The sequence below is a fragment of the Streptomyces sp. NPDC058373 genome (genome assembly GCF_042723275.1).
Lineage (GTDB): Bacteria > Actinomycetota > Actinomycetes > Streptomycetales > Streptomycetaceae > Streptomyces.
The window spans coordinates 1-57671 of the sequence record NZ_JBHXJE010000011.1; the positions used below are offsets into that span (position 1 = coordinate 1).

The 57671-nt window shown below is 72.6% G+C and carries 42 protein-coding genes and 3 tRNA genes (1 of these 45 running past the window's edge); 25 read left to right on the top strand and 20 right to left on the bottom strand.

Features of this window, described 5'->3' with window-relative positions; translation table 11 throughout:
- The first annotated feature begins 162 nt into the window (after positions 1–162).
- Complete coding sequence (locus ACFWMZ_RS09680; RefSeq protein WP_383200600.1) at positions 163–1194, top strand: glycoside hydrolase family 6 protein; 1032 nt, start codon at positions 163–165, stop codon at positions 1192–1194.
- Positions 1195–1306: 112 nt separating this feature from the next.
- Here ACFWMZ_RS09680 and ACFWMZ_RS09685 read toward each other — a convergent pair whose 3' ends face one another.
- From ACFWMZ_RS09685 to ACFWMZ_RS09695, 3 genes are all read right to left on the bottom strand, one after another.
- Entirely contained in the window at positions 1307–3250 is a 1944-nt protein-coding gene (locus tag ACFWMZ_RS09685; protein ID WP_383200603.1) for a galactose oxidase-like domain-containing protein, read from the bottom strand.
- Entirely contained in the window at positions 3247–5226 is a 1980-nt protein-coding gene (locus tag ACFWMZ_RS09690) for a glycosyltransferase family 2 protein (protein ID WP_383178522.1), read from the bottom strand. The genes ACFWMZ_RS09685 and ACFWMZ_RS09690 overlap by 4 nt, the downstream gene beginning before the upstream one ends.
- Positions 5227–5754: 528 nt before the next feature.
- Positions 5755–5828, bottom strand: a tRNA-Lys gene (locus tag ACFWMZ_RS09695).
- A gap of 507 nt (positions 5829–6335) precedes the next feature.
- On the opposite strand from ACFWMZ_RS09695, the gene ACFWMZ_RS09700 reads away from it, so the two are divergent.
- From ACFWMZ_RS09700 to ACFWMZ_RS09710, 3 genes are all read left to right on the top strand, one after another.
- Complete coding sequence (locus ACFWMZ_RS09700; RefSeq protein ID WP_383178525.1) at positions 6336–7649, top strand: peptidoglycan-binding protein; 1314 nt, start codon at positions 6336–6338, stop codon at positions 7647–7649.
- Between the two features lie 11 nt (positions 7650–7660).
- Entirely contained in the window at positions 7661–9073 is a 1413-nt protein-coding gene (locus ACFWMZ_RS09705; protein WP_383200606.1) for an SPFH domain-containing protein, read from the top strand.
- 353 nt (positions 9074–9426) lie between these two features.
- Positions 9427–10029 (top strand): lytic polysaccharide monooxygenase, encoded by a 603-nt coding sequence (locus ACFWMZ_RS09710; RefSeq protein ID WP_383178531.1) that lies wholly within the window; start codon positions 9427–9429, stop codon positions 10027–10029.
- A gap of 236 nt (positions 10030–10265) precedes the next feature.
- Here the strand turns inward: ACFWMZ_RS09710 and ACFWMZ_RS09715 are convergent.
- Positions 10266–10339: transfer RNA gene (locus ACFWMZ_RS09715), tRNA-Lys, on the bottom strand.
- Between the two features lie 196 nt (positions 10340–10535).
- Here ACFWMZ_RS09715 and ACFWMZ_RS09720 point away from each other — a divergent pair.
- On the top strand, positions 10536–10988 hold the full coding sequence (locus ACFWMZ_RS09720) for a pyridoxamine 5'-phosphate oxidase family protein (protein WP_383178534.1): 453 nt from the start codon (positions 10536–10538) through the stop codon (positions 10986–10988).
- Positions 10989–11023: 35 nt separating this feature from the next.
- Here ACFWMZ_RS09720 and ACFWMZ_RS09725 read toward each other — a convergent pair whose 3' ends face one another.
- The 5 genes from ACFWMZ_RS09725 to ehuB all read right to left on the bottom strand — a co-directional run bounded on the left by ACFWMZ_RS09725 (position 11024) and on the right by ehuB (position 15054).
- Positions 11024–11764 (bottom strand): IclR family transcriptional regulator C-terminal domain-containing protein, encoded by a 741-nt coding sequence (locus ACFWMZ_RS09725; RefSeq protein WP_383178537.1) that lies wholly within the window; start codon positions 11762–11764, stop codon positions 11024–11026.
- Between the two features lie 222 nt (positions 11765–11986).
- The gene (gene ehuA / locus ACFWMZ_RS09730; RefSeq protein ID WP_383178540.1) at positions 11987–12802 is read right to left on the bottom strand and encodes an ectoine/hydroxyectoine ABC transporter ATP-binding protein EhuA; all 816 of its coding nucleotides are present in this window, start codon (positions 12800–12802) and stop codon (positions 11987–11989) included.
- A complete protein-coding gene (ehuD, locus tag ACFWMZ_RS09735; protein ID WP_383178543.1) occupies positions 12792–13442 on the bottom strand; it encodes an ectoine/hydroxyectoine ABC transporter permease subunit EhuD in 651 nt (216 codons plus the stop codon). The genes ehuA and ehuD overlap by 11 nt, the downstream gene beginning before the upstream one ends.
- A complete protein-coding gene (gene ehuC / locus ACFWMZ_RS09740) occupies positions 13439–14176 on the bottom strand; it encodes an ectoine/hydroxyectoine ABC transporter permease subunit EhuC (RefSeq protein ID WP_383178546.1) in 738 nt (245 codons plus the stop codon). Before ehuC ends, ehuD begins: the two co-directional genes overlap by 4 nt.
- Complete coding sequence (ehuB, locus tag ACFWMZ_RS09745; RefSeq protein WP_383178549.1) at positions 14173–15054, bottom strand: ectoine/hydroxyectoine ABC transporter substrate-binding protein EhuB; 882 nt, start codon at positions 15052–15054, stop codon at positions 14173–14175. The genes ehuC and ehuB overlap by 4 nt, the downstream gene beginning before the upstream one ends.
- 96 nt (positions 15055–15150) lie before the next feature.
- Here ehuB and ACFWMZ_RS09750 point away from each other — a divergent pair, with 96 nt between their 5' ends.
- Positions 15151–15654: a DUF3830 family protein gene (locus tag ACFWMZ_RS09750; RefSeq protein WP_383178552.1), complete on the top strand. Its 504-nt coding sequence runs from the start codon at positions 15151–15153 to the stop codon at positions 15652–15654.
- Between the two features lie 120 nt (positions 15655–15774).
- Here ACFWMZ_RS09750 and ACFWMZ_RS09755 read toward each other — a convergent pair whose 3' ends face one another.
- Positions 15775–17274, bottom strand: coding sequence for an amidase (locus ACFWMZ_RS09755; RefSeq protein ID WP_383200609.1), 1500 nt, complete (start codon positions 17272–17274; stop codon positions 15775–15777).
- A gap of 146 nt (positions 17275–17420) precedes the next feature.
- Positions 17421–18425, bottom strand: a complete 1005-nt coding sequence (locus tag ACFWMZ_RS09760; protein WP_383200612.1) for a D-2-hydroxyacid dehydrogenase — start codon at positions 18423–18425, stop codon at positions 17421–17423.
- Between the two features lie 256 nt (positions 18426–18681).
- On the opposite strand from ACFWMZ_RS09760, the gene ACFWMZ_RS09765 reads away from it, so the two are divergent.
- From ACFWMZ_RS09765 to ACFWMZ_RS09775, 3 genes are all read left to right on the top strand, one after another.
- Positions 18682–19521 (top strand): aspartate/glutamate racemase family protein, encoded by an 840-nt coding sequence (locus ACFWMZ_RS09765; protein WP_383178561.1) that lies wholly within the window; start codon positions 18682–18684, stop codon positions 19519–19521.
- A 159-nt stretch (positions 19522–19680) separates the two neighbouring features.
- Positions 19681–20412 carry a decarboxylase gene (locus ACFWMZ_RS09770; protein WP_383178564.1) on the top strand — a complete coding sequence of 244 codons (732 nt, stop codon included), beginning with the start codon at positions 19681–19683 and terminating at the stop codon, positions 20410–20412.
- 131 nt (positions 20413–20543) lie between these two features.
- On the top strand, positions 20544–21629 hold the full coding sequence (locus tag ACFWMZ_RS09775) for an LLM class flavin-dependent oxidoreductase (protein ID WP_383178567.1): 1086 nt from the start codon (positions 20544–20546) through the stop codon (positions 21627–21629).
- 604 nt (positions 21630–22233) lie between these two features.
- Here the strand turns inward: ACFWMZ_RS09775 and ACFWMZ_RS09780 are convergent.
- Positions 22234–24189: a putative bifunctional diguanylate cyclase/phosphodiesterase gene (locus ACFWMZ_RS09780; protein ID WP_383200615.1), complete on the bottom strand. Its 1956-nt coding sequence runs from the start codon at positions 24187–24189 to the stop codon at positions 22234–22236.
- 364 nt (positions 24190–24553) lie between these two features.
- Here ACFWMZ_RS09780 and ACFWMZ_RS09785 point away from each other — a divergent pair, with 364 nt between their 5' ends.
- Positions 24554–25873, top strand: a complete 1320-nt coding sequence (locus ACFWMZ_RS09785) for a M6 family metalloprotease domain-containing protein (protein ID WP_383200708.1) — start codon at positions 24554–24556, stop codon at positions 25871–25873.
- Between the two features lie 81 nt (positions 25874–25954).
- Here the strand turns inward: ACFWMZ_RS09785 and ACFWMZ_RS09790 are convergent.
- The 7 genes from ACFWMZ_RS09790 to ACFWMZ_RS09820 all read right to left on the bottom strand — a co-directional run bounded on the left by ACFWMZ_RS09790 (position 25955) and on the right by ACFWMZ_RS09820 (position 34773).
- Positions 25955–26028 (bottom strand) — tRNA-Lys (locus ACFWMZ_RS09790).
- A complete protein-coding gene (locus ACFWMZ_RS09795; RefSeq protein ID WP_383200618.1) occupies positions 26019–26681 on the bottom strand; it encodes a hypothetical protein in 663 nt (220 codons plus the stop codon). The genes ACFWMZ_RS09790 and ACFWMZ_RS09795 overlap by 10 nt, the downstream gene beginning before the upstream one ends.
- A gap of 184 nt (positions 26682–26865) precedes the next feature.
- On the bottom strand, positions 26866–27210 hold the full coding sequence (locus ACFWMZ_RS09800; protein ID WP_383178578.1) for a hypothetical protein: 345 nt from the start codon (positions 27208–27210) through the stop codon (positions 26866–26868).
- A gap of 373 nt (positions 27211–27583) precedes the next feature.
- Complete coding sequence (locus tag ACFWMZ_RS09805; RefSeq protein WP_383200620.1) at positions 27584–28963, bottom strand: AAA domain-containing protein; 1380 nt, start codon at positions 28961–28963, stop codon at positions 27584–27586.
- 67 nt (positions 28964–29030) lie between these two features.
- Positions 29031–30713, bottom strand: coding sequence for a hypothetical protein (locus tag ACFWMZ_RS09810; protein WP_383200623.1), 1683 nt, complete (start codon positions 30711–30713; stop codon positions 29031–29033).
- Positions 30704–31897: a hypothetical protein gene (locus ACFWMZ_RS09815; protein WP_383200626.1), complete on the bottom strand. Its 1194-nt coding sequence runs from the start codon at positions 31895–31897 to the stop codon at positions 30704–30706. The genes ACFWMZ_RS09810 and ACFWMZ_RS09815 overlap by 10 nt, the downstream gene beginning before the upstream one ends.
- Positions 31898–32001: 104 nt before the next feature.
- Positions 32002–34773 (bottom strand): glycosyl hydrolase family 65 protein, encoded by a 2772-nt coding sequence (locus ACFWMZ_RS09820; protein WP_383200629.1) that lies wholly within the window; start codon positions 34771–34773, stop codon positions 32002–32004.
- Between the two features lie 348 nt (positions 34774–35121).
- On the opposite strand from ACFWMZ_RS09820, the gene ACFWMZ_RS09825 reads away from it, so the two are divergent.
- The 7 genes from ACFWMZ_RS09825 to ACFWMZ_RS09855 all read left to right on the top strand — a co-directional run bounded on the left by ACFWMZ_RS09825 (position 35122) and on the right by ACFWMZ_RS09855 (position 43480).
- Positions 35122–36705 (top strand): S8 family peptidase, encoded by a 1584-nt coding sequence (locus ACFWMZ_RS09825; RefSeq protein ID WP_383178593.1) that lies wholly within the window; start codon positions 35122–35124, stop codon positions 36703–36705.
- Between the two features lie 292 nt (positions 36706–36997).
- Positions 36998–37954, top strand: a complete 957-nt coding sequence (locus ACFWMZ_RS09830; protein WP_383200632.1) for a DUF4190 domain-containing protein — start codon at positions 36998–37000, stop codon at positions 37952–37954.
- Between the two features lie 132 nt (positions 37955–38086).
- Positions 38087–38839 carry a GntR family transcriptional regulator gene (locus ACFWMZ_RS09835; RefSeq protein WP_383200635.1) on the top strand — a complete coding sequence of 251 codons (753 nt, stop codon included), beginning with the start codon at positions 38087–38089 and terminating at the stop codon, positions 38837–38839.
- A gap of 303 nt (positions 38840–39142) precedes the next feature.
- Positions 39143–39313 (top strand): SPOR domain-containing protein, encoded by a 171-nt coding sequence (locus ACFWMZ_RS09840; protein ID WP_383178615.1) that lies wholly within the window; start codon positions 39143–39145, stop codon positions 39311–39313.
- A gap of 38 nt (positions 39314–39351) precedes the next feature.
- Positions 39352–39789 carry a (deoxy)nucleoside triphosphate pyrophosphohydrolase gene (locus ACFWMZ_RS09845; protein ID WP_383178602.1) on the top strand — a complete coding sequence of 146 codons (438 nt, stop codon included), beginning with the start codon at positions 39352–39354 and terminating at the stop codon, positions 39787–39789.
- A gap of 258 nt (positions 39790–40047) precedes the next feature.
- Positions 40048–40455, top strand: coding sequence for an ATP-binding protein (locus ACFWMZ_RS09850; RefSeq protein ID WP_383178605.1), 408 nt, complete (start codon positions 40048–40050; stop codon positions 40453–40455).
- Between the two features lie 352 nt (positions 40456–40807).
- Positions 40808–43480: a SpoIIE family protein phosphatase gene (locus tag ACFWMZ_RS09855; RefSeq protein ID WP_383178607.1), complete on the top strand. Its 2673-nt coding sequence runs from the start codon at positions 40808–40810 to the stop codon at positions 43478–43480.
- 2 nt (positions 43481–43482) lie between these two features.
- On the opposite strand, the gene ACFWMZ_RS09860 is transcribed toward ACFWMZ_RS09855, so the two are convergent.
- Positions 43483–43902 carry a hypothetical protein gene (locus ACFWMZ_RS09860; protein WP_383178610.1) on the bottom strand — a complete coding sequence of 140 codons (420 nt, stop codon included), beginning with the start codon at positions 43900–43902 and terminating at the stop codon, positions 43483–43485.
- A gap of 1544 nt (positions 43903–45446) precedes the next feature.
- Here ACFWMZ_RS09860 and ACFWMZ_RS09865 point away from each other — a divergent pair.
- The 8 genes from ACFWMZ_RS09865 to ACFWMZ_RS09900 all read left to right on the top strand — a co-directional run.
- Positions 45447–47726, top strand: a complete 2280-nt coding sequence (locus tag ACFWMZ_RS09865; RefSeq protein ID WP_383200638.1) for an ABC transporter family substrate-binding protein — start codon at positions 45447–45449, stop codon at positions 47724–47726.
- Positions 47727–48617: 891 nt separating this feature from the next.
- Positions 48618–50525: a translational GTPase TypA gene (gene typA / locus ACFWMZ_RS09870; RefSeq protein WP_383182921.1), complete on the top strand. Its 1908-nt coding sequence runs from the start codon at positions 48618–48620 to the stop codon at positions 50523–50525.
- 585 nt (positions 50526–51110) lie between these two features.
- Complete coding sequence (locus tag ACFWMZ_RS09875) at positions 51111–52733, top strand: ABC transporter substrate-binding protein (protein ID WP_383182919.1); 1623 nt, start codon at positions 51111–51113, stop codon at positions 52731–52733.
- A gap of 139 nt (positions 52734–52872) precedes the next feature.
- Positions 52873–53802 carry an ABC transporter permease gene (locus ACFWMZ_RS09880; RefSeq protein WP_383182917.1) on the top strand — a complete coding sequence of 310 codons (930 nt, stop codon included), beginning with the start codon at positions 52873–52875 and terminating at the stop codon, positions 53800–53802.
- Entirely contained in the window at positions 53795–54763 is a 969-nt protein-coding gene (locus ACFWMZ_RS09885; RefSeq protein WP_383182915.1) for an ABC transporter permease, read from the top strand. The genes ACFWMZ_RS09880 and ACFWMZ_RS09885 overlap by 8 nt, the downstream gene beginning before the upstream one ends.
- 11 nt (positions 54764–54774) lie before the next feature.
- The gene (locus ACFWMZ_RS09890) at positions 54775–55833 is read left to right on the top strand and encodes an ABC transporter ATP-binding protein (protein WP_383182913.1); all 1059 of its coding nucleotides are present in this window, start codon (positions 54775–54777) and stop codon (positions 55831–55833) included.
- Positions 55826–56974, top strand: coding sequence for an ABC transporter ATP-binding protein (locus tag ACFWMZ_RS09895; protein WP_383182911.1), 1149 nt, complete (start codon positions 55826–55828; stop codon positions 56972–56974). Before ACFWMZ_RS09890 ends, ACFWMZ_RS09895 begins: the two co-directional genes overlap by 8 nt.
- Positions 56975–57167: 193 nt before the next feature.
- Positions 57168–57671, top strand: partial view of an ABC transporter substrate-binding protein gene (locus ACFWMZ_RS09900; RefSeq protein WP_383182909.1) — the beginning only. It continues 1128 nt past the right edge of the window; 504 of the gene's 1632 nt are visible here — the first part of the coding sequence; it begins with the start codon at positions 57168–57170; its stop codon lies off the right edge, out of view.

The following is a 57671-nucleotide window of genomic DNA, read 5'->3' on the forward strand; positions in this document are numbered from 1 at the left end:
GCCGCCTCCCCTTCGACGGGAGGCGGCCACCGGTGCGGGCGGCGGCGGGCCGACGCGTCGGGCATCGGGCGTAACGGCTGTCCGACGAAGCGGGAGCGGCCTCGGACGGACCGCCCGGCTATGTCAGGATTGCCGCACGACGGTGCACCCGAGGGGGAGTGGATGTACGGCAAAGACACCGGCCACGGCCGAGGTTTCCGGCGCCGGGGGGTGGGGGCGGCGGTCGTGGGGGCGGCGCTGCTGCTGTCCGGCTGTTCCGGTTCCGGCGAGGAGCCGGGCGCGAGCGCCAGGCCGGGCGTGAGCCAGCAGCCCAAGGCCGAGGACCCGTACTGGGTCAACCCGGACGGCAACGCGGCCCGCCAGGTCGCCGCCTACGAGGACGAGGGCAAGAAGGACGAGGCCGCGCTGGTCCGCCGGATCGCGGAGCAGCCGGTGGCCGACTGGCTCGGCACCGAGAAGCCCGAGGAGGAGGCGCGCGGCTTCACCGAGGCGGCGCAGCAGGCCGACCGGGAAGCGCTGCTGGTCCTCTACAACATCCCGCACCGCGACTGCGGCAACTACTCGGGCGGCGGCGCCGCCGACGGCGACGCCTACCGCGCCTTCGTCGACTCCGTCGCCAAGGGCATCGGCGACCGCCCGGCCACCGTCATCCTGGAACCGGACGCCGTCCTCCACCTGGTCGACGGCTGCACGCCCGAGCAGTTCCACGAGGAGCGGTACGACCTGCTGAAGGGCGCGATCAAGACTCTGAAGGGTCTGTCCGGCACCAAGGTCTACCTCGACGCGGGCAACGCAGGCTGGGGCAAGCCCGACCAGATCTTCGAGCCGCTGACCTGGGCGGGCGTCGCCGAGGCCGACGGCTTCGCGGTCAACGTCTCCAACTTCTACTCCACCGAGGACTCCGTCGCCTACGGCAAGGAGCTCTCCGCCAAGGTCGGCGGCAAGCCCTTCGTCGTCGACACCAGCCGCAACGGCAACGGTCCCTTCACCGGCGGCGACCCGGCCGAACGCTGGTGCAACCCGCCCGGCCGCGCCCTCGGCGAGGTCCCCACCACCAGGACCGGCGACGACCTGGTCGACGCCTACCTGTGGATCAAGCGCCCCGGCGAGTCCGACGGCGAGTGCAAGGGCGGCCCGAAGGCGGGGGAGTGGTGGCCCGAGTACGCGCTGGGGCTGGCGAAGGCCGCGAAGTAGCGGGCGGCCTCGGCGCCGTGACGTAGCGCCGGCTTCCGCGGGACCTGCGCGAAGGGCGCCTCCACCGCCAGGGTGGAGGCGCCCTTCCTGTGCGCCCGGCGCCGACGGGGCGTCAGCTGTCGATGTGCACCCACACCGCCTTCGACGGGGTCCCCGCGTCGTCCACGGCGAAGAGCATGTACCAGCCGTCCTGGACCAGGTTGCGGTTCTCCGGGATCGTCACCTCGATGCCGTCGTCGGTCTTCTCCATGTCCAGCGCGATGGAGCGCTGGTCGACGTCGGTGACGTGGGTGGAGGCGCTCGGCCGGATCAGCCGGGCCTCCTTGATGGAGCCGGCGTGCAGCGAGTCGAAGACGGCGCTCTCGCCGCGGGCCATCTTCTTCGGGCCGCCGCTCAGCGTCGGCCGGGCGTCCTTGTAGAGGTAGGGCGGCGTGTAGATCTCGATGCGCTGGTCGAAGGTGCCCGGCTTGGTGTTGCCCTCGTCCGCGTAGAGCGGGTCGGAGCCGAAGACGACGACGCGGCCGTCGGGGAGCAGGATCGACCCCGAGTGGTAGTTGCGGCCCACCGCCGGGTCGGCCACTTGGCGCAGGGTGTTGGCCTTGGCGTCGTACAGCCGCGCCTCCAGGATGTCGGAGTCGCCGCGCCCCCGGTAGTCCTCGGAGCCGCCGGTGATCAGCACGCTGTCGTCCGGGAGGACCGAGGTCTGCGGATAGCGGGTGCCCTTGCCGAGGGACGGGCCGTCGGTGAAGCGCGGCGCGTCGTCCTTCAGGTCGATGATCCGGGTCTTCTTGCTGGACCGCTCGGACTCACCGACGCCGCCGCCGCCGACCACCATGAACTTCTCGTCCTGCGCGGGCGGCAGCAGCACCGTCGCGGAGGTCTCCATCAGCTTGGGGTCGCTCAGCCCCGGCACCTTGCGGAACTTGTTGGTCTCGAAGTTCCAGATGCCCGGGTCGCGGCCGACGTCCGCCGGGCCGTACCCCGCGTTGGAACCGGAGTAGAAGAGCTTGCCGTCGGGGAGCAGGAAGACCGCCGGGTAGGTCGGCAGCTGCCGGATGCCCTGGGCGTACGTCCACTTCTTGGTCTCGGGGTCGTACACCTCGTTCTTGCCGGGGACGAGCTGGCCTATCTCGTCCAGACCGGAGAGGCTGAGGACCTTGCCGTCGGAGAGCGTGGTGAGGGTGGGGTACCAGCGGGCCTCGTTCATCGGGTCGACGGGTATGTACTTCTCCGCGACCGGGTCGAACTCGTAGGTGTCCTTGATCCCCTGGAAGTCCTTCTTGTCCAGGGCGAGCTTCTGCGCGATGCCGTAGAGGTTGCGGGTGTCGGAGCCCTTGAGGCCATGGATGCGGTAGTTGTCCTCGGTGCCGGTCTCGTGCTTGCGGCCGCTGCGCTCCGCCTCGACGTAGACCCGGCCGAGGCCCGCCTCGGTCCGCAGGAAGGCGCCGGTCTGCTTGTCGAAGACCTTCTCGGCGCGCTCGACGGTGATGTTGTCCTTGGCGACGAAGGTCTTGCCGTTCTCCTTGCCGGTGAACTTGGTCCCGGCCTTGATGGTCTTCGGCGCGTCCGGGTCCTCGTTGTGCACCACCATCAGGCCGCCGGCCTTGGTGACGTCGCCCTTCAGCTTCTCGTACCGCTTGGTGCCGCCCGCCACCAGCAACTTGCCGTCGCCGAGCTGGGTGTGGCCGGTGCAGAAGAGGTCGTTGGGGGTGTGGATGTTCTTGAAGGTGTTCTCGACCGGGTCCCACAGGACGGTGTCGAACTTCTTCGCGTCGAAGTTGGCCTGGTTGTTGCCGGACCCGGCGACCAGCAGCACCTTCCCGGTCCGCAGCAGCGCCGCGTGGATGGTGTTGAGCCGGTACTTCGCCGGGATGTCGACGAACTCCCAGTGCCCGTTCTCCGCCTTGTACTCCGGCCGGTTGATCTTGTACTCGTGGTACTGGGCGGAGCCGAAACGGTACAGCGCGGGCCCGTTCATGCCCGCCAGGGCGAGGACCACGGCCCCGCCGATCGCGAGACGGCGGGCCCGGCGGCGGCTGGTGGAGCGGTCGTTCATTTCTTACGTCCCCCGAGGGCGATCTGCATCGTCTGGTCGTTCGCGGCCCAGCTCGGCCCGGCCTGGCCGTGCTCCGGCACCTGGCCGTCGCGCGGCCCGGGCGGCGCCGCGGCCTCGCCCGGCGGGGGTGGCCCGGCGTCCGGCTCGGGGGCGGCGGGCTGGGGGCGGCCCGCCGCGTGCGCCGCCTTGCTCCGGCGCTCCTGCCGCATCGACAGGCGCCAGACGGCGATCGGCGCGGCCGTGATCATCAGCGCCAGCGTGGCCCAGACGATCATGGCGGGGTGGTTGTTGCCGAAGAAGAACGACACCACGACCGAGGCGCCGAAGACGAAGATGAAGAAGAGGTGGATCCGGAAGGTCCCGAAGAGCGTGTCCGGGCTGGACGAGTCGCCCTTCGGCGTCACCACGAACTTGCTCTTGCGGCGCAGCACCGAGTCCATCAGCGAGCGCGCGTACAGCGGCGCCGACATCGCCGACATCGCCATGCCCGCCACACCGCCGGAGCCCTCGGGCTCGTGCGGGGAGACGTTGTGGCGGCGGTTCCAGATGTACAGGCCGATCTGGAGCGCCGAGGCGTTGCCGTAGAGCATCAGCCAGATCGTCGGGTCGATGTTGACGCCGGAGGCGCCGAGGCCGAGGAAGAGCGCGCAGGAGAGCGCGGCCAGGATCCAGTTCAGCGCCGACATCGGGTAGAAGATGATCATCATCGTGTAGTTGAAGAGCTTCGTCGGCGGCAGCGAGTAGAAGCCCTTCCAGTACTGCTTGAGGATCGTCTCGTAGGTCCCGCGCGACCAGCGCAGCTGCTGGGTGAAGAAGTCGGTCCAGGCGGTCGGGCCCTCGCCGACGGCGAGCACGTCCGGTGTGTAGACGGAGCGCCACTTCTTGCCGGTGGCCGGGTTCTTGGCGCGGTGCATCTCGAACCCGGTCGCCATGTCCTCGGTGATCGAGTCGTACAGGCCGCCGATCTGCTTCAGCGCCTTGATGCGGACCGCGTTGGAGGTGCCGACGAACATCGGGGCGCCGTAGCGGTTGCCCGCGCGCTGGATCAGCGCGTGGAAGAGGAACTGCTGCGACTCGGCGGCCTTGGTGACGAAGGTGTCGTAGTTGCCGTAGACCTGCGGGCCGATGACGAAGCCGACGTCCGGGTCGCGGAAGAAGCCGAGCATCCGCTCCAGGTAGTTGGGGAGCGGCACGTGGTCGGTGTCGACGGAGGCGAAGAAGTCGTACTCGTCGCCGTGCGCGTCGAGCCAGGCGTTGTAGTTGCCGTGCTTGGTCTTGGCGCGGTGCGGGCCCTTCGCCTGGTTCCAGCGGGCCACGCCCTTGCGGGAGAAGTGGTGCACGCCGAGGCGCTCGCAGACCTCGCGGACCTCGGGGTCGTTGCCCTCGTCGAGCAGCCAGATGTGGAGCAGTCCCCGGTGGCGGAGTTTGACCGCCGCCTCCAGGGTCTTCGTCACCATCTCGATCGGCTCCTTGCCGGGCACGAACGAGGTGAGGAAGGCGACCTTGGTGCCCGTCTCGGGCACCACGGGTATCGGGTCCCTGGCGACGAGCGTGGCGTGCGCGTTCGAAATGACGTTCATGCAGCGGAAGAACTCGATCAGTCCGATCGAGACGAGCATGACCGTGTCCAGCGCGGGCAGGAAGGCGTACGCCGGGTAGTCCCGCTCGGTCCAGTGCTCGGGCTGCATCAGCCAGACGAAGAGGGTGAGCGAGAGCAGCGGGGCCGCGCAGAGCAGGGCGGCCGCGCGGATGCGGTGCGGCTCCTGCGAGAGGAGCGAGCGGTAGCGGACCTTGTACGGCTTGGCCGGATCCGGCTGCGTGAGGGGGCCGGCGAGTCTGCTGTAGTGCTCGTAGTCGTAGCGCGGCAGCGTCTTCTTGATGCGCCGCGCTCCGCCCGTCCGGTGCGACACCGCCCGCAACTGGGTGGTCTGGGACGGGTCGGATTCGCTCCGCCCACCCGTCGGGCTCGACGTCATGTGTCATTCCCCCCGCACGCGGGCAGGCCCGCGTGGTCGTTGGTTCTTTCGCCCGGCGAGGGTCTCCCCTGGACCTCGCGGACGCGTCAGTGGGAGGCGCGCTCTTCCGTGTGCGGCGCGGCGTCCCTCACCTCAGACACGGCGGGCGGCCTTCCGGTTGCATGATGCCCGGCCCGGCGTCCGTTTTCGAACGGGGCCCCCTCCCCGTCTCCCCCCGCGCGGCCGTCCGGTCCCCCTGTGTCCCGTGACGCCCGTCTCGTCCGAGCCCGCGGCTCCACGTCAGGGTTCTATGCGTGGCCGCATGATCGCAAGGGGGTGCCCCGGCGGGGGGCTTGCCAGGGTGGGCTGGGGGCGCGTTCGCCGGGGGTCGCGCCTCTGGCGGTGGGGCGCCCGTGCGGCGGGGCTGCCCTCAGGTGCCGGACGGGCTGGAAATGTGTCCTCAAACGCCGGACGGGCTATAGGGGGGCGCTTGAGGGCAGGGGCAGCGGAAGAGGCCCCCCGCTTTCGCGAGGGGCCTCTCCGTGTCTGTGCGCCGCCAGGGACTCGAACCCCGGACCCGCTGATTAAGAGTCAGCTGCTCTAACCAACTGAGCTAGCGGCGCGCGCTGACCTGCAGAACTTTACCCGATGTCGAGGGGTGGTGCGCGCACGCGCGCGAGGAGGCTGTGGAGTGGCCCGGGTCACACGGGATGGGTGGGCGGAGATTCCAGGGTCGCCCCGCCCTGGGCGCAGCCGTGCGCGCGGCGCGCCTCCCGCCCCGGCGGACGGCGGCCCTGCCCGGCGCGCCGGCCCGCAGGGCCCCTCGTTTCCGGCAGGCGGCCCGTCCTGCCATGAGTGCCCCAGCCCCGGCAGGTGGACGGCCCCGCCGAGCGCGCCCCATTTCCCCAGGCGGCGGCCCCGCCAAGCGTGCCCCATTCCCGGCAGGTGGGAGTCCAGCCAAGAGTCCCCGCATTCTCGTCAGGCGGCCCGCCCCGCCAGGTGCCCCCATTCTGCGGGGCGCCGGCCCGCTGACCCTTCATGGCGTCAACATGCGCCCCCGCTCCGCAGTTGAGAAACTGACGCCTGTGCAGATGCGCGTCGAATTCACCACGGTTCGCGAGGGGAATCGCATGCAGGCTCCGGTATTCGAGGAATTCCGCCCCGCGGCCGATTGCGGCTGTGCCGGATGTGTCCGGCTCCGGCGCCACGGCGAGGCGTTCCTGGCGGCACGTCAGGAAGGGCGGTACGGAAAGCGCGGGGCGCGCCGAGCCCTGGTGCTGGCGACCGCCGCGGCCACCGTCGCCTGCGGGCACCTGGCCCCCGCCCTCGCCGACGAGCCGACCCCGCCGCAGGGGGCGCCGCCGCAGCTCACGGAGGCGGCGCTGGGCAGCCCGCAGGGTGCGGCGGCCCCGCTGTACGGCCCGTCGGGGGAGCCCGCGCCGTCGCTCGGGGGCCCGATCGCGATCAGGGCGACCACCCGCGACGAGATCATCGAGCGGGCGGAGAAATGGGCCCGTGCGAAGGTCCCGTACGCCATGGACGCGTACTGGTCCGACGGCTACCGGCAGGACTGCTCGGGATTCGTCTCGATGGCCTGGAATCTGGGTCGCAGCGAATGGACGGGAAGCCTCGGGAGCGTCGCCGAACGCATCACCAAGGACGAGCTGAAACCCGGCGACATTCTCCTCTTCCACAACGCGAAGAACCCGGAAAAGGGCTCGCACGTCACCCTTTTCGGCGGCTGGACCGACAGCTCCCGCACCCAGTACACGGCGTATGAGCAGACCCGCCCCGCCACCCGCAAACAGGCGACCCCGTACACCTACTGGACCAACGCCTCGCAATTTCTTCCGTACCGCTACCTGGGTCTCTCCGACGGCGGCGCACCGACCGGGTCGGACCGCTCGTACCCGGGCGTCGCGAAGTTCGGATCCGGCGCGGACAACGCCTACGTGACCCGGCTCGGCCAGATGCTGGTGGCCCGCGGCGGCGGCCGGTTCTACCAGGAGGGGCCCGGGCCGCGCTGGTCCGAGGCCGACCGGAAGGCGACCGAGGCGTTCCAGCGCGCGCAGGGGTGGAGCGGGAAGGACGCTGACGGGCTGCCCGGGCCGGTGACCTGGTCGTACCTGGTCGGGGGGAAGGGCAAGGAGATTCCGGCGGCGAAGAAGGCGGCCACCCCGCCGGAGCCGGGGGAGCCCGGTGCCGTGCCGGCCTATCCGGGGACGGCGGTGTTCCGGCCGGGCCAGAGCCATCCCGCGATCGAGCGGCTCGGACGGCGACTGGTCCACGCGGGGTTCGGCCGCCACTACCGGCAGGGGCCGGGACCGCGTTGGAGCGAGGCCGACCGGCGCAACGTCGCCGACTTCCAGCGGGCGCAGGGCTGGCGCGGCAAGGACGCCGACGGATACCCGGGCCGCGAGACGTGGCGGCGACTCTTCTCTTGACGGAGGCACGGATGGGCACCACCAGCAGCGGTACCGGCCGCGAGCGCGGCGGCCTCGCGGAACCGGTCGCGCGCACCGGGCTCCCCGATCCGGCCGACCCGGCCAACGGGACGGCTCCGGGGCCGGCCGCTCCTGGCCCGGCACCGGCGGAGCGCCTGCCGCCCCCCGAGCCCGGGCCGGAGCCCCCCGCCGGGGCGCCGGCGCCCGAGCCCGGACCGGAAACGGGACCGGCAACCGGGGCCACCTCCGCCACCGGCCTCCCGTCGACCGCCCCGCCTGAGGATCCGCCCCCGCAGCGCGCCGTCCGCCTCATCCGGAACGCGGACACCATGGAGATCCCGGTCCACCTGCTCTTCCGCGAGGAGCCGGAGGGGGCGGCGGGGCCGGGCGCGGCGGCCGGGCAGCCCCCGGACCCGTTCGCGCTCCGGCCCGGTCTCGACGCGGGCCTCGCCACCGTGGTCGGCCGCCGCCCGGGCACGGGCGAGCGGCCGCGGGACGAGGGCCACCGCCGGCCGCTGCTCTGCCCGCCCGCCCTGGACGAGTCCGTCCCCGCCGAACAGGTCGCGCCCTCGCTGCCCGGCGCGGTCGCGGTGGCCGCCGCGGCGGGCGGGACCGCCGGCTGCGGGGCCGCGCTGTGGTGGGGCGGGCTGCTCCCGGCGGTGGCGGCACTGCCCCCGGCCGGGGGTGAGCCGGGTGGGGCGGTGGCCTGGGCGCTGGCCGCCGGTGCCGGGGCCGTGGCGGCGGTCTCCCTCGGCGGGCTGGCCCGGGGCAGGACGGGGTGGGTCTGGGTGCAGGAGAGGTACGGCCGGTACCGGGGAACGGTGCGCCGGACCGGCCTGGTCTGGCTGAATCCGCTGTTCGCCCGCCGGCGGATCGACGTACGGCTGCGGCACTGGCGCAGTGAGCCGCTGCCCGCCGTGGACGCCGACGGGGTGGCGGTCCGGGTCGTCCTGCACGTGGTGTGGCGGGTGACCGACACCGCGCGGGCCGCGCACGCCGTGGACGACGTGCCCCGCTACCTCGGCGAGTGCGCGGAGGTGGCGCTCGCCCGGGTGGTGTCGCGGCGGCCGGTGGACGCCTTCCGCCCGGGCGTGCCCACCCTGCGGCACACCGAGGCGGTGGCCGAGGAGCTGACCGGGCTGGTGGCGGGGGCGGCGGCGGTGGCGGGGCTGGAGGTGTTCGCGGTGCAGCCGGTGCGGATCGCGTACGCGCCCGAGGTGGCGGCCGCGATGGGGCGCCGCCGCCTGGCCGCGCTCGACGCGCTCCACCGGGACGCCGTCCTCGCCGAGGCGATCGACGCCGTGGAGGAGACGGTGCGGCGGCTGACCGCGCGCGGCCTGGTCGAGCTGGACGCGTACGAGCACAAGGCGCTGGTGCGCGACCTGACTGTGGCGTTCTGCACCGGGCGGGCCGACGCGGAGTGAGGCCGCCCGGCCGCCGTCGCGGGAGAAGTTGGCGTGCGGTTCGCGTCAAGGGGCCGGATCGGGCGAAAGCGCCCGATACCGGCCCCTGTACCACTGCGCTGACGGGTCGTCGGGCGGCCTCTGAGAAACCCCGGTTGACCTGCGAGTACTTCTGAGGCCGGTGAGGCTGGGCGGTAGAGACCACTGGTGGGAGGGGCGGTGGCCGGAAGGTAATACCACGTCAGGGGTGCCGCTGTCCCAGTTCCGCGATTGGTATGGACATGGTGATGCGGCCGCTCTAATCTCGGCGTTGGTCTAGACCGCAGTGCGCACGCCTCACCGGAGTTCCCCCACGTCCCCCAGGGAGCGGCACCATGCGAAACAAGAAGACATACGCGGCTGTCGTCGGCGCTGCCACGCTCGGCGCGCTCGCCTTCTCCACCGGCGGCGCCAGCAGCCACGGCTACACCGACCAGCCCCTCAGCCGCCAGAAGCTGTGTGCCAACGGCACCGTCGGCAACTGCGGCGCGATCCAGTGGGAGCCGCAGAGCGTCGAGGGCCCGAAGGGCTTCCCGGCGGCCGGTCCCGCCGACGGCGCGATCTGCTCCGCCGGCAACACCGGCTTCAAGCAGCTCGACGCCGCCAAGACGCCGGGCGGGGCCGACTGGCCCACCACCCAGCTCTCCGGCGGCCAGGGCTACACCTTCCAGTGGCAGATCACCGCCCGCCACGCCACCACGGACTTCCGCTACTACATCACCAAGGACGGCTGGGACTCCAGCAAGCCGCTGACCAGGGACGCCCTGGAGCCGCAGCCCTTCCTGACGCTGCCCTACGGCGGTCAGCAGCCCCCGGCCACCCTGTCCCACCAGGGCACCATCCCCACCCAGAAGTCCGGGAAGCACGTGATCCTGGGCGTCTGGAACGTCCACGACACCGGTAACGCCTTCTACTCCTGCGCCGACGTCAAGTTCTGATCCGACGCCTCGCAGTCGGCACCGCCGCGCCCCCGCGGTGACCCCCCACCTTCGCGGCACCTCGCCGCCACCGGCCCCGCCGCCCGGCCGCGCCCCGTGAGCAGGCCGGTCCGCGGATCGGGTGTGGCCCCGGAGACGGTCCTCTCCGGGGCCACGCTGTGCGCTGCCACACCCTTCTGACCTGCGCGGACATGAAGGAAGCCCCCCGCTTTCGCGAGGGGCTTCCTTCATGTCTGTGCGCCGCCAGGGACTCGAACCCCGGACCCGCTGATTAAGAGTCAGCTGCTCTAACCAACTGAGCTAGCGGCGCCTGCTGACGAGAAAATAATACCCGGTCCGAGGGGTGCTCCCGACCACGTGGCCGTGGTCCGCCTCACACGGGTGCGCACCGCGCTGGGCGCGTCCGATCGGTGGAGAGGCGCCGCCGGGGCGCGAGAGGCCGCCTCCCGCCTGGCATCAACCCTGGGAGGCGCCTCATCGGGCGGCGCGGCGAAAGGACCTGGTCCATGGCACTCGGTGAACGAGAGCGCGAGGAGTTCCTCGCCGGCAATCATGTGGCGTCGCTCGCCGTCGAGCGGGGGGCGGGGCGGGGGCCGCTCACGGTGCCGATCTGGTACTGGTACGAGCCCGGGGGCGAGGTCCGGGTGATCACGGGGGCCGACTCGGTCAAGGCGCGGCTCATCTCCGCGGCGGGGCGCTTCAGCCTGCTCGTCCAGCGGACGGCTCCCACGTATCTCTACGTGAGCGTCGACGGGCCCCTCGTCTCCACCGCCCCGACCACGGTCGCCGACATGGTCACCGAGGCGTCCCGGTACCTCGATGCGGAGGGGGTGGACGACTACGTCTCCGGGAGTGGGGTCACCGACACCGACCCCGCCGGGCTCCTCACCCTCACCATGCACCCCGAACACTGGCTCTCCGCGGACCTCGGCTGGGGCCCCCACGAGCCGTCCTCCTGATCCCCTCCCCGGCCGGCGTTGGAGGCCGCGGGGGTTCAGAGGGCCAGGGAGAGCAGGACGGGGGCCGCGTTGCGGTTCAGCGCGAGAGCGGCGTCGTGGAGGCGGTGGGCGTGCTCGACCGGGAGGGAGAGGGCGAGGCAGTTGACGGAGGACCCGGCGGTGATGGGGACGGCCGCACAGACGGTCCCCACCGCGTACTCCTGGAGATCGAGCACGGGCACACTCGGCACGTGCGCCTCGAGGCGCGTGAAGAGCGCCCGCTCGCTGGTGATCGTCCGCGAGGTGAGCCGCGCGGGCCGGTGCCGGGCCAGATGATCCCGCCGCCCGTTCACATCGAGCTGGCTCAGCAGACTCTTCCCGACGGCACTCGCGTGCGCGGCCGAACGGAAGTCGACCCACTCGTTGACCCGCGGCGCCCCGGGCCCGTCCGCGACATCGGTGACGCGGATCTCCCCGTCCACGTACCGGCTGACGTAGACCGCCGCCCCGATGCTGTCCCGCAGCTTCTCCAGCCGCCGCTGGAGCCGCCCGCGCACCACCGCCCGCGAGGGCTCGCCGAACGCCCCGGCGACGTACCCGCCGTCGGGCAGCAGCCGTACGTACTCCTCCGCACGGAGCATCCGCAGGAGCGCGATCACCTCGGCGCGCGGCACGCGGGTCTCGGCGGTGATACGCGGCTCGGTGACGCCCGAAGAGTGGCGGGCGACCGTCTCCAGGATGCGCAGCGCCTTGCGTACGGAGCGGTACGGGGCGGCGGACTCGTACGTCAGTGCCACGGTTTCCCCCTGCATGGACCGGACGCGGATTGCTGGGCTCGCCGCCACGATAGCCGCCAAGCTCCGCCGTGCGCCGGGGTGTTGTGACGATTGGCGCCCCGCTGGTCAGGAACGCGCCACCCTGGCACATGCCAGCGGCATACCCGTACGGGCACGGGGGCGCACATGGCGCAGGGCCGGTGCGCCGTGTCGGCGTACCGGCCCTGCGGGGGCGCGGAGGGGTCAGAGGACCGCGCTGAGGAACTCGCGGGTCCGGGCGTTGTCCGGGTCGCCGAAGATCTTCTCGGCGGTGCCCGTCTCGATGACGTGGCCCTCGTCGAACATCATCACCTGGTCCGAGATGTCCCGCGCGAAGTTCATCTCGTGGGTGACGCAGAGCATCGTGATGTCGGTGCTGCGCGCGATGTCGCGCAGCACGTCCAGGACGCCCGCGACGAGCTCGGGGTCGAGCGCCGAGGTGACCTCGTCCAGCAGCAGCACCTGCGGCCGCATCGCCAGCGCGCGGGCGATCGCGACGCGCTGCTGCTGGCCGCCGGAGAGCTGCGAGGGGTACTTGTCGAGGTGCTCGGTGAGCCCGACCAGCTCCAGCAGGTCGCGGGCGCGGGCCTCCGCCTCGTCCTTGGAGAGGCCGAGCACGGTGACGGGCGCCTCGGTGATGTTCCGCAGCACCTTCATGTTGGGGAAGAGGTTGAACTGCTGGAACACCATGCCGATGTTCTTGCGCACCTCGCGGATGTGCTTCTCCCCGGCCGGGACGAGCTTGCCGCCCCGCTCCTCGTGGGTGAGGTAGTCGCCGTTGACCTTGATCGTGCCCTCCTCGGGCTTGAGCAAGGTCATGAGCAGTCTGAGGATCGTGGTCTTGCCCGATCCTGACGGGCCGATCAGCGTGACGTGCTTTCCGGAGTCGACGCTGAAGCTCAGATCGTCGAGGACGGTGTTGCTGCCGAACCGCTTGGTGACCTTGTCGAAGCGGATCAGCTCCTTCCCGTCCACCGGGGGGTTGGCTTCCTGGTTGCTGGGGGTGGTGTCAGCGGACAAGACGACGCTCCAGGGCTCGCAGAAGAAGAGACGCCGGGTAGGCGATGAGGATGAAGGCGATACCGACGACGGTCAGCGGTTCCGTGTACTGGAACGTCGCGGCGCCCTCCAGGCGGGACTGCTGGAGGATCTCCAGCACACCGATACCGGCCAGCAGCGGCGTGTCCTTCAGCATCGAGACGACGTAGTTGCCGAGCGCCGGAATGACGCGGCGGATCGCCTGCGGCAGGATCACCGCGGTCCAGGTGCGGCGGGCGGGCAGGCTCAGCGCGGTGGCCGCCTCCCACTGGCCGACCGGGACGGCGTCGATGCCCGCCCGGTAGACCTGAGCGGTGTACGTCGAGTAGTGCAGGCCGATGGCGACGATGCCGGTGGTGAGGGCGGAGAACTGGATGCCCCACTCGGGCAGCACGAAGAAGAGGAAGAACAGCTGCACCAGCAGCGGCGTGTTCCGGATGAACTCGGTGACGATCGCGACGGGCCAGCGGATGAACCGCGTCGGCGCCCGGAAGGCGATGGCCCAGACGAGCCCGAGGCTGAAGGAGATGAGCGAGCCGATCACCGTGGCCTGGAGGGTGACGAGCACCCCGTCCCAGAAGCGCGGCATGAAGTCGGCGACAGCGGACCAGTCCCAGTTCATATGCCGGCACCCCCGGGCTTGTTGGACAGCTCGGTCTCCTGCCGCAGGCCCAGCTTGGCGATGAGCCCGGGACCCTTCTCCGGCTTCTGCCCGATGCCCGCCTTGGCCTTGGCCTCCAGGGCGCGCATGCCCCGGGTCAGGACGAAGGCGATGACGAAGTAGATGAGCAGCGAGATCGTGTAGATCTGCGCGCTCTCCTGGGTGGCCAGCCGCACCAGGTAGGCGGCGAAGGACACGTCACCCACGCCGAGCAGCGACACCAGGGCGGTGCCCTTGAGCAGCTCGATCAGCAGGTTGTTGAAGGGCGGGATCATCTCGGGCACGGCCTGCGGCAGCAGGATGAGGCGCATCCGCTGCCAGGGCGTGAAGCTGAGCGCGACCCCCGCCTCGCGCTGAGCCGGGGTGACCGAGTTGAGCGCGCCCCGCACCACCTCGGCGCCGTACGCGCCGTAGGAGAGACCGAGGGCCAGCACGGCGGCCCACATGGGCACGAACTGCCAGCCGAAGAGCGGCGGCACCACGAAGAACAGCCAGAACATCAGCACCAGCGCCGACGTGCCCCGGAAGACCTCCGTGTAGAAGCCGGCGAGGAACCGCACGAGCTTCGAGCGGTGCGTGCGCGCCATGCCGATCCCGAAGGCCACCACGGTGGCGAGGGCGGCGCTGTAGACCGTCAGCTGGATGGTGACCCAGATACCGGGCAGGACCCAGTTTTCCCACAGACCTGTCGTCATGCGGCGCAGAGCTCCTTCGCCGTCATGGTGGTCATCTCGTTCTTCGTGAACCCGAAGGGGCGCAGGATGCGGAGGAGCTCACCGCTCTTCTTCATCTTGTGCAGCTCCTTGTTGACCGCGTCCCGCAGCTCGGCGTCGTTGAGGCGGAAGGCGAAGCCTCCGCCGTCGATCCGCTCCTTGCCGCCGACCAGCGGTGCGAAGGGCTCGGTGACCTCGGCCGTGCGGCTCTTGGCGACCACCGTGCGGGTGGTCAGCGCGGTCCCGGCGAAGACGTCGACGCGGCCGGACTCGACGGCGTTGAGGCCGGCGACCTGGTCCTGGAGGATCACGATGTCCTTCTCGGCGATCCCCGCCTCCATGGCGTACGCGATCTCGGCGTACCCGGCGCCGGTGGCGAACTTGGCCTTGGAGTCGACCACGTCCTTGTAGTTCTTGAGGTTCTTGGGGTTGCCCTTGCGGACGATGAAGGCGTCCAGCATCTGGTACTCCGGGTCCGCGAAGAGGACCTGGCCGCACCGCTCCTTGTTGATGTACATACCGGCCGACACCACGTCGAACTGCTGGGAGCCCAGCCCCGGTATGAGCGAGCCGAACTCGGTCGCCACCGGCTGGACATTGGCTATTCCCAGCCTTTTGAAGATCACTTTGGCGAGTTCCGGGGCCTCCCCGGTGAACTCGCCGCTCTCGTCGATGTACCCGAAGGGCACCTCGCCCGCGATACCCAGGCGCACCATGCCGGCGGAGCGGAGCCGCTCCAGCGTGCTGCCCTCCGGCACCCGTGAGCAGCCCGTCGCACCCACCGCCCCGGCCGTGCCCAGCACGGCCGCGCCGGCGAGGAGCGACCTTCGTCGTATGCCTCGTCGTCTACTCGGAACCATGGGCGCGCGGCTACCCGAACTTAGCCAAGGTATGCGGATCAATTTGCGCCCATGTCGCGGGAGATACCTGGCGGGGCCAGTGGGCACCATGGGTGCATGACCGAACGCTTCATCGACATCTCCCTGCCCAAGCGGGGAGTTCAGTGCACCGCACGGCTCCTCGACGACAAGGCCCCGGTCACCTGCGCGGCGGTGTGGGAGGCGCTGCCCCTGAGCGGCGACGTCTACCACGCGAAGTACGCCCGCAACGAGGTCTACGCCCTCTTCGAACCCTTCGCCGCCCAGGAACCGCCGCTGGAGAACCCGACGGTCACCCCCATCCCCGGGGACCTCTGCTACTTCACCTTCAACGGCACCCAGCTCGGCAACCGCGCCTACGGCTACGACACCACCGAGGCCGATGTGCAGGCCGGCGCCACCCTGGTCGACCTGGCCCTCTTCTACGAGCGGAACAACCTGCTCATCAACGGCGACATGGGCTGGATCCCCGGCATCGTCTGGGGCACGGTCGTCGAGGGCCTGGACGAGATGGCCGCCGCCTGCAACGACCTCTGGCGCGCGGGGGCGCTCGGCGAGTCCCTGAGCTTCCGCCGCGCCTGAGCACGCCCCCGCGAGCGCCCCTGGAGCCGGGCCCCGTTCCGGCCCAGGGGCGTTACGGGCCGCCGCCCGAGCAGGCCCGCGCTCAAGGCGTACGCCGGGCTCAGCGGGCGTACGCCCGGCTCAGAGCACCGGGGGCGCGATCCCGGCGGCGCCCGCCGCGTACAGGGCCTGCGCCGCGCGGAGGACCAGGGCGTCGGCGTGGCGCGGGCCGACGATCTGGAGGCCGACCGGCCGCCCGCGCCGGTCGGTGCCGACCGGCACGGAGGCGGCGGGCTGCTGGGTGAGGTTGAACGGGTAGGTGAACGGCGTCCACCCCGTCCACCGGCGGTGGCCCGAGCCCTTCGGCGCCTCCAGCCCCGCGTCGAACGCCGTGACCGGCAGGGTCGGCGTCACCAGCAGGTCGTACCGCTCGTGGAAGCGGCCCATCCGGCGGCCCAGCTCCATCCGCGCGTCGACCGCCGCCAGGTAGTCCAGCGCGCTGTACCGCGCCCCCTGCCCGCAGATCTCCCGCAGCCCCGGGTCGAGCCGCGCCCGCGCCTCGGGCCCCAGCGGCTGCACCACCCGCGCGGCGCCGCTGAACCACAGGGTGTGGAAGGCCTCCACCGGATCGGTGAAGTCCGGGTCGTCCTCGCTCACCCACGCGCCCAGCGCCGCCAGCCGCTCCACCCCGGCCCGCACCGCCGCCGCCACCGCCGGGTCGACGGCGACCTGCCCGCCGAAGGTGGGGGAGTAGGCGACCCGCAGCCCGCGCACCCCCTCGTGCAGGCCGACGCGGAAACTCTCCGCCGCCGGGCCCAGCTGCGACCAGTCGCGCGCGTCCGGGCCGCTGATCACGTCCATCATCAGCGCCGCGTCCGCCGCGTCGAGCGTCATCGGCCCGACGTGCGCCAGCGTTCCGAAGGCGCTCGCCGGGTAGAGCGGCACCCGCCCGTACGTCGGCTTCAGCGCGAAGATCCCGCAGAAGGCGGCCGGGATGCGCACCGACCCGCCGCCGTCCGTACCGAGCGAGAGCGGGCCCGCGCCGAGCGCCACCGCCGCCGCGCTGCCGCCGCTGGAGCCGCCGGCGGTCAGGGCCGGGTCGTACGGGTTGCGGGTCGCGCCGCTCAGCGGGGAGTCGGTCACGCCCTTCCACCCGAACTCCGGCGTCGTCGTCTTCCCCAGGAAGACCGCGCCGTGCTCCCGCAGCCGCGCCACCGACGGCGCGTCCTCCTCCCACGGCCCCTCCGCCCGGGTGGTCCGCGACCCCTTCAGCGTCGGTCCGCCGCGCTGGAGCAGGATGTCCTTCACCGTCACCGGCACCCCGTCCAGCAGCCCGGCCGGCTCCCCGCGCTCCCAGCGCCGCGCCGACTCCTCGGCTAGGGCCAGCGCCGCCTCCTCGTCCACCCGGACGAAGGCGTTGACGGACGGCTCGGTCGCCGCGATCCGGGCCAGCGCGTCCCGGGTGGCGTCGACGGGGCTGAGGGTGCCCGCGCGGTAGGCGGCGAGCAGCTCGGTGGCGGTGGGCGGGGCGGGGCGGGCCGCCGCTCCGGGCGCGGGGATCTGGGCCGCGGGGGCCGCGGGGGACGGGGGCGGTGACGGGGTGCGGCTCTCGGTGTCGGTCGGTGCGATGCGGTCGGTCATCCGCCCCTCCTTGGGGGTTCGCCGGTCCGCGGGGACCGGGTGCAGCCGATCAGTTCCGTACAGCGGGTGGGGTGGTTTCCGCACGCCGGGCGCGTACGGGGCGGCCCGCCGCGGCGGGCGGCGGGCCTTTCCGGGAGCTCTCCCCGTCAGTGCCCCGGGACATACCCGCGTTCCTTGTCGACCACGTTCCGCAACGGCCGGCCCGCCTCCCACAGGGCGTACAGCTCCAGGAACTGCTCGCCCAGCTCGTCGCGCCAGCCGATGGTGTCGCCGCTCATGTGCGGGGAGACCACCAGCCCCGGCGCCCCCCAGAGCGGGCTGGCCGCGGGGAGCGGTTCCTCGGCGAAGACGTCGAGCGCCGCTCCCGCGATCCGCCCCTCCGCGAGCGCCTGCGCCAGCTCCTCCTCCACGACGTGCGCGCCCCGCCCGATGTTCACGAAGTACGCCGATTCCCTCATCCGGGCGAACCGGCCCGCGTCGAAGAGGCCGCGCGTCTCGTCGGTGAGCGGGGCCGCGCAGACCACCCAGTCCGAGGCGGCGAGCAGGGTGTCCATCTCCTCGGGGCCGTGGATTCCGTTCCGGGCCGCCCGGCCGACCACGGAGACGTGGACCCCGAGCGCGGTCAGCACGCCGGAGATGGCCCGGCCGATCGGCCCCGACCCGACGACGCAGGCGCGAGTTCCAGCCACCCGCCGCGTCTCCCGGTGGTGCCATGTGCGGGCCGCCCCCAGCTCCAGCGTGCGGGGCAGATCCTTGGCGAAAGCCAGCACCAGCGCGGCCACGTACTCGGCGATGGGCTGGTCGAAGACGCCCCGCGCGTTGGTGACCACGGTGTCCGAGGCGACCAGCTCCGGGCAGATCAGACGGTCGGCCCCGGCACTGGCGGTGTGCACCCAGCCGGGCCGGGCGCCCGGCCCGGGCCAGGCCTCGCGGACCGCGTCGGAGAGGAAGTCCCAGACGAGCAGGACGTCCGCCTCGGGGAGCAGCGAGGCCAGCGAGGAGGCGTCCGCGTGGAGGATCCGTGCACGTGAGGCCAGGGATTCCAGCCGCGGCGGCGGGTCCGCGTCGAGCACCAGAAGGGTCGGGCCGTCGGGCCGGCCGGTCGTCGGGGGAGGCAGAAATGCCTCTTCGGATACGTGCGGGAAACCCATGGGCAACGTGATTCCGCTTCCGTGGTAGGTACCGGTCCGAAGCTGTCCGAGACGTGCGGATTGACCACGCTGGCACCCGAACCTACCGTCGTCAACAGAAGCCCTTCGCCACGGGGAATCCCCGCGTCACGGGGACTCCCGGTCGATCCCGTGCTTCACGCACTGTCCCGACGTCCCGGCGCACGTGCCGGTGTTCCGCACCCCCTCCGGCTTCTGCCGGCCTCCGCAAGCACCACCGAAAAAATGGGGCCTGCTCATGGACGTCTCCTTTCTGGGCGGACCGCACCCGCAGCACGGTGTCGGTGTGGTCGCACCCTTCGATTTCGCACTCGACCGGGAACTCTGGCGATGGGTACCCGACGAGGTCTCGCTCCATCTCACCCGGACGCCCTACGTCCCGGTGGAGGTCAGCCTCGACCTCGCCCGGCTGGTCAGCGAACGCGCCACGCTCCACGAGGCGGTCCGCGCCCTCAGCGCCGCCGAGCCCCAGGTCCTCGCCTACGCCTGCACCTCGGGCAGTTTCGTCGGCGGCCACGTCGGCGAGCGCGCCATGTGCGCGGCGATGACCCAGGCCGGCGGCGTCCCCGCCGTCACCACCTCCGGCGCCCTGCTCGAAGCCCTCGCGGAGATCGACGCCCGCCGGATCGCCCTGGTCACGCCCTACACGCGGTCGGTCACCCGTTCGCTGGAGCGCTACCTGGCCCGGGGCGGCATCGAGGTCACCGCCCGCGCCAACCTCAACCTGACCCACCACATCTGGCAGGTCCCCTACCGGGACGTCTCCGCGATGGCGCACCGCGCCGTCCGCCGCAAGCCGGTCGACGCCCTCTTCATCAGCTGCACCAACCTCCCCACCTACGACGTCATCCCCCAGCTGGAGGCGGAGCTGCGCATCCCGGTGCTCTCCGCCAACCAGGTCACCATCTGGTCCGCCTTGCGCCACCTCGGCATCGGGGCCGTCGGCCCGTACCAGGCGCTGCTCAACCCGGCCGCCCGCCCCGGCGCGGACGAGTTCGGCTCGACGGCACCGGGTCCGGCCGCGCCCCGGAGGGGCGGCAGCGAACACCCCGTCCTGCCGGACAGCCCGCTGCTGTAGCGGGGCCTTCGGCCGGAGCGCCGCCCGGGTGCGCACAGGAAATCGCGGCGCGTCCGGGCGGGCCTCGCGGGACATGGCGGTCGGATGTGCGGGAATCGGTCCCAATGAGGAGCAGGGGGTCTCCGCCGGCCCCTGGCCGCCAACGTCGAAAGGGCACACATGACAGCGCTCGGCTTTCTCTACCCGGGGCACTCGGCCGAGGACGACTATCCGCGCATCGAGGTCCTGATGGGCGGCAGCGTCCGGCTGCACGTCATCCACACCGACATCGGCGAGGACGCGCACCGCGTCGACGCCCTGCTGGAGATGGGCTCCCCGGCCCGGCTCGGCGCGGGCGTCGAGGAGCTGCGCCTCTCCGGCGCCGAGGCGGTCGTCTGGGCCTGCACCAGCGGCAGCTTCGTCTACGGCTGGGAGGGCGCCCACGAACAGGTCCGCGCCCTCGCCGAGGCCGCCGGCCTCCCCGCCTCCAGCACCTCCTTCGCCTTCGCCCACGCCGTGAAGGAGATCGGCGCCACCCGGGTGGCCGTCGCCGCCACCTACCCCGACGACGTCGCGGGCCGCTTCTCCGACTTCCTCAAGGCCTCCGGGACCGAGGTGGTCCAGGAGAAGGCGAGCGGCATCATCACCGCCGCCGAGGTCGGCACCTGGGGCTGGGACGAGGTACGCGAACTGGCCCGCTCCGGCGACCACCCCGCCGCCGAGGCCGTCCTCCTCCCCGACACCGCCCTGCACACCGCCGCCCACATCCCGGCCCTGGAGAAGGAACTCGGCAAGCCGGTCCTCACCGCCAACCAGGTCACGGTCTGGGAAGCGCTGCGCCTGGCCGGCCGCCGGGTCCGCGAGCCCGCCCTCGGCACCCTCTTCCTCCAGAAGCCCCAGGTCGTCTCCTGAGGGCGAGGAGAAGGAGGGCGGGGAGAGCAGGAGAGAGCGGGGAAGGAGGCAAGGAGGCCAGGAGGGAATAAACCGGAGTCACCCTCCCGTTAAACAGGGGTTCGCACCCCCAGCAACAGGAGGCACCCGCGGTGGACGACATCCGAGGAAAGGCTCTGGGCGCAGCCCCGACCCCCCTCTCCGTACTGGACCTGGCCACAGTGGGCGCGGGCCAGACGTCCACGGACGCCCTGAACGCGGCGGTCCGGATCGCCCGGGTCGCCGACCGGCGCGGCTTCACCCGCCACTGGGTGGCGGAACACCACTCGATGCCCGGCGTGGCCTCCTCCTCCCCGGCGGTGATCCTCGCCCACCTCGCCGCCCACACCGAGCGGGTACGCCTCGGCTCCGGCGGCGTCATGCTGCCCAACCACGCCCCGCTGGTCATCGCCGAGCAGTTCGGCACCCTGGAGGCGCTGGCGCCGGGCCGCGTCGACCTGGGGCTGGGCCGCGCCCCCGGCACCGACGGCGCCACCGCCGCCGCACTGCGCCGCACCGACCGCCTGCACGAGGGCGCCGACGACTTCCCCGAGCAGCTGGCCGAGCTGATCCGGTTCCTCGACGACGACTTCCCCGACGGCCACCCGTACCGACGCATCCACGCCGTGCCCGGTCCCGTGCAGAGCACCGCGGCGGGGGGCGTGCAGTCGCCGCACCGGCCGCAGGTCTGGCTGCTCGGGTCGTCCGGGTTCAGCGCCCGGCTGGCCGGGATGATGGGGCTGCCGTTCTCCTTCGCCCACCACTTCTCGGCGCGCAACACCATCCCCGCGCTCGACCTGTACCGCGACTCCTTCCGGCCCTCGGAGGTGCTGGACGCGCCGTACGCCATGATCGGGGTCTCGGCGTTCGCCGCCGAGGACGCCAAGGAGGCCCGTCGCCAGGTCCTCACCGGGGCCCTCAACATGGTCCGGCTGCGCCGGGGCGCCCCCGGGCTGGTGCCGACGCCCGAGGAGGCCGAGGCACACACCTTCTCCTCCATGGAGCAGGAGTTCATCGACGACTGGCTCTCCAACGTCGTCCACGGCACCCCCGACGAGGTACGCGCCGGGCTCGACGCCCTCCAGAAGCGCACCGGGGCGGACGAGCTCATGCTCACCGCCAACGCCCACACCCAGGACGCCCGCGTCCACTCCTACGAACTCATCGCGGACGCCTACGACTTGCCCACCCTGAGTTGACCCTCCGGGGGTCGCCCCGTTTTGGCCTCAAGCGCCGGCCGGGCTGATCTTGGACTGCTCCCCGGTCTTTCGGTACGGGGCACGGATGGCCTCAAGCGCCGGCCGGGCTTGGATCGGGGTGCCCTCTGACCTAGGGCTTCGGTCACCGATGGCCTCAGGCGCCGGCCGGGCTGATTTTGGGCTGCTCTTCGATCTCGGCTGCAGAGCACATGTGGCCTCAAACGCCGGCCGGGCTGGGTTTGGGTTGCTCCGGGACCTCGGGCTCCGGCCACTGATGGCCTCAAGCGCCGGCCAGCCTAGGGGAGAGCGGAGCCAGGGGCCTTTGGAGCGAGCCGCGCCCACGAAATCCAGCCCGGCCGGCGTTTGAGGCCATCGGTGACAGGTGCTGATGGTCCGGGACCAGCAATCCCCAGCCCGGTCGGCGTTTGAGGCCATCCGTGGCGGGCGTTGAAGGTCCGGAGAGCGAGCCAAGACCAGCCCGGCCGGCGCTTGAGGCCACCCGTGACGGGCCCCGAAGGCCCGGGGCGCAAGCCAGGACCAGCCCGGCCGGCGCCTGAGGCCAAGCCACCGACGGGCAGCCCGGCGCCGGGCCGGGCGCAAGGGGTCAGCCCTGTTGCCGCAACAGGGCGGAGATCCGCTCCGGCCCCACCGGCCGCGACCACAGCCACCCCTGCCCGGTGTCACACCCGATCCCCCGCAACCTCCGAGCCTGCTGCGCCGTCTCCACGCACTCCGCCGTCACGGTCAGCCCCAGCCGGTGGGCGAGCGAGACCATCGCCTCGACCACCACCTCGTCCGCCGCCCGGGGCGGCACCGCCCCGGGCCCCCCGTCGTCCCGGAAGCTGCGGACGAACGACCCGTCGAGCTTGAGCACGGACACGGGGAGCCGACTGAGGTAGGAGAGGTTCGAGTACCCCGTACCGAAGTCGTCGATGGCGATCCGCACCCCCATGGCGCTCAGTGCCTGAAGCACCCGCAGCGGCCGCCCCGCCGACCCCATCAGCGCCGACTCGGTCAGCTCCAGCTGCAACAGCTCGGGCGGCAGCCCGGTCGCCTCCAGCGCCGCCGCCACGTCCGCGACCAGGTCGGAGTCCCACACCTGGCGCACGGCCACGTTGACGCTGACGAAGAGCGCGCGGCGCCCGGGCCGCGCCACCTGCCAGGCCCGCGCCTGCGCGCACGCCGTCCGCAGCACCCACCGGCCCAGCTGGACGACCGACCCGTCCTCCTCGGCCTGCCCGATGAACCGGCTCGGCGGCAGCGTCCCGAACTGCGGATGCCGCCAGCGCACCAGCGCCTCCACCCCGCTGGTCGTCCCGTCGGCCAGATCCACCAGCGGCTGGTAGTCGAGGACGAACTCGCCGCGCCCGATCGCGGGCCGCAGCTCGGCCGCGAGCACCTGCCGCGTCATCCGGTGGGCGTTGCGCTCGGGGTCGAAGAGGGTCCACCGTCCGCCGCCGTCGGCCTTGGCCCAGTACAGCGTCGTATCGGCGTCCTGCATCAGCTCCGTCGCCGAGGTCCCGGCCGCGGGCCGCTCCACCACGCCGACCGAGGCCGACACGGCAAGCCGCTCCCCGCCGGCGTCGAACGGCTCCTCCAGCGCCACCAGCGCCGCCGCCGCCAGCGAGGTGAGCTGCTCGGTGCCCGCCGAGTCCGGCACCAGCAGGGCGAACTCGTCCCCGCCGAGCCGCGCCACCAGCGGCGTACGCCCGCCGCGCGCCCCCTCCACCGCCACCCGGCTCAGCCGCTCGGCGACCGCGGTCAGCAGCAGGTCGCCGGTGCGGTGGCCGAAGGTGTCGTTGACCGCCTTGAAGCCGTCCAGGTCCAGGTAGCAGACGCCGATCCGCCCGGTCTCGGCCTGCCCGGCCTCCGGCGGCCAGCGGTCCTCGGGGTGCTCCCCGTGCTCGGCGGCTCCCTCGGGGCCGGGCTGCCCGGTCACCGAGGCGAGCCGTTCGAAGAAGAGCGCCCGGTTGGGCAGCCGGGTCACCGGATCGTGCATCCGCAGGTCGCGGACGCGCGCCTCCAGCTCCCGCCGGGCGCTGACGTCGGTCACCGACAGCAGCGCGCCGCCCGGCCCGTCCGCCCGGGGCGGCTCCACCGCCACCAGTAGCCACCGCGCGCGCCCCTCGGCGTCCCGCACCCGCCGGGTGCGCCGCAGCCCGGCCCGGCGCCCTTCCAGCGCCGCCCGTACGGTCTCGTCCCCGGGTCGTCCCAGCAGCTCTGCCGCGCCCCGGCTCAGCGCTCCCGGGCCGGAACCGGTGCCGAGCAGCGCCGCGAACGCGTCGTTGGCCTCCACCACCCGCCCCGCCCGGTCCAGCACCGCCAGCGCCAGCGGGGCGCGCCGGAAGGCGTCCGCGCGGACGTCGGCGGGGGAGTGGGCGCGGGCCCCCGGCACGGGGGGCCGTGCCTCGCACCCGGCGGGCGGCGGGACCGGTGGGTCGAACGACGGAGCGTCGTGCGGCGGCCGCTCCTGTGGCCTGGTCTCGTGGAGCCGGTGTTCCTGGGGCGCAGCCGGTGCCTGCCCGGTCGCGGCTGACGGGCCTTCGGTCGTTCCGCTCACCACTCGCTCCCGTTCCGTGAGGGGGACGCGTCCGGCCGGGCGCGTGGCCCGTGAGCCCGGCCGCGCTGGCGTCGGCGTTCCGGCGTCCTCGTAGGGGAAGTGTGCCGATCATAGAGGCCGTGTGGAGAGGGCATCCAGCACGGCGCGTGGGGGCGCGCGCCCGGCGCTCAGGCGCATCACGCCTGCGCCGGGAGGGTACGGAACGACCGCCGCGCGGCCCTCCGCCGCCCCGCCGTCGCACCCACCGGGCACCGCCTCCGCCCGAACGAGTCCGGCGAGGGGTTGCCCAGTTCGAGCGGTGATCACTCCTCCGGGCGAGACAAACGAGGCGTTGCGGCAGAAAAGCGACCAGGCTGGCCGGGATGTGCCGTCCCCGCCCGACCCGGAGGTCGACTTGTCGCGTCAGGAGGAGCCACGGGAGTACGCGCCGACCGGACCGGCAGAGCCGGCAGGGGCACTGGAGCGCGTCACGCCTCGCGCGCTCGGCGCGGGCACGGTCGCCCTCCTCGCCCTCGTGGCGACCTCGCTGGTGGCCGGCCCCGCCTCGGCAGCGCCCCCGGGCGGCCCCTGCGCGCTGCCCCGCACCCCGGCCCACCACTCCGAGGGCCTCGACAGCTGGGACGGCGCCTACCCGCGCCCGCTCGGCACCCTCGATGCCGTCCTCGTCTTCCTCTCGTTCCCCGACGCCACCCCCCGCACCACCCCCGCCGAACTGACCGCCGACTACTTCCCCGACGCCGCCAACTTCTTCGACCGCTCCTCCTACGGCCGCTTCACCCTGCGCCCGCACCCCCAGAAGGAGTGGCTGACCATGCCCCAGCCCTCCACCGCCTACGAGATACGGCGCGACTGGAACGCCGCCAGCCGCTCCGCCTATCTCCGCGACGCCCTCGCCGCCGCCGACCCGGTCGTCGATTTCTCCCGCTACGACATCGTCTACTTCGTCGCCGACCCGGACGCCCCCGGCGTCGACTCCGACGCCACCAAGGTGGTCAACTTCAGCCGCCCCCTGGAGGCCGACGGCACCCCGATCCGCCGCGTCGTCACCCTCTTCGAACGCCACCCGCCCGACCGCAACGTCCTCGCCCACGAGACCGGCCACATCTTCGACCTGCCCGACCTCTACCACCGGCCGACCGACAACAAGGGCGACTGGGACACCCACGTCGGCGACTGGGACCTCATGGGCAGCCAGTTCGGACTCGGCCCGGACCTCTTCGGCTGGCACAAGTGGAAGCTCGGCTGGCTCGGCCACCAGCAGATCACCTGCGTCCAGGGCGACGGCACCCACCGCCTCTCCCTGGAGCCCGTCGCAGCCGACGCCCCGCTCCCCGGCTCCGGCACGCGGCTCGCCGTCGTCCCCGAGGGCCCCGGCACCGTCATCGCCGTCGAGGCCCGCACCGCCGAGGGCAACGATGTCGACGTCTGCCGCGAAGGCGTCCTCGTCTACCGGGTCCGCACCGACCTGCCCTCCGGCGCGGGCCCCGTCGAGGTCCTCGACGCCCACCCGTCCACCGCCGCCTGCTGGGGCCGCTCGGTCTATCCCGACCTGGCCGACGCCCCCGTCCAGGAGGGCGAGACCTTCACCGTCCCCGGCACGGCCCCCGGCGAGGGCGTACGCGTGGAGGCCGAGGACCGTACCCCCTCGGGAAGCTGGACCGTGACCCTCACCACAGGTCTCTGACCAGCCCGGAGGGGCTCCACTCCACATGCACGCGCACATGAGGAAGCCCCCCGCTTCCGCGAGGGGCTTCCTCATCGTCTGTGCGCCGCCAGGGACTCGAACCCCGGACCCGCTGATTAAGAGTCAGCTGCTCTAACCAACTGAGCTAGCGGCGCCTGCTGACGTCGTAGACCTTAGCACCAGGAACGACAGGAGGAAAAATCGATACCGGCCGCGCGCTCCGCGCCGCCCGCACACACGCCCACCGCAGCACATCGGCCCCCGGCAGCCACGGGTACCGCGCCCCCGGCGCCACCAGCCACCGGTCCCCGGCGGCGGCTCCCCGCAGCTCAGCCCCGTCCCGGGCCTCCTCCCGCCCACCCGTGTGCTCCCGCTCGCGCTCTCCGTCCCGAGGATGCCGGCCCGCCGCCCGCAGCACCGGTACGGGAACCCCGGCACCCTCCGCCGCACCCGGCCCCGGCACCGTCACCGCGTCCCCGACCCCGTGGCAGAGCAGCGGCGGGACCGCGCTCCCGCACTCCTCCCAGCGCAGCAGGGCGGGCAGCCGCTGCGCCGTGCCCGGCGCCGCGAAGAGCAGTAACCGCCCCCGCTGCACCGCCGCGGGCCCCGACCCCGGGCCCTCCTCCCACAGCCGGTCCAGTATCCGGTGGCCGAAGACCGGCGGAACGTTCACCACGTCGAAGGTGACCCCGCACCGCAGCACCGCGGGCCCCGCCACCCCGGGGTACACCCCGGCCGAGGCGAGCCATGCGGCCCCCTCCGCCGTCACGCGGGCCGACTGGTCCTGACCGTCCTGCGGTCCACTCATGCGCACCCCGGGCGCGGCGGCTCGATGGCGGGCGGTGGCGGTGACTCGTGGGTTGCTCATGTGCACCAGATCTACCGGTGGTGAGCGTCCGGTATCGCAGAGTTGCCAAAAGGCGGGACATCGGCGACATCCATGAGGTACCTTGCCCCCTCACATACACCCCCGGCATATGCCGGGGTCCCCCTCAGTTCCCGGCGGGCCGTGCGCGCAGCAGGTCACGCCCGAACTCGATCATCTTCTTCGTGTACGACACGGTCCACTGCGCCCGTTCCCCGATGGCCTCCGCGCTCAGCCGATCGAACCGCCGCGGATCCGCGAGCTGCGCCGCAGCCATCGCCTGGAACTCCACCGACCGGTCCGCCGCGGCCCGAAACGCCACCGTCAGCTCGGTGGCCCGGTCCAGCAGCGCCCCCGGATCCTCCATCGACTCCAGATCGAAGAAATGCTCCGGATCCCCCACAGCCTCCGCCGGCTCGAACAACAACGGCGCAGGCCGCAACCGCGGCCCGTCCCGCTCGGACTCCGCCATCACACTCCTCCAAACCCAGGACCCCACGCCCCAGAACCACCTCCCATTGTCCCCACCCACCCCACCCCCCATCCCCGCCCCGCCCCATCCCCTCCGAACGAGACAACACGACCGAAGCCCACCCCGCCCCCACCCGCACCCCCGGCGCACACCCAGCGACCCCCAGAGCCTGGCCGGCGTTTGAGGCCATCTGTGACCGGCACGGCCGAGCGTCGCTCAGCCACATCCCAGCCCGGCCGGCGTTTGAGGCCATCTGTGACGCGCACCCGAGACCGGACGCCCGCCAAGCTCAGCCCGGCCGGCGTTTGAGGCCATCTGTGACCGGCACGGCCGAGCTGCGCCCAGCCAGAAGACAGCCCAGCCGACCGCCAGGTCACCCCGCCGCCAGGCGAACCCGATGCCCGCCCAGCACTCCAAGCACGGAGTGATGGGCCTCCCACCCATCAGGAAACCGCACCCCCACCCCCAACAAAACCGGCTCCACAGCCGGATGCGCGTCCAGCACCCCCTGCACCCCCTCCCGGCACACCACCACACACGCGTGCCGATGCCGCGAGGCCAGCACGCACAACCGCCCCGTCTCCAGATGGAACGCCGTCGCGTCCGGCCGCCCCGACAGCGGATGGAGCACCACGGTCACATCGAACTCCCGCCCCTGAAGCCGATTGGCGGTGTCCACCGCCACCCCCTCGACCCCGAGCGCCGCCAGCTCGGCCCGCACCGCCGCGGCCTGGTCGCGGTGAGCCGTCCCCACCGCGATCCGCCGCGCCCCGAGCGGCACCGGCTCGGGCCCGGCCTCCGACAAGGCCACCCCCTCCCGGTCGAGCAGCCGCCGCACCACCATCGCCACCGCCCGCACCGCCTCCGGATCGGTCCGCGGCGTGTGCCGCGCGGGCAGCTCCAGCAGCCCCCACCCGCTGCGCGCCGCCTCGTCGATCACCTCGTCGTAGGGCGTCCCCGCCGACGGCACCGCGAAGCCGAGGCTGCGGTCCCCAGGACCGGTACCGCTGCGGAAGGGGGTGAACGGGTAGAACGCGTCCGAGACCAGCGGCGCCGCCGAGGCGGGCAGTCGCCAGGAGACCGGCAGCCGCAGCTGGGGCAGCTCCGGGTTGTGGGCCAGCAGCGTGGCCACCGCGCTCGCCGAGGGGTCGTAGGAGAGCCCGGCCCACTGCTCGGCGTCGACCAGGGCGAACGGGTCGAGCTGCCCCGGGTCCCCCACGAAGAGCGCCCGCTCGAAGAGCCCGGCGACGGCGAGCAGCGCGTCCGACCGCATCTGGTAGGCCTCGTCCACGATGGCGTGCCGCCACGGCTCGACGTCCTTGACGTGCGCCCACTTCGCCGCCGTGGAGACCACGACGTCCATCCCGGCGAGATCCTTCACCTTGGTGGAGGTCCGCACCGAGGGCAGCGGGTCGAGCGCCTTGTCGTAGGCGTCCCGGTCGCTGCTGTGCAGCCGCCCCACCGGCAGCTCGGGGTCCTTCTCCGCCAGCCGCAGCACCAGGTCGTCCACCTGGGCGTTGGTCTGCGCGATGATCATCAGCGGCCGGCCCGCCGCCGCCAGCTCCCGGGCGGCCCGCACCACCAGCGTCGACTTCCCGGCGCCCGGCGGGGAGTCGACGACGACCCCGCGCGCCGAGCCGTGCAGTGTCGCCGCCAGGATCTCCTCCGTGGCGCGGGTCGCCTGCTCGCCGGGGGAGAGCTCCCCGGTGTCCGCACGCGCCGCGCCCGCCGTCGCCTCGTCCGCCGCCGTCATCCCGTGCTCTTCCTCGTCGCGTCGTGCTGCCTGTCGCCCCACCCCGGCCGTACCGCTCCCCGACGCGTCACAGCAGGTCCTCCGGCGTCACCGGATCGGGAGCGGTCGCGGGTCCGGGCAGCGCGCCCGGGGGCTCCGGCGGGCCGCCGTGGGTCCACGGCGTCTCCTCGGGGTCCGGCAGCTTGGGGCCGCCCCGCTGGTCGTGCTCGAAGAGCGTCCAGCAGATCCGGTCGCCCTTCTCCGGGACCGACCCGGCCTCCGGCTCCCGGCTCCGGCCCATCCGGTCCAGCACCCGCAGCAGAAGCAGCCGCTCGCCGGGCCCGGCCCCGTCCCCGGCGGCCTCCCCGGCCGCGTCGGCGTCGGCGTCGGCGTCGGCGTCCGGGTCCTCCCAGGTGTCCGGCGCCAGCACCTCGGCGGTCTGCGGTCGCCCGCCGAGCTCGCGGTAGACCTTGGCGCCGACCGCCGCGTGCGGGGCGTCCTCGGTACGGACCGTGAGCACCGGTCGCGGACTGGGCCGCTTGCTCTCGGTGTACGTCATCCGCACGTCCAGCACCTCGGCGGCGAAGGCCTCCCCGGCCAGCCGCCGCCCGGCCATCACCAGCGGATCGTCCAGCGCCTCCTGGGCGTCGAGCCGGGCCTGCTCCCGCTCACGGGTGGCGAGCTTCTGCGCGGCGGTCACCGCGTCGTCCCGGCGCGGCTGCGGCGGCTCCCCGGCGGCCAGCCGGTCCCGGTGCGCGGTGAAGGACCAGCGGTCCCGCGTCCAGCGGTCGGGGACGTGGGCGCCCTCGGGCAGCCCCCGCAGCAGGTCGATGCCGTGCCACACCGCGTCCCAGGTGGGCCGGGTCCGGCTCTCGACCAGGGCGCGCAGCTCCCGCTCGGCCGCCGTCATCCCGGCCAGCAGCCGGTCGGCGCTCTCGCCGTCCTGCGCGTCGGCCAGGGCGCGGCGGGCCCGGTCGTACCGCTCGACGGCGGGGGCCAGCAGCTTGTTGTCGAAGGCGGGGTCGGTGGCCGGGCCCGCGGGCGGGCAGAGCAACTGGCCCTCCTCGTCACGGGCCAGCTCCGCCCGGCGCGCGGCCCGGTCCCCGTCGTCCCCCGCCGGCGGGTCGATCCAGGCGAGCAGCGCCCCGAGGTGCTGGTCCTCCAGTGCGCTCTGTCCCGTGGCCCAGTGCCGGGCCAGCAGATCCGTCATGGCGACCAGCAGCGACGAGCCCGGCACCCGCGCCCGCTCGCCGAGATGGGTGAACCAGCGGCCGAGCAGCGGCACCTGCTCCGGCGCCGGGTACGGGCCCTCCGGGTCCTCCTCGGCGGTGCGGCGGAACCGGTTGGCCCGCCCCAGCAGCCGCACCAGCTCGACACCGGCCCGGCCCGGCACGACGAGCTGGGGGGCGTCGGCGCACAGCTCCGTGACGACCTTGACCCGCTTGCCCGTCTCCGGGTCGGCCTCGGTGCGCTCGGCCGGCTCCACCTGGTCCGCGTACTCCTCGATGTACGGCAGGACCACCGAGGCCAGCCGGGCGAGGAAGGTGAACCGCAGTTCGCGGTCGGCGGGCTGCGGCACCACCAGCAGCCGGGGCTCGTCCCGGTCGGTGCCGACGAGCGCGCCGAGCGGCGCCCCCGCCTCGCCCGCAGTCGTCAGCGGGACGAGGACCAGCGGCCGGTCGCAGAGGCGCCGGTGGCGCACGGTCGCCGCGGGCTGGGCCCGGCCCGTCCGCACCGCCTCCAGCCGTGCGAGGGTGCTGATCAGCGACATCCCGGCCCCCGATCCGGCGTCCCGGCGCCCGCGGCGGCCAGCGCTTCCGTACGCAGCCGGGCGGCCCGCCGCAGCGCCGCCACCGTCGCTTCGGCGCCCGGGTCGCCTCCCTCACCGGTGTCCGGGAGCGAGGAGGCGGCGGCCAGTACCTCGTCGACCGAGGTCAGCCCGCCCAACTCGCCCCGGACGGAGCGGCCCAGCGCCGTCACGTCACCCGCCGAGCGGGCCCGCTCACGGCAGTGGAAGGCCAGCTCGCAGGCGGAGAGGCACTCCGGGGCGTAGGCGGCCGGCACCGATTCCACGGCGTGCAGCAGTTCGGCGGCGGGCCGGTCGGGGTCGAAGCAGACCTCCGGCGGCAGCGCGTCGGCCAGCTCCTCGACCCGGGTGAGCCGGGAGAGCTGGCGGCGGGTGACCGCCCGCTGCTTGCGCACGTCGACGGCGGCGCCGGCGGGGAGGTTGGAGAAGTCCTTGGGGCAGACCAGCAGCACCCGGTGGCGTACGGCCGGAGTGGCGCCCAGCGGGCCCGAGAGGCGGGCCGCGGCCTCCTCCAGCGCCAGCACGTACACGGCGGCCTGCCGGGCGGCCGAGCCGACCTTGGCGGCGTCCGCGGAACCGTCGAGCATCGGGAAGGACTTGATCTCCACCACCGACCAGCCGCCGTCGGGGTGCACCACGACCGCGTCCGGCTCCAGGAACGCCTCCGACCCGGCCACCTCCAGGACGAGCATCGGATGGTCCAGCAGCGTCCACCCGCCCGGGCGGCCCACCGCCTTGCGCAGGGCCTCCTCGGTCCGCGCGACCCGCTCGGCCGGGCCGGGCGCCGCGAGGTCGGGCACCTCACCGCCGCTGTCGGGGGCGGGCCCGCCCCCGAGGCAGGCGTGGGCGAGCCGCAGCAGCTCCGCGCCGCCGTCGGCCTTGACCCGCGCCTCGAAGGCGTGCCCGCGCATGAAGGCGAACTGGGACTGCCCGAACCCCGAGGGCACCCCCAGCGCCTCGGCGAGTCTGGGCTTGTCCACCCCCGCGCCGTCGAGCAGGGCGCGGCGGTGGCACCCCGGGTTGGCGGCGAGCGCCGCCAGGGCGCGCGCGTCGAGCGGCCGGGGCGGTACGGAGACGCCCCGCACCTGGGCCAGCCGCTGCCGGAGTGCGGGGGCCGCGGGTGCGGCGCCGTTCGGGTCTTCGCTCACGCGGGAAGTCTGGCATCCCGGACCGACAGCGCACCGGACACCGTCGTCACGAAGCCGCTGACCTGCGGAGTGACAGGCGGCGCACCGAGGTGACCGCGCGCCGCCTACTTCTCCCGCACCCCCAGCTCCCGCAGCGCCGGCAGTTCACCGCCGGCCTCCTTCCGCAGCGTCAGCCGGACCTGGCGGACGGGCGCCCCGGGGCCGGGCGCCTGCCAGCGGCGGCCGTCGGGGGAGACCTCGACCCGGTACGAGGCGGGCTCCACCGCCCAGTCGGGGGTGACCGAGGCGATCCGGGTGGGCGAGGCCAGTTCGGCGGTGAGGGTGGCGGAGGTGGCGTCGGCTGCGGGGGACCAGACCGTGGCCCCGGCCCCGTCGACGGCGGCCTCGGCGTACAGGCCGGGCTCCTCGGAGCCGGCGCGGACCGGGGCGCAGCGTGCCGGGTCGGTGGAGGGGGCCAGGTCGGGGCGGCGGGTCTTCAGGGTGAGCGGGGCGCCGGGGGCGACGGTGGAGCGGCCCTCGGGGGTCTCGACGGTGAAGGGTGCGCCGGAGGTGAGCCGGACCTCGGTGGTCTCCGGGCCGATCGCGACGTCGAAGGCGCGGCCCTGCCAGCGCAGCCCGCGCACCGCCACCCCGCCCGACTCGGTGCCGTCGGCGGTGCGGGCCAGTTGCGGGGGCAGCGTCGGGTCCAGGTGAAGGCGGTCCGCGGTGCGCAGCCGCATCCCGGTCAGGCCGTGGGTGAAGGTCTGGAGGAAGCCGCCCTTGCCGGTGAGGAAGTCCTCGGCGGGGGTGCCGGAGAGCGGGTCGTCGGCCCCCGCCTTGTCGCCGCGCGCCTCGGCGAAGAGGGCGTACGGACCGCGGGCGAAGGGGCGTACGGAGCGCTCCAGGTAGGTGTAGGCGGCGCAGCCCGGCTCGTCGGCGGCGGCCGCGACGACCGAGTGGACCGAGTCGGTCATGGCGGGCCCGTCGGGGTCGGTGCGGGCGGCGTAGTGGTCGAGGGTGGCGGCGGCCGCGCCCTCGGGCATCGGCCAGTCGAGGGGGTACGCCAGGAGCACGGCGTCGGCCTGCTTGATGCGGGAGCCCTCGTATCCGTCGTACTGGAGGAAGACCTTGCGGTCGGCGTTGTAGGGGATGCGCAGACCGTCGGCGATGGTGCGCCACTCGGGCGGGGCGGTGGAGCCGACCGCCTCGGCGGCGTCGGTGGCGTGGCGCAGGGCGGTGGCGGCGACGGCGTTGGTGTAGACGCCGTCGTCCACGCCGTTGCTGTACTCGTCGGGACCGGCGACGCCCTTCACGGAGTAGCTGCCGTCGGCGTTGGCGGTGACCCGGGAGGCCCAGAACTCCGCGATGCCGCGCAGCAGCGGCGCCCCGTCGCGGCGCAGCCAGGCCCGGTCGCCGGTGGCGAGCCAGTACTGCCAGGCGGCGAGCGCGATGTCGCCCTGGAGGTGGTTCTGGGTGACGCAGTGCGGCGGGTTCCAGCTCTGGCACTCCTCCCACAGGTCGCCCGAGGAGGCGCTGGTCCAGGGGAAGAAGAGGCCCTCGAAGCCGAGTTTGCGGGCGTTCTCGCGGGCGGCGGGCGAGGTGCGCACCCGGTGGTCCAGGACGGTCCTGGCGAGATCGGGGTCGGTGGCCAGCAGCGCCGGGAACATCCAGGTCTCCGCGTCCCAGAAGATCATTCCGGCGTAGTTGTCGCTGGTCAGGCCGGTGGGGCCGAGGGAGTTGCGGGTGCCGGGGCGGGTCGAGGAGAGCAGGCCGTAGCGGGCCGAGCGGAGCCAGAGGCGCAGCTGCTCCTGGCGGGCCGTCGGCTCCGGTGCCGCGCCCCGGCCGGGCCGCTCGCCAGGACCGGTGTCCAGGTCGGCCCCGGACTCCCAGAGCTCGCGCCAGGCGCCGGCGTGCGCGGCGAACAGCGCCTGCCAGCCCCGCCGGGCCCCGGCCCGGGCTGCTTCGGCCGCGTCGGCGCGCGGGTTGCGAGAGGTGAGCGAGGTGTCCACACCCACGTACTTGACGGCTTCGTAGGTACGCCCTGAGCGCACCGGGAACGACGCCGACTGGGCCGCGCTCAGCCCGCGGGCCTCGCCGGAAGGCCGGACGAGGCCCGCGGGTGGCCGCAGCACCGAGGCGACGGCGCCCTTCACGCCGGTGCCGTCGGTGCGGAAGGCGACCGTCCTGGTGCCGGGCGCGCCCGGTTCGGCGCCGCCCCCGGACTGCGTCATACGGCGGGCGGCCCGGCCGTCGATCCGGTCGGTGACGGTGGCCGTCCCCGACCAGCGCGGGGTGATCCGCAGGCGGACGGCGGCGCCGTGCGGGGCGTTCCGGTCGGCGAGGACCTCGTACACCAGGTCGGTGCGGCGGCCGTCGGCGCCGGTCCAGGTGAGGGCGGTGCGGACCAGGCCGCAGTGGAGGAGGAGGGTCTGGCGGTAGCCGGTGACGCGGCTGTCGTGGCCGTAGGTCTCGCCGCCAGCCGTGAGGTCCAGGCCGGTCCAGTTCGGGAGGGCGGCGACGGCCTGGCGGCCCGCGGTGTTCTCCGGTCCCCGCGCGTAGAGGCCGGAGACGAACGCGCCGTCGTAGCGCGGGGTGAAGAGGGGCCAGCCGGTCTTCACGACGGGCTCGCCGCCCTCGCCCGGTGGCCGGAACCCGGCACCGGCGGCGGGGACGCGGACGGCGAGGTAGCCGTTGCCCACGTAGGCGTGGGCCGGGGCGGCGTCCTCGCGACGGCCGGCCGCCGGGGTCCAGCCGGGGGAGGGCGCGCACCGGTCCTGGCCGGCCGGCGGGGCGGGGGCGGCCGGCGCGGGGATGGCGGCGGCGTGGTGAACGGGGGTCAGGAGGGCCGCCGCGAGGAGCGGGGCCGTCGTCAGGCGGGTCGCACGGGTGATCCTCACGGGGGAGACGATGCGGGCCGGGCCCAGCCGTGCGGGGTGGGCGCGGCGGCGGGTCCCACGGATGGGGGAGCGGCGCGCGGGCGGTCTGTCCGGTGGCGTCGGCTTTCGGCCACCAGGGTGGGGAGGAAGTGTGACCGAGCGTCAACCGCCTTGTGTGGCCGCAGTGTTAACCCTGTGGTCGCCCTCTTGTGGGATTCCTATGGATCGGTCAATCTTTCGACGGCGACGCGGGCGGCACTCCGCCCTCAGGGTTGTCATGGCCCTGACCTGTTGCTGTGTCCGGTGCGCCCCAAAGCACCGCCACGCACCGCCCCCACCAGTGCACCATCGACGAGGAGGACCCCTCAGATGGCAGTGATGCGTCACAACCGCCGAAGAATGGCCGCCATCAGTGCGACGGCCGTGGCCGCTCTCGCCTTCGGCGGCGTCGCCGCGCTCCCCGCGAGCGCCGCGCCCGACCCCTCGGGCGCGAGCCTGATCGTCAACGCGGACGCCCCCGACCGCGTCAAGGACAGCTACATCGTCACCCTCGACGCCGACAAGGTCGGCAAGGCGACCTCGGCGAAGAGCAAGGCGCTCGCCAAGGAGTACGGCGCCACCATCGAGCGGACGTACCAGGCCGCGCTCAACGGCTACGCCGTGGAGCTCAGCCGCGCCGAGGCGGAGAAGCTCGCGGCGGACCCGGCCGTCGAGTCGGTCTTCCAGAACCGCACCTTCACCATCGACGCCACCCAGACCAACCCGACCTGGGGCCTGGACCGCATCGACCAGGCGTCGCTGCCGCTGGACAGCAAGTACACCTACCCGGACAAGGCCGGTGAGGGAGTCACCGCCTACATCATCGACACCGGCGTCCGCATCAGCCACAGCGACTTCGGCGGCCGCGCCGCCAACGGCTACGACGCCGTCGACAACGACAACGTCGCGCAGGACGGCAACGGCCACGGCACCCACGTCGCGGGCACCGTCGCGGGCAACGCCTACGGCGTCGCCAAGAAGGCGAAGATCGTCGGCGTCCGCGTCCTCAACAACGCCGGCTCCGGCACGACCGCGCAGGTCGTCGCCGGTATCGACTGGGTGACCCAGAACGCCGTCAAGCCGGCCGTCGCCAACATGAGCCTCGGCGGCGGCGCCGACGCCGCCCTCGACCAGGCGGTCCGCAACTCCATAGCCTCCGGCGTCACCTACGGCGTCGCGGCGGGCAACGAGAACCAGAACGCCCAGAACGTCTCCCCGGCCCGCGTCACCGAGGCGATCACCGTCGGCTCCACCACCAACACCGACGCCCGTTCCTCGTTCTCCAACTGGGGCCCGGTCGTCGACATCTTCGCCCCCGGCTCCTCGATCACCTCCACGTGGAACACGAGCGACTCGGCGACCAGCACCATCTCCGGCACCTCGATGGCGACCCCGCACGTGGTCGGCGCCGCGGCCCTCTACGCCTCGGAGAACCCGACGGCGACCCCGGCCCAGGTCCAGGCCGCGCTGAAGGCCAACGCCACCAGCGGCGTCGTCTCCGGCCCGGGCACCGGCTCGCCCAACCTGCTCCTGCGCGTCGGCTCCGGCGGCACCACGCCGCCGCCCGCCGGCCCGCTCTTCGAGAACAAGACCGGCTACGCCCTCCCCGACAACACCACCGTCGAGGCCCCGGTGACCGTCAGCGGTGTCGCCGGAGCCGCGCCCTCCACCCTGGGCGTCAAGGTCGACATCTCGCACACCTACGTCGGTGACCTCCGCGTCCAGCTCGTCTCGCCCTCCGGCACCGTCTACACGTTGAAGGCCTTCGGCACCGGCGGCAGCGCGGACGACATCAGGACCACCTACACGGTCGACGCCGGCGGCCAGACCGCCAACGGCGTCTGGAAGCTCCGCGTCACCGACAACGCCACGTACGACACCGGGCGCGTCAACTCCTGGGGTCTCCAGTTCTGACCGGTGCTGAGCGGTACGCGGCGGCGCTGACCACCGCCGACCAGCACCGACCGGGGACCAGGGCGCCCGCCGCCCCGCTCCCCGGAGCCCGGGCCCGGAACGCCGTACGAGCGGCGTCCCGGGCCCGCGGCCGTGCGCGGCACCGGCCCCGGTCCGGTACGTCCCCGGCCTCCCGTCGGCGCCCCCGCATACGATGCGCTCCATGACCGCGCGCACGGCGCGGCGTGCGGGCCACGCACACCGCCAAAGGGCGCGCGCGGCCCGCGGGAGGGGACCAGAGGAGCGAGCGAGCGTGGCCACACCGCCGACCCCGGGGATGCCGCCGGGCCAGCCCCAGCAGCCGGGACCAGGGGCGCCGCCCCCGCCCCAGGTGCCGCCGCAGGGCACACCCGGCCCGTACCAGCAGCCGTACCAGGGGCCGTACGGGGCGTACCCGGGCCCGGGGCAGCCGGGGATGCCGCCGGGCCACCCCGGCTACGGCTACGGCTATCCGGCCCCCCAGCCGCCCGTCAACGGCCTGGCCGTCGCCTCCCTCGTCACCGGCATCCTGCTCTGCGTCCCGGCGGTCGGCCTGATCCTCGGCGCTTTCGCGCTGCCCAGCGTCAAGCGGCGCCGGGAGCGCGGCAAGGGGCTGGCCGTGGCGGGCATGATCCTCTCCTCCTGCGGGCTCGCCCTGTGGACGGTGATGCTCGCCACCGGCGGCTTCTCCTCCTTCATGGAGGGCTTCCGCGAGGGGATGCGCGAGGGCGCCGGCTCCGCCTTCTCCCTGCGCACCGGTGACTGCTTCGACGTCCCCGGCGGGCAGGGCCTGGAGGGCGAGATGTACGACGTCGACAAGGTCGACTGCGCCCGCCCGCACGACGGCGAGGTCTTCGGCGTCTTCGATCTGCCGGACGGCGACGCGTACCCCGGAGAGGACCGCATCGACGCCATCGCCGACCGCCGCTGCACCGCACTGGTCGACGGGTACGCGGGCAGCACCGCCGAGGAACTGCCCGAGGAGGTCTTCGTCTTCTACTACCTGCCGACACCGGAGAGCTGGGCGCTGGACGACCGCGAGGTCAGCTGCATCTTCGGCAAGGACGGCGGGAAGCTCACCGGCAGCCTGGGCGAGACCGGGGCCGGTCAGGGCGGCGACGGCGGTGACGCGCCGGGCGCCTCCGGCGGCTCCACGGGCGGCGGGGCGGGCGAGGACGAGCCGCCCGGGGAGATCTCCCCGGTGGGGCTCTCGCGCCCCTTCGCCGGGTGAACGGGAGCGGTCCGGAGAAGTTCCCGGTCACCCGCGGGTTCGTCACTTCAGGTGATCCTCTGGCCCAAGGTTGCGGGCGGCAACCTACGGTTGTCAGGCTGTCGCTGTCTGTCAAGCCGATGGGAGTGGCCAGTGACGTTCGGTGAACGGCCCGCGTATCTGCGCGTGGCGGACGATCTCCGCAAGAAGATCGTCGACGGTGCCCTTCTGCCGAACACCCGCCTCCCCTCGCAGGCCCGTATCCGGCAGGAGTACGGCGTCTCCGACACGGTCGCGCTGGAGGCGCGCAAGGTCCTGATGGCCGAGGGTCTGGTCGAGGGCCGCTCCGGCTCGGGGACGTACGTGCGCGAGCGCCCCGAGCCGCGCCGCATTGCCCGCACCGGGTACCGCGACCCCGGCGGCTCCACGCCGTTCCGGCAGGAGCAGGCGCTGAACGGGGTGCGCGGGACCTGGGAGTCGCGCAGCGAGCAGGAGACGGCCTCGGCCCAGGTGGCCGAGCGGCTCGGTATCGAGCCCGGCGACCGCGTGATGCGCACCCGGTACGTCTTCCGGGAGGCGGGCGAGGCGATGATGCTCTCCACCTCCTGGGAGCCGCTGGCGCTCACCGGCCGCACCCCCGTGATGCTGCCCGAGGAGGGCCCGCTCGGCGGCTCCGGCGTGGTCGAGCGGATGGCCGCCATCGACATCGTCGTGGACAACGTCGCGGAGGAGGTCGGCTGCCGCCCCGGCCTCGCCGAGGAACTCCTCGCCCTCGGAGGTGTCCCGGGCCACGCCGTCCTCACCATCCAGCGCACCTACTACGCCTCGGGCCGCCCGGTGGAGACGGCCGACGTGGTGATCCCGGCCGACCGCTACCGGGTGGCCTACCACCTTCCGGTCAAGTGAGCGCCGGTCCGCGGACGTCCGCGAGGGGGCGTACGAACGCCGGGGGCGTACGCCGGGACTGAGCGCACCTCGCCCCCCGCGTAGTCAACCTGCTCTCCAACCCGGCTGGTTGAATTCAACACCGTGCCCGGGGGGGGCGCGTCAAACCGCCCCCGCCCCCTCCGGCTTGGCTGGTTGCTCACCTCTTTGTGCTATTCCGTATCCGCTGAGTGAAGGTCGGGCGTAGGCTCCGGCATATGCGGAGTGCGGTTTCCCCGACGAACGGAGCGAGAAGTGAGCCGGGTGCAGGAAGCGAGACGTGCGATGGGTGAGGGCGGCACCGCGCTCCCCTGGCACGTCATACGGCAGGAGGCCAACGGCAACCGGTACCGCGTGGCCGCCTGTGCCACGCGCGCCGAGGCGCAGAAGGTCGTCGAGTCGCTCGACTCGCGCGGCGACGAGCAGCACTACTGGGTCGAGCGGCAACCCGTCTGACCTTCAGAGGGCGCCAGGCGCCGCGTAGGCTCCGGCGCATGACGGAACAGATCGTGGTGGTCGCCGCGGCACTGCGGGCCGCGCGCACCGACGGCCGGGGCGGACCCGTGACCGAGCGCCTCCTCGCGGCCCGCCGCAGCGCCCCGCCGGAACTGGCGGGCCGCTGGGAGCTGCCGGGCGGCAAGACCGAGCCCGGTGAGCGGCCCGAGGAGGCCCTCGTACGGGAGCTCCGCGAGGAACTCGGCGTACGCGCCGAGCCGGTGGAGCGCATCCCCGGCGCCTGGGAGCTGAAGCCCGGGTACGTCCTCCAGGTGTGGACCGCCCGCCTCGTGGAGGGCGAGCCCGAGCCGCTGGAGGATCACGACGAACTGCGCTGGCTCTCCGCCGAGGAGATCTGGGACGTCGACTGGCTGCCCCAGGACCGCCCCGCGGTGATGGAGACCGCCCGGCGCATGGAGAGCCCGGCCCTGGACTGAGCCGCCGAGGGGGCGCCGTCGGCTGGGACGAACGGGCGATACGGGACCGGAATATCGGGTATAGCGCTATTAACGGGGAGCAAGCGGGCAATAGTCACGGCAGTCGCCCGGTGCTCCTCCTCCGGGGAATGCCGGCGCGTGTCCGTCGTCCCTTCGTCCCGCAGTCGTCCCCCGCCCACGCCCGGCGGCACCCCGCGGCTCTCCCCGCGACGATCCCCGCCCCGCGCAGGTACCGGAGACCGCTGCCGGTGTTTGGAAGTGATCGGTGTGATCGACACCCGTGGCGACTGTGCCGCGTGGACCTTCCCCGCCGACCCGGGGGTCGTGCGCACCGCACGGACCGTGGTCCGGCGGCAACTGGCCGCCTGGGGGCTCGGCGCCCTGGAGGACGTGACCGCCCTGCTGGTCAGCGAACTGGTGACCAACTCCTTGCGGTACGCGCACGGCCCCATCGGGGTGCGCCTCACCCACCCCGAGGACCCCGGTTCGCCCCTGCTGGTGGAGGTCTCCGACCCCGTCCCCGAGGCGCCGTGCGAGCGCCGGGCCGGTCCGGACGAGGAGACCGGGCGCGGCCTCCAGCTCGTCGCCTGCACCTCCTGCCGGTGGGGCACCCGGCGGGGGCGGCGGGGCAAGACCGTCTGGTTCGAACTGGCACTCCCCGGGTGACGACGCCCGCCCGGAAACGGGCGGCCCGCTCCACTCATCGCTCCCGTTCGCGCAGATCCGGGCACATCCGGTCCGTACGCTCGGTGACCGGTCGTGTCCGGTCGCCGACGTGCGATCTCGTGAAGTCTCGTTGGTTCTCGGTGGGCCGCGCGAGGTTAGGAGGGCGTTCCCCATGGTTAGGAGTGTCAGTGCGTCGGCCTCGAAGGCGCCCGGCAGGTCGGCCCCGACCTGAAAGCGTCGAGACCGTGCTGTGATCGTGAACGAGATGTGATGCCGCGCCGTAGTGCTGGATACTGCGGAGAGCTGCCCCGGTACCGGGTCCGGGGGCGGTGAGCTGGAGGGGACGGTTCGCGTGAGCGAGATACCAGCGAAGGCCACGGCTCACCAGGAGTCGGCGGGCCGGATCGTGTGGCAGAGCAGCCCACCCGGGTCGATCTACGACTACATCAAGGTCGCCTCCTTCTCGATCGGCCCCGACGGGCTGGTCGACCAGTGGAGCGACCGCGCCGAGCGGCTCTTCGGCATCCGCGCGCAGGACGTGCTCGGCCGCGACCCCATCGACGCCTTCATCCCGGGCCACCTGCGCGAACGCGGCCACCGCAAGATGTCCGAGATCCTCGACGGCAAGGAGTGGACCGGGGTCCTCCCCGTCCGCCTGCCCGCGCCCCGCACCGGCGACGCCGCACTCGCCACCGCCCGCACCGCACGGACCGCGCCCGACGATCCGCCGGACGCCGCCGTACGCGACGGGCTGGCCGAGATCTATGTCATGCCCACCCGCACCGAGGCCGGGGACCGGGCCGCCGTCTGCATCGTCGTCGACGTCCGCACCCTGCGGAGCATCGAGTCGGGACTGGCCGCCTCGGAGGCCATTTTCGGCCAATCTCCCATCGGCTTCCTCCTCTTCGACACCGATCTGCGCATCCAGCGGGCCAACCAGCGGTTCGCCTCCGTCTTCGGCGGCCAGGCCGAGGCCCACCGGGGCCGCACCACCCACGACTACCTGGCGCCGCGCGAGGCCGACCGGCTCGGCGCCGCCCTGCGCCGCGTCCTGGACACCGGCGACCCGGTCAACGACCTCCAGCTCACCGGGCCCGCCGCCGACAGCGAACCGGGCGACCGGCGCCACTGGTCGATCAACCTCTACCGCGTCCACGACGGCGCCGGGCGCCCCCTCGGCGTCGCCGCCATCGGCACCGACGTCACCCGCCGCGACGCCGCCGCCCGCGAGGCCGCCCACGCCCGGCGCAACCTCGCCCTGCTCAACGACGCCGCCTCCCGCATCGGCACCAGCCTCGACCTGGACACCACCGCCCGGGAACTCCTCGACGTCACCGTCCCCGCCTTCTGCGACCTCGCCTCCGTCGACCTCTACCAGGCGCTCCTCGAAGGCGACGAGGCACCGCAGAGCCTCTGGGGCCAGTCCACCGCCGACGGCGGCCGCGTCGGCGCCGACCTGCGCCGCGTCGCCTTCTCCAGCGCCGTCGCCGACACCCCCTTCAGCCCCGGCATCGGAGACGAGGCGGGCCGCCCCGGCACCGCGCCCGTCCCCGTCAACTCCGTGCACCACTACGCCCCCGGCTCGCCCTGCGCCGTCGCGCTGCGTACCGCCCGGCCCCAGAACGTCGAAGGCTCCACCGGCCTCGTCCACTCCACCCTCGCCGTGCCGCTGGTCGCCCGCGACACCGTGGTCGGGCTGGCAAAGTTCTCCCGTACGAAGGGCAGCGAGCCCTTCAGCGAGCGCGACCGGGCGCTGGCCACCGAACTCGCCGCGCGCACCGCCGTCTGCATCGACAACGCCCGCCTCTACCGGCGCGAGCACGAACGCGCCCTCATCCTCCAGCGCAGCCTGCTGCCGCCCGGCGCCCCCGAGGCCTCCGGACTCGACATCGCCTGCCGCTACCTCCCGGGCAACGCCGCCACCGAGGTCGGCGGCGACTGGTTCGACGTCATCGAACTCCCCGGCCACCGCACCGCCCTGGTCATCGGCGACGTGATGGGCCGCGGGCTGCGCGCCGCCGTCGCCATGGGTGAACTGCGCACCGCCGTACGCACCCTCGCCCTGCTCGACCTCGAACCGGCCGAGGTCCTCTCCCACCTCGACGAGATCGCCCGCGGCCTCGGCGCCCCCGCGCACGGCCCCGGCTCCCAGCAGCCCACCCGCGCCGCCCTCCAGAACCGCGACGCCGACCTCTCCGAGGTCTACCTCGCCACCTGCGTCTACGCGGTCTACGACGCCGTCACCCGGCGCGTCACCTTCGCCAACGCCGGGCACCTGCCGCCCGTCCTCGTCGAACCGGGCGAGCCCGGCGAGCCGGCCCTCCTCCTCGACGTGCCGCCGGGCCTGCCGCTCGGCGTCGGCGGCGAGCCCTTCGAGGAGGTCGAGGTGGAGATTCCCGAAGGAGCCCTGCTCGCCCTCTACACCGACGGCCTGGTCGAGTCCCGCGACCAGAGTCTGGACGACGGGCTCAACGCCTTCCGGACCGCGCTCACCGGGCCGGCCAGGGCCCTGGAGGACGCCTGCGACCACGTCCTGTCCACCCTCGACACCCACCACGGCGAGGACGACATCGCCCTGCTCATGGCGCGCGTCCAGGGGCTGCCCGCGGAGAACGTCGGCGACTGGACGCTGCCCCGCGAACCCAAGTCGGTCGGCCGGGCCCGCGAGCACGCCCGCACCCAGCTGGAGAGCTGGGGGCTGGACGCCCTGGTCGACACCGTCGAACTCCTCGTCAGCGAACTGGTCACCAACGCCCTGCGGTACGGCGAGGGGGAGATCCGGCTCCGCCTGCTCCTCGACCGCACCCTGGTCTGCGAGGTCTGGGACGCCGGACTGGTCCAGCCGCGCCGCCGCCGGGCCCGGGACACCGACGAGGGCGGGCGCGGGCTCCAGCTCGTCGGGCTGCTCAGCGCCTCCTGGGGATCGCGGCGTACCCCGCGGGGCAAGACCGTCTGGTTCGAGCTGGCGCTGCCCGACGGGGGCGAGGCGCCCGATCCGACCGAGGCGCTGCTCAGCCTCTTCTGAGGTCAGCCCTTCCGGAGGGCGTCGAAGGCGGGGGCCTCCGCCTTGAGTGCGGCGTCGGCCCTCGTGCTGTGTTCGCGGACCGCTGCCGGGTCGTCGCCGGCCGCCCACTGGCGGCGGGCCTCGGCCAGTTCCGTGCGGGCCGTCGTCAGGGCGGTCTCGGCGGCGGCCAGGGCTTCCGGGGGTGCCCCGGGGGAGGCGGCCGCCACTTGGGCCGCTCCGACGCGGACCGCGTCCTCCGCCTGGGCGAGGGCTTCCGCCGGGGAGAGCACCGGGGTGCGGGTGTCGCCGCCCGCGCCCCATATCTCGGTTCCGGCCGGGGTGGTGCGGGTGCTGACCCGCCTCCTGCGTCTGCGGTACGTGTACACGGCTGCGGTCAGTGCGGCTGCCAGCACCAGGATCGGCAGGATCAGGTCCGCCCGCACCTCGCCACCCCTTCGCCGTGCTTGCCCCTCCTTCGGAGAGTAAGGCGACGGGGTCGCCGTGGCGAGCGGGGCCGAGCGAAACTCCGCTCAATGTGGGGGTCCCCCTGGACAGCCCCACCCCCCTCCCGACTTCCCCTCCCCGCGACCGGGCCCCCCGTCCCCCTCCGGCGTCCCTGGCCGCGCCGCTCCCCATTGGCCTCAAACGCCGGCCGGGCTGTTCTTGGGTGCGGCCCGTCTCGACCGTGCCGGTCCAAGATGGCCTCAAGCGCCGGCCGGGGTGTCTCTGGGCGCGGCCCGGCTTTTCCGCGCCGGTCACGGATGGCCTCAAGCGCCGGCCGGGCTTGGGGTGGGTGCGGTTTGTTTTGACCGTGGCGGTCACTGATTGGCCTCAAGCGCCGGCCGGGCTGGGATTTTTTCGGTCGGCGTTGGCTTTGAGTGACGGCCCTGCCAGGGGTTCGCGGTCCCTCCGGTGCGTGGGTGGGGTGGGGCCGCGCCGGGGTACCTCCTCACAAACTGACAGCTCAAGGGTCAGTCGCATCAAGGCGGCCGAGGTTGTCAGTTTGCTGCGGGGGCACCCCGGCACGACCCCACCCCACGGTCTCGTACGCGGCCACCCGCCGGTGGTGGGTGAGACCGTCCCCCATTGCTCGGTCCGCCACCGTGGCGGTGATGAGTGGGAGGACCACCGCACCGCTCTACGACAGTGACCACAGACGGCCGCGCCTGTTGGACGAGAGATTGCTCGGTGACGGCCCTACCCACCACCGGCGGTTGGCCGCCGACGAGACGGGAGGGCGGGGACGGGCCGGGGTGCCCCCGCAGCAGACTGACGTGAGGAGCCAGAACTCACTACTGGCTCCAGCCTCGTCAGTCTGTGAGGAGGTACACCGGTGCGGCCCCGCCCGCACCACCCCACGGACAAACCGCGAACCCCCGAGCCCGGCCGGCGTTTGAGGCCATCAGTGACCGGCACGGTCAAGACGCGGCGCAACCAAACCCCCAGCCCGGCCGGCGGTTGAGGCCAATCAGTGACCGGCACGGTCGAGACGGGCCGCACCCAAAACCCAGCCCGGCCGGCGCTTGAGGCCATCTTGGACCGGCACGGTCGAGACGGGCCGCACCCAAAACCCAGCCCGGCCGGCGCTTGAGGCCATCTGTGACCGGCACGGTCGAGACGGGCAGGACGGCCAAAGACAGCCCGGCCGGCGCTTGAGGCCGTCTGTGACCGGCACGGTCGAGTGGCGCTCAGCCAAGCCCCAGCCCGGCCGGCGCTTGAGGCCGTCCGGGACCGGCAAGGGAACGCCGGGCCGCAACAAATGACAGCCCGGCCGGCGCTGGAGGCCAGCAGGGGAGCCGGCCCACGGCCAGGCGAAGGAAGAGCCCAGCCGGCACATGAGGCGGGTCCGCATGGGTGGACCCCAGCCCACCGCACGGCGTGTCGCCACCCCAAACCCCCGCTGGAAGCGTTCCGTGGCGATAGATGTGATCAGCTCACATATACCGCCAAACGTGATCAAATCCCGGTGACCCCCGGAGGTACGCCCATGTTCCCCGACGGCGCAAGACGGCGTTCGGTCGCGCTCCTGACGACCGGAGTCCTCGCACTCCCGGCTGTCGCGGCATGCGGCGCCTCCGATGAAGGAAACGTTCCGGCAGCCAGCCAGGACATCGAACCCGCCAGCCGCGACCTGGTCGCCAACGGCTCCACCCTGACCTGGGCGGTAGACGCCGTCCCGGGCACCCTGAACGCGTACCAGGCGGACGCGGACGGCGCGACGTCCCAGGTGGCCGGCGCCGTCCTCCCGGCGCTGTTCACCCTGGACGACCGGGGCCGCCCCCAGGCCAACCCGGACTACCTGGAGTCCGCCGAGGTGGTCGAGCGCGAGCCGCGCCAGGTCGTCGTCTACCGGCTCAACCAGAAGGCGGTGTGGAGCGACGGCCGCGAGGTCGGCGCCCCCGACTTCGCCGCCCAGTGGCGCGCCCTGCGCGGCAAGGACCCGGCGTACTGGACCGCCAGGAACGCCGGGTACGACCGGATCGCCAAGGTCGAGCGCGGCAAGGACGACCTGGAGGTGCAGGTCACCTTCGACAAGCCGTACGCGGAGTGGCGCAGCCTCTTCACCCCGCTGTACCCGAAGGACGTCATGGGCACCCCCGACGCCTTCAACGACAGCGCGCGCGCCACCCTGAAGAACACGGCCGGCCCGTTCAGCCTGAAGAAGGTCGACCGCAAGGCGGGCGACATCACGCTGGCCCGCAACCCCCGCTGGTGGGGCGACCAGCCCAAACTCGACCAGCTGGTCTTCCGCAAGGTCGCCCCCAAGGACCGGACGAAGGCGCTCACCGAGGGCCGCGTCGACCTGGCGGCGCTCACCCCCGGCGAGGCGGAGCGGATCTCGCTGGCCCGCCGGGACAAGGGCGCCAAGGGCCCGCTGGCGCACGGCCCGGGCGCCGGGCGCACCCCGGCCGACGCCCTGATGTCCTGGGCGGTCGCCCACGGCACCGAGCAGGAGGCGGCCCAGTCGGAGCAGCTGGCCCGGGAGCAGACCCGCTCGGCGATCACCACGTACACCGCCGAGCAGAAGTCCCTCGCCGCCTACGAGGTCCGCAAGGCGCTGGAGCCCGCTTACACCCAGCTGGCGCTGAACGGCGCCGACGGCCCGCTGGCGGACGAGCGGGTACGCCGGGCGGTGGCCCGCGCCCTGGACCGCGACGAGCTGGCCGAGACCGTGCTGAAGCCGCTGGAGCTGCCCGCCCAGCCGGTCGGCAGCCACCTGGCGCTGGCCGGGCAGGACGCGTACGAGGACGCCAGCGGCGCGCTCGGCACGCAGGACACGGCCGAGGCGCGCGCGCTGCTCGCCGAGGCGGGGTGGAAGCCGGGGGAGGGCGCGTCCCGCCCCCAGAACGCCGGTGCCTCCGGCGAGCCCGCCGAAGGCGGCGGCGAGGAGGCCGGGGCCGCCGAGAACTCGGGGAACGAGGACCGGCCGGGCGACGACGGCGGTGAGTACATCGTCGGCGAGGACGACGGCAAGCCCGGCGAGCGCGGCGGCCCCATGCTGCCCCGGGCGGTGGCCGCGGGCCAGGGCGCGGCCCTGCTGCGCCAGGCCGATGTGGTCCAGGAGGACGGGGACGGCAAGGCCGAGCAGGGGGCGCGCGCCCAGCAGGGCGGCCCGCCCGGCGCGTACGCCCCCAAGGGCACGGCAGCGCCGAATCAGTCGCAGAGCCCGGGTGCCGAGGGGGCCGCGGGCCCGCTGGCCAAGGACGGGCAGCCGCTGACGCTGCGGTTCGTGGTGCCCTCGGGGGCCGGGACCGAGCAGCTCAAAGCGGTCGCCGACAAGATCGCGGACCAGCTGGAGAAGATCGGGGTGACCACGGCGATGAAGAAGGTGCCGAGCTCCGGCTACTTCACCGACCACGTCGCCTCCGGCTCGTACGACCTGGCGCTGTACTCCTGGCCGGGCACGGCCTACCCGGCGACCGACGGCCGCCCCATCCACGCCAAGCCGGTCCCGGCGGCCGACGGCTCGCTCAACGTCGCGCAGAACTACACCCGGGTCGGTACCGACCGCATCGACCAGCTCTTCGACCAGGCCGTCGGTGAGCTGGACGACGGCGCCCGGAGGAAGCTGATCAAGGAGGCGGACGCCCGGATCTGGGCGGTCGCCGGGGCGATCCCGCTCTTCCAGCGCCCGGAGCTGGTCGCCGCACGGCCGCGGGTGGCCAACGCCGGGGCCTTCGGCTTCGCCACCCCGCGCTACCAGGACATCGGCTTCCTGAAGAAGGGCGTCCAGCCCGGCGCCCAGGACCGCGAGTCCGGCTCCTGACTCCCGCCCGGCCCCTCACCGGGGCTGACCAGCGGCTCCGGATCCGGTTGGCACCTCAGAACTGGCTCAACTCCCTTGCCCGCCGGCCCACCCGGCGGGCAAGGTCATGTCGATCCATTGACCACTCGATCCATCGACCACGTCGACGTTGTACGGGTTCCCCCCACCCCGCCCGCCGGTCCGGATTCCCCAAGATCCGGGCCGGCGGCGTCGCGCCCCCGAGGCGCGGGAACAGCGCCACCGCAGGACCGCGCGGACGTTTCACGCACGCACGTCACACGTCACACGGGGGTACGCCATGTCCGACGCACACCACTCCGCCGACCCGCCCGGCTCAGCCGGGCACCCGCGCCGCCTGCGCCGGGTGCTCCTCGCGGCCGTCGCCGCCTGCCTCGCGGTGGGCGCCGTCTCCTTCGCGGTCGGCAGGGGGTCCGGAACGGCCCCGGCCGCGGGGGCGAAGGCCGCGCCCGAGCGGTCCGCCGCACCCTGCCGGGGCGGTACGTACACCTGGTTCGGGGTGCGCGAGGAGCCGCTGCTCACCGGGGTGGCCCGGGCGGCCCGGCCGTCGGAGCAGGGCCCGGAGAAGAACCCGCTGGTGGTCGTCGCCCGGCTTGCTCTCCTGCGAGGGCGACGATCCGGCCAACACCGGGCGCAAGCCGGAGGCACCGGGGAAGTCCCCGGCCGAGAAGGACTGACGCCGCCCCGAGGTGCCCGCCGGCGGCACTCCCCCCCCGACCTGGTCGCGGTGGTGGCGTCGACCCCCGGACGCCCTGTGTTCGGCCGGGGTTGCCCTCGCCCCGTACCATGGGACAAAGCCGTGGCGGGTCCGCCCGGCGGGCGTACGAAGGACGAGACGCCTGATTCCCCGATCCGAGAGAAGCGCTAGCCAGCATGCCCACGCGTCACGACATCCGTAACGTCGCCATCGTCGCCCACGTCGACCACGGCAAGACCACCCTGGTCGACGCCATGCTCAAGCAGGCGGGCGCCTTCGCCGCCCACCAGCTGGATTCGGTCGACGACCGGGTCATGGACTCCAACGACCTGGAGCGTGAGAAGGGCATCACGATCCTCGCCAAGAACACGGCGGTGAAGTACCACCCCAAGGACGGCGGGGACCCGATCACGATCAACATCATCGACACCCCCGGCCACGCCGACTTCGGTGGCGAGGTCGAGCGCGGTCTGTCGATGGTCGACGCCGTCGTGCTCCTGGTGGACGCCTCCGAGGGCCCGCTCCCGCAGACGCGCTTCGTGCTCCGCAAGGCGCTCGCGGCCCGGATGCCGGTCATCCTCTGCATCAACAAGACGGACCGCCCCGACTCCCGCATCGACGAGGTCGTCAACGAGACGTACGACCTCTTCCTCGATCTGGACGCCGACGAGGACCAGATCGAGTTCCCGATCGTCTACGCCTGCGCCCGCGACGGCGTCGCCTCGCTGACCAAGCCGGAGGACGGCACCGTCCCGGCCGACAGCGACAGCCTGGAGCCGTTCTTCACCACCCTGCTGGAGACGGTCCCGGCCCCGCAGTACGACGAGTCCGCCCCGCTCCAGGCGCACGTCACCAACCTCGACGCCGACAACTTCCTCGGCCGCATCGCGCTGCTGCGCGTCGAGGAGGGCGAGCTGAAGAAGGGCCAGACCGTCGCCTGGATCAAGCGGGACGGCACCATCACCAGTGTGCGCATCTCCGAGCTGATGATGACCGAGGCGCTCACCCGCAAGCCGGCCGAGAAGGCGGGCCCCGGTGACATCTGCGCCGTCGCCGGTATCCCGGACATCATGATCGGCGAGACGCTGGCCGACCCGGAGAACCCCGTCGCGCTGCCGCTCATCACGGTGGACGAGCCGGCCATCTCGATGACCGTCGGCACCAACAACTCGCCGCTGGTCGGCCGGGGCGGCACCGGCAAGGGCGCCGACAACAAGGCGGCCGTCAAGGACCGCAAGCTCACCGCCCGCCAGGTCAAGGACCGCCTGGAGCGCGAGCTGGTCGGCAACGTCTCGCTCCGCGTCCTGGACACCGAGCGCCCCGACGCCTGGGAGGTGCAGGGCCGCGGTGAGCTGGCGCTGGCCATCCTGGTCGAGCAGATGCGCCGCGAGGGGTACGAGCTGACCATCGGCAAGCCGCAGGTGGTCACCAAGGACGTGGACGGCAAGGTCCACGAGCCGATCGAGCGCATCACCATCGACGTGCCCGAGGAGCACATGGGCGCCGTCACGCAGCTCATGGGCATCCGCAAGGGCCGCATGGACAACATGTCGAACCACGGCTCCGGCTGGGTCCGCATGGAGTTCATCGTCCCCTCCCGCGGCCTCATCGGCTTCCGCACGGAGTTCCTCACCAACACCCGCGGCACCGGTATCGCCCACTCCATCCACGAGGGCCACGAGCCGTGGTTCGGCGAGCTGAAGACCCGTAACAACGGCTCGCTCGTCGCCGACCGCTCCGGCACGGTCACCGCCTTCGCGATGACCAACCTCCAGGAGCGCGGTGTGCTCTTCGTGGAGCCCGGCGTCGAGGTGTACGAGGGCATGATCGTCGGCGAGAACTCCCGCGCCGACGACATGGACGTCAACATCACCAAGGAGAAGAAGCTCACCAACATGCGCTCCTCCACCGCCGACGTCTCCGAGTCGCTGGTGCCGCCGCGCAAGCTCTCCCTGGAGCAGTCGCTGGAGTTCTGCCGCGACGACGAGTGCGTCGAGGTGACCCCGGAGTCGGTCCGCATCCGCAAGGTGAACCTGGACGCGCGCACCCGCGCCCGCGCCGCCTCCAAGGCCAAGCACGGCTGAACCCCGTAGCCGGCCCGGTGCCCGGCCCCGGACCCCCGCAGGGGCGGTTCGGGGCCGGGCACCGGCCTTTTGCGGCCGCGGAGTTGGCCGAAGCGGGTGCGCGAGAGGCGCTCGCGCTGAAAGATGCTCACAGCCCCTGCGGACGGCGGTTCCTGGCGCGGGCGCGCGGGGGGACGGAACGGTCCGGAGTGGGCCGGCGGCGGACCGTACACGATCTTCGTGGCGACGGTCGCGCGGCGGGAGGCGGGCAACCGGTTTTCGACGCCGAAGTGTCCGGTATCCGGACGGCCACGCCCGATAGATGTGTAACGAGTCCGTTTCGCAACCATCTATCTCGGATCGGTTTGTCCGGATTTTGGAAGATGTGAGTGTCAGGTGTGATCGAACCGAGACCAAAAGGGTGTGGTCGGGCCGAACACCATGGCTAATAGTTGAGCGCGTAGAGCTCGGGTCAATGGGTCATGCGCTGTGGGGAGCGCCGACTCACGAGCACACTGGGGCACTCGATCTTCGCCGTCAGGGGTGTCGGCGGATCGTCCCGTGCCCTCTCTCGCAGTGAACAAGTGGACTCATGAGGAGGAACCCATGCGTGGTGCCAAGAGCGCCAAGTGGGTCGCGGGTGCGATAGTCGTCGCCCTGGCCGCGACCGCCTGCGGTGGTAACGACGACGGTGGCGACAAGCCGAAGGCCGCGGGCAAGCCCGCCGGTTACGTCTCGATCGACGTGGGCGAGCCGCAGAAGTCGATCATCCCGGCCGACACCAACGAGACCAACGGCTCGTACATCGTCCAGTCGCTCTTCACCCAGCTCCTGGACTTCGACGCCGACGGCAACATCGTCTACACCAACGCCGAGTCGATCGAGACCAAGGACTCGAAGACCTGGACGGTGAAGCTGAAGAAGGGCTGGAAGTTCCACGACGGCACCCCCGTCACCTCCCAGTCCTACATCGATGCGTGGAACTGGTCCGCGAACATCGACAACAAGATGCAGAACTCGTTCTGGTTCGAGGACATCGAGGGCTACGAGGACGTCCACCCCGACGGTGAGGGCGCCAAGGCCAAGTCCAAGGAGATGTCCGGCCTGAAGGCCGTCGACGACACCACCTTCACCATCGAGCTCTCCAAGCCGGTCCCGTACTTCGAGTACAAGCTCGGCTACGCCACCTGGGCCCCGCTGCCCAAGGTCTTCTTCGACGACCCGAAGGCGTTCGGCCAGAAGCCCGTCGGCAACGGCCCGTACTCGTTCGAGAAGTGGACGCACAAGAAGCTCTTCCAGGTCAAGGCCAACGAGGACTACACCGGTCCCAACAAGGCCAAGAACAAGGGCGTCCAGTTCAAGAACTACGCCACGGTCGAGGCCGCCTACCAGGACGTCCTCTCCGGCAACCTGGACATGATCCGCCAGGTCGGCCCGAAGGACCTGCCGAAGTACAAGTCCGACCTCGGTGACGGCGCCATCGAGCAGGAGTACGCGGCCGTCCAGTCGATCCACCCCGCCTTCTACACGAAGCAGTGGAAGGACATCGACCCGAAGGTCCTCCAGGGCCTGTCGATGGCGATCGACCGCGAGACGATCACCAAGACCGTCCTCAACGGCACCCGCAAGCCCGCGAAGAGCTTCACCCCGCCGCAGGTCAAGGGCAACCAGGACCTCGACACCGAGGTGTTCGACTACAACCCGGACGAGGCGAAGAAGCTCATCAAGGAAGGCGGTGGTGTGCCGGACAACAAGATCTTCATCCAGTACAACACCGACGGTGGGCACAAGGAGTGGGTGACCGCGGTCTGCGAGTCCATCCGCAACGCGACCGGGGTCGAGTGCCTCGGCGACGCCAAGCCGGACTTCCCGACCGACCTCGAGGCGCGCGACAACGACGAGGTCAAGTCGTTCTACCGCGGTGGCTGGGTCGCGGACTACCCGCTGAACGTCAACTTCATGCGTGAGCTCTACGGCACCACCGCCGAGGCGAACAACGGCCGATTCTCCGACAAGGAGGTCGACGGCCTGTTCAAGAAGGGCGACAACGCCAAGACGCTGGAGGAGTCCATCAAGCTCTACCAGGAGGCCGAGCAGGTCCTGGTCGAGAAGATGCCCGCCATCCCGCTCTGGACGTACCAGATCAACGGTGGCCACGGCAAGGACGTCGAGAACGTCAAGGTCGACTTCCACGGTGACTTCGAGGTCACCGAGGTCACGGTCAAGTAAGCGCGCCCACGGGCCAATTCCCCACTTCGGCCATCACCCCGGCACCGGGCCGCTGACCCGGCGCCGGGGGGGACCGGGGGCCGTTCCCGCACAGGCGGGGTCGGCCCCCGGCCCGCAGTTATCCACACGGAGGCACCCCATGGGGCGTTATGTCGCACGACGACTGCTCCAGATGATCCCGGTCTTCATCGGGTCAACCTTGCTGATCTTCCTGATGATGTTCGCGCTGCCCGGCGACCCCGTGAGAGCGCTGGCAGGGGAGCAGGCTGTCGACCAGGCGCAGATCGCCGCTCTCAAGGCCGAACTCGGCCTCGACCGGCCGATCCTGGTGCAGTACGTCTCCTACATCGGGAACGTCTTCCAGGGCGACTTCGGCACGCAGATCGCGAGCGGACAGCCCATCTCCGAGGTCATCCTCGACGCGTACCCGGTCACGATCCAGCTGGCGCTCTTCGCGTTCACCTTCATCGTGATCGCCGGCATCCTGCTCGGCCTCGTCGCCGGCCTGAAGCCCAACTCGATCCGCGACCGCGGCCTGCTCGGTCTCACCCTGCTGCTCATCGCCGTCCCGTCCTTCGTGACCGGCTACACGGCGCAGTTCGTCTTCTCCTTCAAGCTCGGCTGGGTCCCCCCCAACGTCGGCCTCGAACCCGCCTGGGACGAGATGCTGATGCCGGCCATGGTGCTGGCCTCGCTCTCCCTCGCCTATGTGGCCCGCCTCACCCGGACCTCCGTCGCCGAGAACCTCCGGGCCGACTTCATGCGGACCGCCGTCGCCAAGGGCCTGCCGAAGCGCAGGATCATCGGGGTGCACCTGATGCGCAATTCGCTGATCCCCGTGGTCACCTTCCTCGGCACCGACATCGGCTCCCTGATGGGCGGCGCGATCGTCACCGAGGGAATCTTCAACATCAAGGGCGTCGGCTACCTCATCTACGAAGCCCTGGGCCGGCGCGAGGGCGCGACCGTCGTCGGTGTCGTCACCGTCATCGTGATCGTCTACCTCATGGCCAGCCTGATCGTCGACCTGCTTTACGCGGTCCTGGACCCGAGGATCCGGTATGCCTGACAAGACCGCAGAACTGGCCAAGAAGCCCGCGGAGAAGGCCGTGATGCCTTCCTCCACCGAGGTCCCGCTGACGCTGGACGCGGGTCCCGCGCCCGGCAAGCCGCGTTCGCTCTGGTCGGACGCCTGGCACGACCTTCGGCGCAGCCCGCTCTTCATCGTCTCAGCGCTGCTGATCCTCTTCCTGGTCGTCATGGCGATCTGGCCGAGCCTGTTCACCGACGCCTCGCCGCGCGACGCCGACCTGAAGAACCACTTCCTCCAGCACCCGAACTGGGGCAACTTCTTCGCCGCCGACTGGTTCGGCTACGACGGCCAGGGCCGCTCGATCTACGCCCGGGTGGTCTACGGGGCCCGCGCCTCGATCTCGGTCGGCATCGTCGTCACCCTCGCGGTGACCATCGTCGGCACCATCGTCGGCATGATCGCCGGGTTCTTCGGCGGCTGGGTCGACAGCCTGCTCTCCCGTATCACCGACGTCTTCTTCGGTGTGCCGTTCATCGTCGGCGCCATGGTCATCCTGACCACCTTCGAGGAGCGCGCCGTCTGGGTGGTCATCCTGGCCCTGGCCTTCCTCGGCTGGACGCAGATCGCCCGTGTCGCCCGCGGCGCGGTGATCACCATCAAGCAGTCCGACTACGTGGTGGCCGCCCGTGCCTTGGGCGCCTCCACCAACCGGATCATGTTCAAGCACATCCTGCCCAACGCCATGGCCCCGATCATCGTGGTCGCCACCATCGCGCTCGGTGGCTACATCGGTGCAGAGGCCACCCTCTCGTACCTCGGTATCGGCCTCGCCGAGCCGACGGTCTCGTGGGGTATCGACGTCTCCGCCGGCAAGGACCAGCTGCGCAACGCGCCGTACGTCCTGATGATCCCGTCCGTCATGGTCGCGATCACGGTGCTGTCGTTCCTCATGTTCGGCGATGCGGTCCGCAACGCCCTCGATCCCAAGATGCGCTGAGGGAGGCGTACGTGACCACCACCGCCAAGACCGCGACGGTCCCCGGACCGCGCGCGGCCGCCGACTACGACGGCCACCTGCTCGAAGTCCGCGACCTGCACGTGGAGTTCCACACCCGCGACGGCGTCGCCAAGGCCGTCAACGGCGTCAACTACACCGTCGACGCCGGCGAGACCCTCGCCGTCCTCGGCGAGTCCGGCTCCGGCAAGTCCGTGACCGCCCAGGCCATCATGGGCATCCTCGACATGCCGCCCGGCCGCATCCCGCAGGGCGAGGTGCTCTTCCGCGGCCAGGACATGCTCACCATGGGCAAGGAGGAGCGGCGGAAGATCCGCGGCCAGAAGATCGCCATGATCTTCCAGGACGCGCTCTCCTCGCTCAACCCGGTCCTCTCGGTCGGCTACCAGCTCGGCGAGATGTTCCGCGTCCACCAGGGCCTCTCCAAGAAGGAGGCCAAGGCCCGGGCCGTCGAGCTGATGGAGCGGGTGAAGATCCCCGCCGCCAAGGAGCGGGTCAACGACTACCCGCACCAGTTCTCCGGCGGTATGCGCCAGCGCATCATGATCGCCATGGCGCTCGCCCTGGAGCCCGACCTGATCATCGCCGACGAGCCCACCACGGCGCTCGACGTGACGGTGCAGGCCCAGGTCATGGACCTGCTCGCGGAGCTCCAGAGCGAGTACAACATGGGGCTCATCCTCATCACCCACGACCTCGGAGTCGTCGCCGACGTCGCCGACAAGATCGCGGTGATGTACGCGGGCCGGATCGTCGAGACCGCACCGGTGCACGAGCTCTACGCCCGCCCGGCGCACCCCTACACCCGGGGCCTGCTCGACTCCATCCCGCGCCTGGACCAGAAGGGCCAGGAGCTGTACGCGATCAAGGGCCTGCCGCCCAACCTGACGCGTATCCCGTCCGGCTGCGCCTTCAACCCGCGCTGCCCGATGGCGCAGGACATCTGCCGGACCGAGGTGCCGCCGCTGGCCCCCGTCACCGAGCAGGACGGCACGGACCTGCCCGGCCGCGGCAGCGCCTGCCACTTCTGGAAGGAGACGATCCATGGCTGACATGGCCAAGAAGACCGAGCCGGCCGTCGCCACCCCGAACGTCTCCGACGTCGACGTGGTCGCCGACCCCACCAAGGACGAGGCCATCGAGGCCATCACCGCCCCGGTGGAGCGCGGCGAGCCCATCCTGCAGGTGCGGAACCTGGTCAAGCACTTCCCGCTGACCCAGGGCATCCTCTTCAAGAAGCAGATCGGCGCGGTCAAGGCCGTCGACGGGATCTCCTTCGACCTGTACCAGGGCGAGACGCTCGGCATCGTCGGTGAGTCGGGGTGCGGCAAGTCCACCGTCGCCAAGCTGCTGATGACCCTGGAGTCCGCCACCTCCGGCGAGGTCTTCTACAAGGGCACCGACATCACCAAGCTGTCGGGCCGGGCGCTGAAGGCGGTCCGCCGGAACATCCAGATGGTGTTCCAGGACCCGTACACCTCGCTCAACCCGCGGATGACCGTCGGCGACATCATCGGCGAGCCCTTCGAGATCCACCCCGAGGTGGCGCCCAAGGGCGACCGCCGCACGCGGGTGCAGGAACTCCTCGACGTGGTCGGGCTCAACCCCGAGTACATCAACCGGTACCCGCACCAGTTCTCCGGCGGCCAGCGCCAGCGCATCGGCATCGCCCGCGGCCTCGCGCTCAACCCGGAGATCATCGTCTGCGACGAGCCGGTCTCCGCGCTCGACGTGTCGGTGCAGGCGCAGGTCATCAACCTGATGGAGAAGCTCCAGGACGAGTTCAACCTCTCCTACCTCTTCATCGCGCACGACCTCTCCATCGTGCGGCACATCTCCGACCGGGTCGGCGTGATGTACCTGGGCAAGATGGCCGAGATCGGCTCCGACGAGCAGATCTACGACCACCCCACCCACCCGTACACGCAGGCGCTGCTCTCCGCGGTGCCGGTGCCGGACCCCGCCTCCCGCGAGGGCCGCGAGCGCATCATCCTCACCGGCGACGTGCCCTCCCCGGCCAACCCGCCGTCGGGCTGCCGCTTCCGCACCCGCTGCTGGAAGGCGGAGGAGCGGTGCGCCACCGAGGAGCCGCTGCTGGCCGTGCCGCAGCGCTTCACCGGCAAGGACACCCCGGCCGCGCACGAGTCGGCGTGCCACTTCGCCGAGGAGAAGGACGTGGTGGGCGCCGCCTGAGGCGGTGGATCAGCACCCTCGCGCAGGGGCGCCCCCGGTCGTACGCGACCGGGGGCGCCCTTTTGCGCCGTCCGGGGGAGGCCCGCCGCCCCAGCTCCCCCGGACGGTCCCGGTGCGCGTGCGGTACGGGTGGGTCCGCGATGGTATGGGGGCCGGAGTGCACCAGGCACGGGAACCCAGAGGGAGGCACCTCATGCGCGGAGCCACGCACGCCAGGTGGACGGCAGCCGCCGTCGCCGTCACGCTCGCGGCGACGGGGTGCGGCGGGGGCGGGAACGGAGGCGGCGGCGGGGACGGTGCCGGGATCGTGAGTTCCTCCTGGGGGGACCCGCAGAACCCGCTGGAGCCCGCCAACACCAACGAGGTCCAGGGCGGCAAGGTCCTCGACATGATCTTCCGGGGCCTGAAGCGGTACAACCCGAAGACCGGTGCCGCCGAGGACGCGCTCGCGGAGAAGATCGAGACCGAGGACTCGGTCAACTACACGATCACCGTCAAGGACGGCTGGACCTTCTCCAACGGCGAGAAGGTCACCGCCAAGTCCTTCGTCGACGCCTGGAACTACGGCGCCCACCTGGACAACAACCAGAAGAACGCCTACTTCTTCGGCTACATCGACGGCTACGACGAGGTCCACCCCGAGGAGGGCGACGCCACCGCGCGGACCCTCTCCGGGCTGAAGGTCACCGGCGAGCGC

What these genes read in the sequence shown, in the direction of transcription:
- ACFWMZ_RS09865 (WP_383200638.1), top strand. Translation starts at nt 45,447, where the DNA reads ATGTTCCCCGACGGCGCAAGACGGCGTTCGGTCGCGCTCCTGACGACC.
- ACFWMZ_RS09845 (WP_383178602.1), top strand. Translation starts at nt 39,352, where the DNA reads ATGACGGAACAGATCGTGGTGGTCGCCGCGGCACTGCGGGCCGCGCGC.
- ACFWMZ_RS09770 (WP_383178564.1), top strand. Translation starts at nt 19,681, where the DNA reads ATGACAGCGCTCGGCTTTCTCTACCCGGGGCACTCGGCCGAGGACGAC.
- ACFWMZ_RS09685 (WP_383200603.1), bottom strand. Translation starts at nt 3,250, where the DNA reads ATGAACGACCGCTCCACCAGCCGCCGCCGGGCCCGCCGTCTCGCGATC.
- ACFWMZ_RS09750 (WP_383178552.1), top strand. Translation starts at nt 15,151, where the DNA reads ATGACCGAACGCTTCATCGACATCTCCCTGCCCAAGCGGGGAGTTCAG.
- ACFWMZ_RS09760 (WP_383200612.1), bottom strand. Translation starts at nt 18,425, where the DNA reads ATGGGTTTCCCGCACGTATCCGAAGAGGCATTTCTGCCTCCCCCGACG.
- ACFWMZ_RS09825 (WP_383178593.1), top strand. Translation starts at nt 35,122, where the DNA reads ATGGCAGTGATGCGTCACAACCGCCGAAGAATGGCCGCCATCAGTGCG.
- ACFWMZ_RS09795 (WP_383200618.1), bottom strand. Translation starts at nt 26,681, where the DNA reads ATGAGTGGACCGCAGGACGGTCAGGACCAGTCGGCCCGCGTGACGGCG.
- ehuB (WP_383178549.1), bottom strand. Translation starts at nt 15,054, where the DNA reads ATGGTTCCGAGTAGACGACGAGGCATACGACGAAGGTCGCTCCTCGCC.
- ACFWMZ_RS09720 (WP_383178534.1), top strand. Translation starts at nt 10,536, where the DNA reads ATGGCACTCGGTGAACGAGAGCGCGAGGAGTTCCTCGCCGGCAATCAT.
- ACFWMZ_RS09875 (WP_383182919.1), top strand. Translation starts at nt 51,111, where the DNA reads ATGCGTGGTGCCAAGAGCGCCAAGTGGGTCGCGGGTGCGATAGTCGTC.
- ACFWMZ_RS09805 (WP_383200620.1), bottom strand. Translation starts at nt 28,963, where the DNA reads ATGACGGCGGCGGACGAGGCGACGGCGGGCGCGGCGCGTGCGGACACC.
- ACFWMZ_RS09700 (WP_383178525.1), top strand. Translation starts at nt 6,336, where the DNA reads ATGCAGGCTCCGGTATTCGAGGAATTCCGCCCCGCGGCCGATTGCGGC.
- ACFWMZ_RS09765 (WP_383178561.1), top strand. Translation starts at nt 18,682, where the DNA reads ATGGACGTCTCCTTTCTGGGCGGACCGCACCCGCAGCACGGTGTCGGT.
- ACFWMZ_RS09840 (WP_383178615.1), top strand. Translation starts at nt 39,143, where the DNA reads ATGGGTGAGGGCGGCACCGCGCTCCCCTGGCACGTCATACGGCAGGAG.
- ehuC (WP_383178546.1), bottom strand. Translation starts at nt 14,176, where the DNA reads ATGACGACAGGTCTGTGGGAAAACTGGGTCCTGCCCGGTATCTGGGTC.
- ACFWMZ_RS09705 (WP_383200606.1), top strand. Translation starts at nt 7,661, where the DNA reads ATGGGCACCACCAGCAGCGGTACCGGCCGCGAGCGCGGCGGCCTCGCG.
- ACFWMZ_RS09880 (WP_383182917.1), top strand. Translation starts at nt 52,873, where the DNA reads ATGGGGCGTTATGTCGCACGACGACTGCTCCAGATGATCCCGGTCTTC.
- ACFWMZ_RS09710 (WP_383178531.1), top strand. Translation starts at nt 9,427, where the DNA reads ATGCGAAACAAGAAGACATACGCGGCTGTCGTCGGCGCTGCCACGCTC.
- ACFWMZ_RS09800 (WP_383178578.1), bottom strand. Translation starts at nt 27,210, where the DNA reads ATGGCGGAGTCCGAGCGGGACGGGCCGCGGTTGCGGCCTGCGCCGTTG.
- ACFWMZ_RS09680 (WP_383200600.1), top strand. Translation starts at nt 163, where the DNA reads ATGTACGGCAAAGACACCGGCCACGGCCGAGGTTTCCGGCGCCGGGGG.
- ACFWMZ_RS09690 (WP_383178522.1), bottom strand. Translation starts at nt 5,226, where the DNA reads ATGACGTCGAGCCCGACGGGTGGGCGGAGCGAATCCGACCCGTCCCAG.
- typA (WP_383182921.1), top strand. Translation starts at nt 48,618, where the DNA reads ATGCCCACGCGTCACGACATCCGTAACGTCGCCATCGTCGCCCACGTC.
- ACFWMZ_RS09755 (WP_383200609.1), bottom strand. Translation starts at nt 17,274, where the DNA reads ATGACCGACCGCATCGCACCGACCGACACCGAGAGCCGCACCCCGTCA.
- ehuD (WP_383178543.1), bottom strand. Translation starts at nt 13,442, where the DNA reads ATGAACTGGGACTGGTCCGCTGTCGCCGACTTCATGCCGCGCTTCTGG.
- ACFWMZ_RS09895 (WP_383182911.1), top strand. Translation starts at nt 55,826, where the DNA reads ATGGCTGACATGGCCAAGAAGACCGAGCCGGCCGTCGCCACCCCGAAC.
- ACFWMZ_RS09885 (WP_383182915.1), top strand. Translation starts at nt 53,795, where the DNA reads ATGCCTGACAAGACCGCAGAACTGGCCAAGAAGCCCGCGGAGAAGGCC.
- ACFWMZ_RS09810 (WP_383200623.1), bottom strand. Translation starts at nt 30,713, where the DNA reads ATGTCGCTGATCAGCACCCTCGCACGGCTGGAGGCGGTGCGGACGGGC.